This window comes from Fibrella aestuarina BUZ 2, from assembly GCF_000331105.1.
Classification (GTDB): Bacteria; Bacteroidota; Bacteroidia; order Cytophagales; family Spirosomataceae; genus Fibrella; species Fibrella aestuarina.
On record NC_020054.1, the window covers coordinates 5645815 to 5703485 of the forward strand.

Below are 57671 nucleotides of genomic sequence, written 5' to 3' on the forward strand. Positions count from 1 at the left end.
CCCCCCCTACTCTTCCAGGAAATCCATCTCTTTGCCGTGGGTTTCGGGGATGGTGAGCACGCTGTAAATGCCGATGGCGAAGGCAATGACGCCCACAATGGCACCAGCCGTGATGACGCCCTGCGTGGGTTTTACGGTCTGGTAGAGGGTCGTCATCGGGAAAACCAGTCCGCGCACCATGTTGGGCACGGTGGTGGCGGCCGTGGCGCGCAGGTTCGTACCAAATTGCTCGGCCCCGATGGTTACGAACATGGCCCAGTAGCCAATGCCGAAGCCCAAGGCCAGACACGCCATGTACAGGGCTGTATCGGATTGCAGCCCGCCGAACAGATACACCACGCTGGCCGCCAGCGTAAAGAGCATCAGGCCCAGCACGGCTTTCCGACGCGATGCCAGCGCCTGACTGATAAACCCGCTCGCCAGGTCGCCCGTGGATAGGCCCACGTAGCACCACATGATGGCCAGCCCCGGTTTCACCTCCTGCGTAATGCCGAGCGCCGTACCAAACTCGTTAGAAAACGTCGCCAGAATCCCGATCACAAACCAGGTGGGAATGCCCAGCCCGATGCATTTCATGTAGCGGCTGAAGCGGTCGGCGTTGGTGAAAAAGGCGAAGAAATTTCCCTTGTTCACAGCATGGTTCGACGACACATTTTTGTACATCCCCGACTCCACCACGCCAACGCGCAGCAACAACAGACCGATGCCCATGCCGCCGCCGATAAAGTAGGCAATGTTCCAGTCGAAGAGTTTGACAGTAAAATAAGCCACCACCGCCCCAAACAGGCCAATGCCTGCCACCAGCGACGTACCGATGGCCCGTAGCCGCGTGGGTAACACCTCGCTGACGAGCGTGATACCCGCGCCCAGCTCGCCTGCCAGGCCCACGCCCGCCACAAACCGCATCAGGGCGTAGTAGGTAACCTTGTCCATGAAGGTGACGGACGGAATAAAGCCGCAGGCAATGTTGGCCAGTGAGTAGGTGATGATCGAACCAAACAAGACCGACAACCGGCCCCGTTTATCACCCAGAATCCCCCACAGGATACCACCCAGCAGCAGGCCGATCATCTGCCAGTTGAAGATGAGCGTGCCGTCGGTGGAAATCTGCTCGGGGGTCAGCCCCAGCGATTGCAGGCTGGGAACCCGCACGATACCGAAGAGCAACAGATCGTAGATATCGACAAAGTAGCCCAAAGCGGCCACAATAACGGGTAGGCTGAATAAGCCCGTTGTCTGTACAGGTTTAGAGGTAAGGGAGGATTGCATAGGGCAAGTTTACAAAGGAAAGGCCTTTTCTGGTAGACAGACAAGTAAGAACCCCATTAACCCGGAAGGCGTACCGAACTAAGCAGTTGCCCACTCACTGTGTAGGCCACACGCAGCATCACGATTTTCAGCAATAGTCGCCCCAGGATGATGGCTTGTTGCAGCACCACCATCAGCAAAATCAGCGGCCAGTTGCGCATCGGGAGCAGGTCATCGATCAGCAGGTACAGGCCCATCAGCCCGGCCACCAGCGCCACCAGCAGCAGGTACCGGCCAAACGTGTTTCGCAGATGGCTCAACACAAATCGGCCCGCCAGTCCAAACGCCCGGAAAGCCCCCTGCTCGTCGGTGCGGAACATGTGCACTTTGGCGTAATCGGCCACGCACCAGACCAGCAACGTACCCAGCCCGCCCACGGCAAACCCGCCGAAACCCAGCCAGAATAGTCCCCGCTCGGTAAGCGAATCGGCGAAGGCCGTAGCCAGCAAAATCCCGATCAGGAACGGTACCAGAAACACGGCCAGTGTAAACAGCGCTGTCACGCCCAGCAACCGAACGTACCTGGCCAGGTAGTGCGTGCCCGCCTGCCAGAACGATGGCAGAGGAATCGGGGCCGTCAGTTGAAAGCTGTAGAGCAACCCGCCCGACGCCCAGGTCCAGACCAGCACAAACAGCAGCGACGTCAACACGCCCGCCCGCAACGCCGGCCCAATCGCCTTGTCGTTATGTTGCATGAAATCGCTGACGACCGTGTAGTCGAATCCGGCGAGCAGTTGCAGTGGTGCCCGTGAGCCATCGGCCACCTCGTTCAGGCTCACAAACAGGGCATACGTACCCGGCAGGGCCAGCAGCAGGGCAATCCCGTACAACAGCAGCAACACGCGGGGCGACGAAAGACGAAACATAGACGGGCAGTGAATTAAGAAACAGTAGCAGGAATGGTGAAGAGGCTTCGCTTCGTAAGAGTCAGGGTCACGCCAGCATCAGCCATTCGAGCCAGAAAAGAAACTTGGCGGCAAACTTGGCGGCGGGGGCCGATGACGATCTCAACGTCAGGCTGTTGTTCGTAAAATCGGTATCCATATACAGCTTTTGCTTCGGGTCGACTTCGGCCCAGTCGATGCGTCCTTTGCCACCCACCGCGAAGGTGTGCGTGCGCGCCTTTCCATCCCAGCGCAGCGTTTGTTCCCTGCCGTCGCTGAAATGAATCAGTACCTCAACGGGTAGCTGCATATCGCCCAGCCGATCGACGCGCACCGTGGGCGAACTACCGTTGCGGATGGTGGCCAGTTTGTAGTCGCAGACCTGATCACCGAACAGCACCTGCTCGAAAAACCAGTTCATGTCAGATCCGTATTGGGCGCCCAGACGGCGCGGCACCAGCTCATTCACCACGTCAATAAAGCTCTGCGCATTAGGGTGTTTGAATCGCCATCGCAGGAAGTACGTCTGCATGATCTCGTCCATAAGTGGGCGCCCCACCAACCCGTCCAGCGTGCGCAGCCAGGTGGCCGTTTTCTGGTAGGTCAACGAGCCATAATAACCCGCCGGTAGCTGCCACACATTTCCGTAAGCTGGCCCAATCGCCGGATTGTCGAGGTGGACGTACCCATCGCGCGATGCTTCCAGATCGCCCATCCGAAACCCGAACCAGTCGATCTGACTTTGCCGGGGGCCATACCATTCATCCATGATTCGGCCTTCGTAATACTGGTTGAAGCCCTCGTCGAGCCAGGCTTCCTCAAACTCATTACTGGCCAATAGCTGCATAAAATATTGATGCCCAAACTCATGCACCGTCACCAGTTCCGGGAAGCGCATACCGGCGGGCAGGCCCCAGCTCGTCCCCGCCGTGATGAACGTGGGATACTCCATCCCCGCCGCCCCAGAGGCGTGCAGAGGCGGGTCCACGATCGTCAGCGTGTTGTGGGGGTACGTACCCAGGTGCCGGTCGAAGTAGGTAAGGGCTGTTTTGGCGGCGTCGAGGTGGCGTTGGGCCTGCGCGCTGTGTTCGGGTTGCAGCAGCAGCCGGATACGTACCTGATTACCCGCCCGGCCTTTCCAGGTATCGTTGACTACCTCGAACTGGGGCGAGGCGGTCCAGGCAAAATCGACCACATCGGCCGCCTGCCAGCGCTGGGTTTTGGTGCCATCGCGGTTTACGGTTTCGCGTAGCAACTGCCCCGTCGCTCCGATTTGCAGGGTTTTATCCGTCGTAATCGACACGTCGTAAGTACCGTAATCAGCGTAGAACTCCGAGTGCGCGTGAAACTGGTGGCAGTTCCAACCGCCCTGGGTACGTCCCCGCACGCCCGCCGCTTCGTAAACCGCGATCTTGGGAAACCACTGGCCGACCAGAAAAAAATCGCGGCTGAAGCCCGTCCGGGCAAAGATTTTAGGCAGCTTGGCCTCGAACGCCATATCGAGTTCAATGGTCTCGCCGGGGCGTACTGGGCGGCTTAGCGGCACCCGCATCACCGTCCGGTCGTCGGGGTTGAGGTCGTCAGGCTGGGCAAAACGCATCGCGCCCGTCAGGCGCTCGCCGGTGCGGCGGTCGGTGAGGGTTGTGACCTTCGTCCAGCCGTAATTGGCCTGCTCTGATTTGTCCATCTGATCGCCCCGCAACTGCCCGCCCGACTCGCGCATGAACGTCGATTTCTGATCCCGAAACGCGTTGAGATACAAGTGGAACCAAAGCTCACGAATCGGGTCGGTCGAGGTATTGCGCCAGGTGAGCGTCTGCCGCCCATCGAGGCGCCTGGTCGTCGGGTTAAGCCGCACGTCGATCCGGTAATTGGCTATGCGCGGACTCAGGGCAACGTCGGCCCGGGCCAGGCTGGCCCAGAGGCATAAAGGCAGCAGAAGCAGGTACAGGCGAGGCATCGGTTCGGTATTTTTGCGACTAAAAGTAAAACTTTGTCCGTTCTGGCCAATGCCGCTTCCCTTATGACAAATGCCCAACTGACCTGGCTTGGTAAACTCCTCCTCAACCTGTTGGGCTTGGCGGTGGCGATCTGGTTTGTGTACCGGGCCGGGCTTAACATACTGTTGCTATTCAGTTACCGGTCGTTGGCCACCAACCCGCTGTATGGGTTTCTGGTGCATGATCTGGTCATCATCGTCATCGGGCTTATTGCCATCTGGTCTTGCTTCCGGCTGGTCGAAAATCTCTACAAGCTCGCCATCAACCCGCCCCGCAACGCCTAGCGGTCCAACGCTGGCTCGTCGCTCATTCCGTCGTATTTTAGCAGACAAATTTGAGCCTGCCGTCCGTTGAAGTCTGCTTCCCCCATCAATCAGCGCCTTGAACTAGCGCACAGCTACGTCCTGCACACCAACCAGAATGTGTTTCTAACTGGTAAAGCGGGCACGGGCAAGACCACCTTTCTGCACCAGATCAAGCAGTTATCGGCCAAACGGCTGGTGGTCGTCGCACCAACGGGCGTGGCCGCTATCAACGCCGGCGGTGTCACCATTCATTCGCTGTTTCAGCTTCCCTTCGGGCCGATTATTCCGGGCGCCAAACAGGAAAACCGGAAGTTCTCCCGCGAAAAAATCCGTCTGCTCCGTACGCTCGATCTGCTCGTTATCGACGAAATCAGCATGGTTCGGGCCGACGTGCTCGACGGTATTGATGAGGTGTTGCGGCGCTACCGCTACAGCCAGGAACCGTTTGGTGGGGTGCAACTGCTACTTATCGGCGACATGCAACAACTGCCGCCCGTGATCCGCGACGACGATTGGGCGCTGCTTCGCCCCTACTATGAATCGGGTTATTTTTTCAGCAGCCACGCCCTGCGCGAAACGCCCTATGTGTCGATCGAACTGACACACATCTATCGGCAGGCCGACCAACGCTTTATCAATCTGCTTAACGGTATTCGCGAGAAGACGATCACCGCTGAAGGCCTCGCCGACCTCAACCAACGCTACGTACCTGATTTTACCCCCAACGACCGCGACGGCTACATCACGCTGGCGACCCACAACCAGACTGCCCAGCAGATCAACAGCCAGAAACTCACCGACCTCACCACCCGCCTGCATACCTACGAAGCCGTAGTCACCGACGACTTTCCCGAGCCGATGTACCCGGCCGAATTCTCGCTCGAACTGAAAGTGGGCGCGCAGGTGATGTTTGTCAAAAACGACAGCTCGCCCGATAAGCAGTACTACAACGGCAAGATTGGCCAGATCGCCGAACTTGGCTCTGACTACGTGAGCGTGAAATGCGCGGGTGAGTTTGTGCCCATCGTGACCGGGCCCGTCGAGTGGCAGAACATCCGCTACAGCCTCGACGCCAAAACCGGCGAGATCCAGAGCGAAATCATCGGTACGTTCACGCAGTATCCGCTGCGGCTGGCCTGGGCCATCACCATTCACAAAAGCCAGGGGCTCACGTTCGAGCGGGCCATCATCGACGCCGGGCGGGCCTTCGCACACGGGCAGGTGTATGTGGCGCTCAGCCGCTGCAAAACCCTCGACGGCCTCGTGTTGCGCACGCCCATTCCGGCCAGCAGTATCAAAACCGAGTTTGATCTGGAGCGTTTTCACGAAGACGTGCAGACCAAAACACCCACCGAGCAACACCTGCACAACGCCAAACGCGCCAATCAGGAGCAGTTGCTGCACGATCTGTTTGCGTTCGAACAGGCCGCTTACCTGCTGAGCCGCGTCCGCAAGGTCGTCGACGACAACGTCCGCACGCTGCCGGCTCCGTTGGTGGAGCAGTTGAACGAACTCCAGACTACGCTGACCGATAAAGCGCGGGTGGTGGGGCACCGGTTCCGGAAACAGTTACCCAATTATTTTGGTCAGGAGCCCCTCCCCGAAGCCAACACCGACCTGCAACAGCGCATCCAGAAAGCTGGAGCCTATTTCAAAACCGTGCTCGCCGACGAATTGCTCCCGCTGATCTACGACGCCCCCACCGATACCGACAACAAGCAGGTACGAACCGATCTGCTCGAAGCCCTCGACGAACTGGAACGCGAGCTGACCACAAAACTAGCCCTCTTTACTCGCTGCGCCGAGGGCTTCGATGCGCTGGCCTATCTGCAGGTACGTAACCAGGCCGAACTGGCCTTTATGCCCAACCGCAAAAAAGTGGAGCGCGCCGCCGGGCAACCCGATAAAGCCCCGAAAGCGGGTGACCGCAGCAATCGGCCCAGCAGCCTCTATTTCGAATTACTGAAATGGCGGGGCCGCATGGCCGAAGAGCACAACAGCCCGGCCTATTTCATCATGAGCCAGCAAACCGTGACCGAGATTGCGACCAAGCGCCCGGAAACGATCGACGCGCTTGCCAAGATCAAGGGCGTCGGGAAGGCTAAGGCCAAACGCATCGGCGACGAAATCCTGGCCATCATCGAACAGAATCCGGCCGATGGCCGCCCGGATGGACCACCGGCTCCAAAAGCCAATGTGTACGCCAAAGCAGGCGAAGCACCCGCCAGAAAAGCAACGAACAAGGCTGACAAAGAGCCCGTGTACGAAGCTACCCTGAAACTGTTTCTGCTGGGCAAGTCGATTGCCGCGATTGCCGAGCTGCGCGGCGTCACGGAGCAGACAATCGAGAATCACCTCACCCGTTGCATTAACCTCGGCCTACTGCCCGTCGAAGCAGTCCTGTCCGCCGAGAAACTGACGCTCATCTACAATACCCTTGGCTCCAAACGCCCCGCCAGCCTCACCGACGCTGTGCAGCAACTGGACGGCCTGGTCAGCTACACCGACCTGCGCTTTGCTTACGCAGCGGTAGGTCGCTAGGTACGGTCATCTGTAAACAGAGACTAGTTACTTATCAACAGGCTCGCCTTCTACGACTGTTTGTTAAACAGCTGGCAGTCAATCCATACAAAAATATCGTCATATAAGTAAAACTATTTAGTTAGTTTCCTATAGATTTAGTAGTCAACTATTGGTTACGAAACATTTTTCATCTTTTACCGCATAGTGCTTGCGCACAAGCTGTTAGCCGCCTAGTTTTGAGTGCCTAACAGAAATTTTTAACTGCCACAAACCAGCTTCAATGAAAAAATTCTATGCCTCCCTTTTTGCTGTCAGCTTGGCCTTGTTGACGTCGACAGGGGCCTTCAGCCAACAGACAGCTGTTGATTTTTTTAATGAAGGTATCCAGAAAAGTAACGCCAAAGACTTCACGGGTGCGCTTCAGGCGTTCACTACAGCCATCATCATGAACCCGGAAAATGCCCCTAGTTATTACAACCGGGCATTGGCCAAAACGAGCCTGAACGACATCCAGGGAGCCGTGTCGGATCTCGACCAGGCGATTGAGTTAAATCCGCAGGAAGCCAATGCGTATCTTTACCGGGGTATAAATCGGTCGAAACTGGAAGACAACCGGGGCGCCATGCAGGATTTCAACCGGGCCGTTGAACTCAGCCCCAATGATGCATTCCTGTACTACAATCGGGGTCTTTGCAAACTACAGCTGGGCTACTCAGCCGCAGCGTTGAACGACTTCAACCGGGCCTCGTCACTATCACCCAACGATGCCAACATCCTCACGGCACGGGGTAACTGCAAAAATGGCCTGAACGACTTCCGCGGTGCACTGGCCGATTTTGGTCTGGCGCTGGAAAAATCGCCCAACAAAACGACGGCACTCTCGGGCCGGGGCTACTCACGCTTCAAGTTGGAAGATTACAAGGGCTCGCTGGCTGATTTCTCGCGGGCTATTGAACTGGCCCCCACCGATGCCGATCTGTTTTACAAGCGTGGTCTGGTCAAAACCCGCATGGGCGAATTCGACAACGCCGTTGTGGATTACAACAAAACGCTTGAACTGAACCCCAATCATTATAAGGCGTATTTCAGCCGGGGCTTCTGCCGCAGCCGCACGGGCAATGCCAAAGTGGCGCTCGGCGACCTCGACAAGTCGATCGAAATGGACAACCGTTCTATCCAGACCAAAGCGTATTACAGCGAGTTTATCACCCAAAACATGCTGCCTCTGTTCGCCACCGTGGTACAGGAGCGGTATAAAGTGGCTGAACTTGGCGACGACCGCGCCGATGCCTACATCGTTCGGGGTATGCTGAAAAACGCCAACGGCGACAGCAAGCCAGCGCTACTCGATCTGAACCGCGCCGTTGAACTGAACCCCACGAGCGCCGAGTCGTATTTTATCCGCGGCATCATCCGCTCATCGCTTGGCGACCAGAAAGGGGCCATGATCGATTGCAACAGCACGGTTCGGCTGAACCCGCGCCACGCGGAAGCCTATTACCTGCGCGGCCTCATCCGCTACGATACGGGCGATGAGGTGAGCGGTTGCGCCGACCTCAGCCGTTCGGGTGAACTAGGCTATGTGCAGGCCTACAAAATCATCACCGAACGGTGTAATAAGACAGTACGTTAGCCTCAATGCCCAATGCGAAAGGCCCGGCTCATCCAGAGCCGGGCCTCTTTGTTTTACGCTGGTTGCCAGCTGATCAACTAGCTGAATTTACGACTGAATGTCGCCAGCAACCGAGCCAGCAACAGGCCAATCAACAACCCAATCACATCAGCTAGTGCATCTTGCCAATCGCCCGACCGGCCAATGGGCATCACGGCCTGATACACTTCCGACAGCACAGCGTAGGCCACGCCCCAAGCCAGTGTACGACGCTCCGAGAGCCCCGCCCAGCGCCACAGAAAGGCAAACCCTGCGAAGATGATTGTGTGTACGTTTTTGTCACTTCCCCCAACGTCAGGAGCCACATCCGTCGGCAGTGACAGACCAGCAAAAATGGCAATCGACCAGGCGATTGCGGCAGCACGCTGCCAATGAATATGAACGACCAGCCACATGATCAGGAAGGCAACAGAAACGACGGCCGCTGCTATGGCCTGATACCAATTTAGGCCCAGATAAGCCAGTATTGATTCGAGAGACTGGATCACAAGCGTTGAAGTCGCCGTTCGGCCAGGGCCAGGAACAGCACGGCCAGGCAAACCAGGTAGATGATGTTGCGCGTATCGAGCAGGCCCCGGCCCAACGCGCTGTACTGTTGGTCGAGGCTCAGGTATTCCAGCCAATAAGCGAGATCGGTAGTGCCAAACAGGGTGCTCAGCGTGCTCAGACCGGCGTAGAGCAGCAGGCAGGCCAACGCCCCCACCACAAACGCCACGACCTGATTGTCGTTAAGCGACGAAGCCCACAGCCCCACCGCGACAAATACACCAGCCAACAGCAACAGGCCGACATACGACCCTGCCACCACGGCCATGTCGATGGAACCGACCGGGTTGCCGAGCTGATAAAGCGAGTAGGCATACAACAGTGTGGGAGCGATCGTGAGAGCGACCAGCAGCCAGTTGGCGCCAAATTTACCCAGTACAATGCCCCACCGGCCTACGGGTTTGGTCAGTAGCCATTCGAGCGTACCGGCCCGCCGTTCATCGGCGATGGAGCGCATGGTAATGGCCGGTGCCAGAAACACCAGTACGTAGGGCGTCAGCACAAAAAACTGCCCCAGATCGGCGTATCCGTAGTCGAGCAGGTTGGTTTGCGGGAATACCCACAGCAGCAGCCCCACCACCGTCAGGAACGTACCCATGATGATGTAGGCGATCGCCGACCCAAAAAATTGATTGATTTCTTTCCGGAAAATAGCTACCACATCAATCAAACGGATTGTCTTTACGGCGGCGCATAAAGAGCGACACAATTAATGTTACGATGGTGCCGGCAAACGTCCACCAGAGTATGCTGAGCAGGAACGCCCCACCCGATGCCCCTTTCTTACGCTGCTGCGCTTCCAGCTCGCCCATCTGATCGTCGAACTTATCGAGTGCCTCGTCGGGAACACCCTGTGCTTCCATGAAGTCACGGGTTTGCTGCAAGGTCTTCGCGATGAGGTTCGGGTCGATAAACGCCTGATAAAATTGGGCGAAGGTGGTGTCGAGCAGGCCCATAATGGTGAACATCAGCGACCCCAGCCCAACGGCCTCACCAACCGACATATAGCCTTTGTTGAGGCTGCGGAATTCGCGCAGTGCCAGTACCAGCCCCGTCACGATGATAATGCCGTTGAGCACGCCGAAGAGGGTGCCCCCCATGCCGGAGTAGTAGCCCAGCGCGTAGCGGATGGTCGTAACCAGAATTTCAACGAGGCCAACGAGGCCACCCCATTTCAGGGCTAAGCGGGCGGTAGAGGGTTTTTCTTCCATTAGTCCAATGCACTATAATCCTGCTTGCGAAATACCAGCGAAATAATCAGAATGGGCAGAATACCCAGCAGTGTTTTTTTGCCCAACATACTGAGTGGCAGCACGTCGGGCGTGGTGGCGGCCGTCTGCGCCAGTTGGGCTTTGTAGGCCTCTTCACCAAACGTTTTCACGTAGTTGGCTTTGTCATGCAGTTGAAACTGCGTCAGCTCGTTGATGTAGCGCGTAAACTCCGACGGATCAACCCAGGTTACGAAGGCGTAGATGAGCCAGCCCGCCACCAGTGCCGCCACCGTGTTGACCACGTAGCAGATGGTGAGGCCTTCCCACATGTGCAGCAACCCCTTGCCCACGTTTCGGCGGTAATACCAGACGGCCGCGATCATCACGATCAGGTGGATGCCAAAGTCGAACGGGTATTTCTCGTAGACGTACAACGCCGTAATGCCCAGCGTGTGTAGCCCCAGAAACAGCAGGAACGCCGCCAGACCGGCCCCCAGGCCAAACAGCAGCGGGACTCGTAGAAGTGGGTGATTGAAGTAGTTCATGGCAGAAAGCGCTTGGCTGTCGTCTCGAAACCCACCCGCCGGAAGCCGGATAGCCAACGGCAGCCCGGCGCGTTACAGGATTGTGGTGATGACCCTACCTGTGAGGGTCTTGCCCAGGAAGGGTGAATTTTTGGCGGGCGTAATCGGCCTTTCATACGTCCAGGTGGCCGTGGGGTCAAACAGAGTCAGCGTAGCCGGTTGCCCCTCGGCGATGGAAACGGCTGGTAACCCCAATACCCGGCGCGGCCCCACCGTAAAGCGATCAACCAACGTACCCAGTATGGACGTACCCAGTGTGGATACACCCGGTATGGACGTACCCGCCGATTCGGGTCGTATGGACGTACCTGACGCTGACTGTTGCTCGTTGGCTTTTGTCAGCAGCGCTACGAAGGCCGTTTCCAGGCCCGTAATGCCAAACTCCGCCATGTCGAACTCGATGTTCTTGCTTTCCTCGTCGTGGGGGTGGTGGTCCGTCACGATCAGGTCAATGGTACCATCGGCGAGCCCATCCCAGAGCGCCGCCACGTCCTCGGCCGACCGGAAAGGCGGATTCACCTTCAGGTTGGTGTCGAATCCGGCCAGATCGGCATCGGTGAAAAGGAGCTGATGGGCCGCGACATCGCAGCTCACGGGTAAGCCCTGCGCTTTAGCCTGCCGTACCAGCGCTACCGATTCGGCCGACGACAGACAGGCAAAATGCAGCATCGGCGTCGACGGTCGGGTTGGTTGTCCATCGAGTACGTAGGTCAGCAGCCGTAGGTCGCGGGCAATCAGTATGGCTTCGGCCATGGCGGGCATTCCTTTCAGGCCCAGCCGGGTGCTTTGCTCGCCTTCGTGCATCTGCCCGTAGCGCGTCAGCAGGGTATCTTCGGGCCGGTTGATCAGCAACCCGCCAAACGGTTGCAGGTATTGCAGCGTCTTGAGCAGCAGATCGGGGTTTTGCAGCGGGTGGTCGCCATCCGTGAAGGCAATGGCACCGGCCCGGTGCAGGTCGATCATGTCGGTGAAGTCCTCGCCTTTGGTGCCCTTCGTGATCGCCGCCGTCGGGTGTAGGCGGGCCGGTTGCCCTTCGCCCATCCGCCGCACGTACCCCAGCGTATCTTTCGAGTCGATAACGGGGTGCGTGTTGGGCAGTAGTACCACGTCGGTAAACCCACCGGCGGCGGCCGCTTTGGCCAGGTCAGTGAGCGTTTCGCGGTGTTCATGGCCGGGGTCGTTGGCGGCGGCCCGCCCATCGACCCAACCCGCCGACACGTGCAGATTGGCCCCTTCGATGACCCGCGCCCCGTCGGGAACAGGCATCGGCGAACCCGATCCGGATGGACTCAACTGCCGGATAAGGCCGTTTTCGAGGTGCAGGTCAACAACCTGATTATTGAGCGGCGAGGCCGCATCGACCACGCGGGCCGACCGGATGAGCAGGTGCATAGGCGTAAAAAAAACGTCCAATGTTCAACAGACAAGGCACAACGTGCGACACGCTGCGAACCTTCACCTTGAACGTTGAACGCTGAACGTACTACTAAGTCTTATTGACCAACCAGGTCTTTGTATGCCTCGGCCGTCATCAATTCGTCGAGGGCGGTACCTTCGGTTGGCTTCATGCGGATGATCCAGCCCCGGCCATACGGATCGGTATTGACCAGTTCGGGGCTTTTTTCGGTTTCGTCGTTGACCTCGAGCACCTCGCCGCTGATGGGCAGGAACAGGTCCGACACCGTTTTCACGGCTTCAACCGAACCGAAGATCTCGCCTTTTTCGAGCGATTGACCAACCGTCGTAATGTCTACGTACACGATGTCGCCCAGTTCATGCTGCGCGAAATCGGTAATGCCCACCGTGGCGGTGCCGTCGGCTTCCAGGCGAATCCACTCGTGGTCCTGGGTGTATTTGAGTTCGTCGGGGAACGTCATTGGTTTCGGTAATTACTGAGCCGCAAAAATAGGGCTAGAAGTGGTAAGTCCTATCCGAAAAGTCGGATCGATGCAGCCACCCGCCGTATCTTCGCCCCGTGGCCAATAAACCGGCCTGCCGCCTGCGGGTTCCAACCCGGCGGCGCACCGATTCCAACTCTATTTATGCAACCCGACGTTCAGGTAGCGATCATTGGCGCTGGCTTTGCCGGCCTGGGTGCCGCCATCCGGCTTTCGCTGAGTGGGCGCCGTTCCTTTCTTGTCTTCGAACGGGGCAACGACGTAGGGGGCACCTGGCGCGAGAATACGTACCCCGGCTGTGCCTGCGACGTACCCTCCCACCTCTATTCGTTTTCGTTTGCGCCCAATCCGGCTTGGTCGAAAGCCTATTCGCCACAGCCCGAAATTCAGCAATACCTTCGGCACTGCGTCGATCAGTTCAACCTGCGCAGCCAGATTCGCTTCCAGACGGCCATCGTCGATACCCGCTGGGATGAGGCCACGACCCGCTGGCACCTGACCGATCAGCACGGCAACCAGACCACCGCGCGCGTAGTGGTGGCCGCCACCGGCCCCTTCACCCGCCCCAGCGTGCCGAAGCTGCCCGGCCTCGATACGTTTGCAGGCGCTGTTTTTCACTCGGCCCGCTGGAACCACGACTACGACCTTCGGGGCAAACGCGTAGCCGTGATTGGCACGGGCGCCAGCGCCATCCAGATCGTGCCCGCCCTGGCCCCGCTGGTGGCGCAGCTCACGGTTTTTCAGCGCACGCCTCCGTATGTGATGCCCCGCAATAACCGAACGTACCCAGCCTGGCAACAACGGCTCTACCGCGCGCTGCCCCTGGCGCAGCAACTGCATCGCAGCCTGCTTTACTGGATCAACGAAGCCGGTGGGCTGGCTTTTATGGGTAATGCATTATTGAATAAACTGGCGACCGGACAGGCCCGCAGGCACCTCGAAGCCCAGGTTAGCGACCCCGAACTACGCCGCCGCCTGTGGCCCACCTACACGCTCGGCTGCAAACGCGTGCTGGTGTCCGACGACTATTACCCTGCACTCACGCGCCCTAACGTGACGCTGGTGACCGACCCCATCGACACTGTTACGCCCACGGGTATCCGCACCACCGGCGCGGCCGGCCCGGCTGCCGAACAACCATTCGACGCCTTAATTTTTAGTACGGGTTTTCAGGTTGCCGACGTGCCCGTCGTTCAGCTCCCCAACGGCCGCACGGCGTTCTCATTCACCGGCCGAAACGGGCGCGACCTGCTGACCGAATGGGCCCAAACCGGCCCACAGGCACTGTATGGCATGACGGCATCGGGTTTTCCGAATCTGTTGTTTCTGCTGGGGCCCAACACCGGTTTGGGGCATACGTCGGTGATTCACATGATTGAGTCGCAGCTCAATTACCTGCTCAGTTACCTGCATACCCTCGAGCAGGCGGGCGACGATGCCTTTCTCGACGTAAAACCCGATCGCCAACGTACCCACAACGACGCGCTTCAGCAGCAAATGACGGGCACGGTCTGGGCGTCGGGATGCCAGAGCTGGTACATGGATGCCCAGGGCCGGAACACCACCCTTTGGCCCGCCCTGACGGTCACCTACCGCCAACGTACCCGGCGCGTTACGCTGGCCGATTACGTGATCGAACAGGCTGCGCCAGCCGTGAGCCAGGTGGTTTGATCGACCGGGTCTGCCTACTCCAGCAGCACCAGCACGTCTTCTTTAGTCAGCGACTTCACGAAGCTCTCTTCGCTCGTGACGAGTTCGCTGGCGAGACGTTGCTTGTTGCGTTGTAGCGCCAGAATCTTCTCCTCGACGGTGTTCTTCGTAATGAATTTGTAGGTAAACACGGGTTTCTGCTGCCCGATGCGGTGCGCCCGGTCGACGGCCTGCGCCTCGATGGCGGGGTTCCACCAGGGGTCGAGCAGGAAGACGTAGTCGGCAGCGGTGAGGTTATGCCCCAACCCACCGGCTTTGAGCGAAATCAGGAAGAGTTGCACCGAATCGTCGGTCTGGAAGCGCGCGACCTGCTCTTGCCGGTCGGTGCTGCCGCCGTCGAGGTAGGCGTAGCGGATCTGCTTCTCCTTCAGGTACTGTTTCACCACCGCCAGGTGTTTAATAAACTGGCTGAAGATCAGAATCTTGTGCCCTTCACCCAGCGCCGTTTCGAGCCGCATCCATACGTCCTGCAACTTGCCCGACTCGCCTTTGTAGTCCAGATCGACCAGGCGCGGGTGGTTGGCAATCTGCCGCAGTTTGGTCAGGCCCTGCAACACCACCATCTGCGATTTGGCCATGCCGTCGGCTTCGATGCGCTCCAGAATCAGGTTGCGGTAGTATGACTTGGCCTCTTCGTAGGTTTTTTCCTGCTCCGCCGTCATGTCGCAATACAGTACCGACTCCACTTTGGGCGGCAGATCGGTCGCGACCTGCTTTTTGTTACGGCGCAGCATGAACGGCTTAATCAGGCTGTAGAGCTTCTGCATTTTCTGCTCGTCGTTGCGTTTTTCGATTGGAACCTGGTAGGTGTTCCGGAAAAACGACTGACTGCCCAACAGACCGGGGTTGATGAACGTCATCTGCGTCCAGAGATCCATCGTGCTGTTTTCGAGCGGTGTACCCGTCAGAATGAGCCGGTGCGCCGAATTCAGTTGCATCACCGCCCGAGTAATGTACGAATTGGGATTTTTGATCGCCTGCGACTCGTCCATGATCACGTAGTCAAAGCGGTAATTTTTCAGCAGGTCAATGTCGATGCGCACGATGCCATACGACGTCAGGATCAGGTCATACCCGTCAAACTGGGCGGTATTTTTGTCGCGGTACGTACCCGTGTACACCAGCACGCGCAGGTCGGGCGTAAAGCGGCGGGCTTCCAGCTCCCAGTTGTAGAGCAGCGACGTGGGCATCACCAGCAACGACGGGCAGTGGTCGGACGACGACTCGTTTTCCTGATTCGCTTCTTTGCGCCCCTGCAACATCGCCAGCGTCATCACGGTCTTGCCCAGGCCCATATCGTCGGCCAGACAGCCGCCAAAGTGGTATTGCCGCAGGAAATTCATCCAGTCATAACCGGCTTTCTGATAGGGCCGCAACGTACCCAGGAAATGGTTGGGCATCGGAAACTCGTCGATCCCCTCAAACTCGCGCAACCCCTCCAGCCGCCGACTGATGACCGTCTCGGCCAGCGATTCGTTGTCCAGTTCCTGCACCAGCGACAAGTGATGTTTGGGCAGCACCACCCGCTCGCCAAACTGCCCACTGAGGCCCAGTTCGTCGTTTAGCGTCGAGAGTTCGGTAAAACCCACCAGCTCGGCGTACTTCACGAACCACGCTTCGGGAATCACCGCGATCTCACCGTTGGGCAGCGCAAACTCCCGTTTGTTGTTCAGGATCAGGTTACGCAGCTTCAGAAACGGAATCTCAAAGTCGCCGAACCGCACCTTGGCGTGAATATCAAACCAGTCGCGGCTTTCGCGGATGGAGATATCCAGGCTCGAATACCCCAGGAAATAGCGCCGCGTGTCGTCGGCGTTTTGCCGTAGTTGAAAGCCCGAGTCGATAAGCGCCTGCCGGTGGTCGTTGAGCCAGCTGAACGCCTGGGTTTTGGGCATCGCCAGCCGCCCGTTGCGCAGGTCGAGGCCCTGATCGCGCAGCAGCGAAAACCGTTGGCGTTCGGCTTTCAGATCGCGCTTGATTTTGTGGAAGACAAACTCGTCGCCGACCTGTTCGAGGCTCACATTGGCCGCGTTGGCGAAGCTATCGAACCGGAACGTGAAGTCGCCGTACTGAAACGACAGATCGAACACCACCTCCGTGCTACCCGTATCGTCGGCGTCGGCCACGTCGATCTGGTTAAGATCGCCGAACAAGGCCGCCGACGGCACTGCCTGCTGCGCACCAACCCGCTCCGACAAGGTCAGCACGGGCGAGGGGCTGAGGGCCGCATAGCGGATTTCAAAGCCTTTGGCAAACACATCGTACTGCGCAATGAGCGGCACCATAAACCGCTGATAATACTGCGCTTCCATGTTTTTGGGCACCACAATGTGGTTCTTGTTCAGGAAGGGGCGCAGTTTTTTACCGTCGACCTCCACGCCCGCGTCGCCCTTGCCCAGCCGGGCAAAATGATACAGCTTGTTATTGACCAGCAGCCAGGCGGGTTCGTCGCAAAGAATCAGGGCGTTGCGGTGCTGAAACTCAACCCGCTCGGTGGTGGGTTTGCCGGTAGCATCTACCCCAGTCGGGTAGCGGATGATCGGGTAATAATGAGTGGCGTTGGGGTTACGGTCGAAATGAAAAAAGACACGCGCCGGTTCGGGCATAAACGTCACGGCCTCGCCCACCGGATCGCCATCGTTAGTCATCAGGAAGATCGTCTTCCCCGCCAGCAGCGGGAAAATCTGGGCTTTGGTGCGCTCTACGTAATCGCAGATCGCGTCCTGCATCACCTTGTCGCCCTTTTGCGGGTCATATACTTTCAGAAAGAAATCGACCGCCGACAGTTTTTTGGTATTGAAACGCCGCAGCAGGGTGTCCTGACAGATGTAATCGGTGAGGCGTACCAGTTCAAAATCACGTTCGTCGAGACCCGCCGAAAATTCGCGCACGTTTTGGGGCGACAGGCTTTGCGTTTGCAGGGTCAACTCGCCCTTTGCATTCAGATGCACCACAAACGCCTCGACCAAAAAGCCAAGGTATTCATGTTCGAGCAGCGAGTAAACGACCTGGAACGGTTCTGACGGTGAGACTTTCATACAAATACATAGAAAGCGATACCGAGCCATGGAATTGGCACGGGTAAGGCTATTCGTCTAAAAACGCTGAGTTAGTTAAAGCAACGCTGCGGAGACAGTTCAGTTGGGCACGTACCAGCATGAACTCGTATGTGCACATCTTGTAAATTAACTAGTTAATTCCCCAATTCCGCAACGTATACTGAGGTAACGGTGCCAAATATACGACAAGGCCACAGATGACCAAGCCCTACTATGTACAGGTGTAGGTAAATCAACTAAGCGCGCTACCTGGTCGATTCGGCAATCTGGTTGAGCAGGGTTCACGTACGTTGCCTACAGCCTGTCCCAGTGGCTCATAAAAACAGCCGGTTAGCTGTTATTCAGGTAAGGTTCCGTTTTTTTGCAGCAGTTACCCCCATTATGCACTCGTCAATGTCGTCTGTCGCCATACTGCTATTCGCCCGTCCGGCGGTGCAGGAAGCTGTCTGCAAACCGCTTACGGGCGCCAGACAGCGCGACGAACGTACCTGGCAGGCGCTGGAAGCCCTGACATGGGCTAAGATCAAGGCCACCAACCTGCCCGCGTTTGTGTCGCATCAGCTGGTGACTCAGCCGCAGGGCGATTCGTTCGGGCGGCAATTGCGCCGGGCCGCGCAGGCCGTGCTCGACCAGGGCTATGAAACGGTGCTGTGTATCGGTAATGACTCCCCCAGCCTGCGCGTCAGCGACCTGAAAGCCGCTGCCCAACTGGCCCAATCGGATGGCCCGGATCAGCTGGGTACGTTGCCCATCGGCGCCGATGGCCGGGGTGGGGTTTATCTCGTTGGGCTTAACCGGGCTTCTCTGGCCCATGCCGACGCGTTTGAGACGCTCCCCTGGCAAACCAACCAGCTGGCCTCCGCGCTGACCAGCTACCTCCGGCAGCAAGGCCAATCGTGCCCATCGCTCACGGCCACCCACCACGACTGGAACCATCGGTACGATATTCGGTTGGGTGAACTGGTTGGCGAATGGCGCTGGCTTCACGCGCTGACCGATGCCCTGCAAGCCACTCGTCGGGGTGTATACACGGGCAAGCTGGCTTTTGAGCCGTTTCGCTCCCTAGCCCCCTCCGGGCTCCGCGCGCCACCCCTGGCGTAGCTTTCCCCACTTTTCAGTACCTATTTTCTACTTTATCCTCGTCGGCTATCGGCGGGGCTTATCAACACGTATGACCAAACGTTTCCTGTACAGCATCCTGCTGGGGTGCTTTCTACCCCTTATTGCGCTCGCCCAAACCACCGACATCGACGTGTCGGTGCGCGAACTGACCCGTCAGCAGCCCATTTCGGGCATGACGGTTTACCTCGAAAATACCGCGATCGGCGATAGCCGGCAGGCCATTACCGACCAGAACGGGCAGGTCCGCTTCGCCGCCGTTTCGCTGAACGGGGCATACCGCGTTTTCACCAAAGCCACCGATACGTACCTGGAAGGCGAAGCCAGCAACGTGGTGTTGCGGGCCAACTTCCGGCAAAGCATTACGTTGCAACTGCCCACCAAACGCGAGGTAAACCTGAACGAGGTGCAGGTACGTGGCCGCAGCACCACGCAGATCAATACAATCAACGCCGAAGTGGCTTCGCAGCTGACCATCAAGCAGGTGGAAGAGCTTCCCGTAGAAGGGCGCGACATCACGCGGGTGCTCTACCGGCTGCCCAACGTGAGCCAGGCAACGGGCTTCTTCCCCGAGGCGCCCAACGTGAGCATCAACGGCGCCAACGGCCTGTTCAACAATTACCTGATCGACGGCATGGACAACAACGAGCGCTTTCTGGGCGGGCAGAAGTTTGCCATTCCGGTGGGGTTCACGCGCAACGTTTCGGTGCTGACCAACAACTACTCGGTCGAGTTTGGCAACACGGGCAACGGCATCATCAACATCACCAGCAAGTCGGGCAGCAACAACACGACGGGTGAAGTGTTTGTGCTGACCCGCCCCGGCGCGGCCATCGACGCCCAGACCAGCTACCCGCTGCGCGATCTGTCGGGCAACCAGGTACGCGACGGCTTCCAGCGCTACCAGGCGGGTTTTGGCATCGGTGGGGCCATCGTGAAAAACAAAACGTTCTATTACCTGAACGTGGAGCACACCACCGACATCAAAGACAACCTGCTCAACTCGCCCCAACTGGGTGTAAACGAGACCATCCGGGGTACCAACCGCTTCACCTATATCTCAGGTAAAATTGACCAGTTCTGGAACACCCGCTTCAAATCATCACTGCGGCTCAACGTGGGGCAGGTGGCCATTGGGCGGCAGGCCGGCGGCCTGGTGGGCGGCAATACCTTTCCCTCGGCAGCCAACGCGCAGGACCGTAACTCGCTGCTGATTGCGTCGCGGAATACCTACGCCACCGAGCGCTTTGCGTCGGAAACCAACGTGCAGTACAGCCGCTTCCGCTGGAACTACGCCCGCCCCGAAAACCCCACTAGCCCCGACGTTACGGTGCTCGACCCGACCGGGCAAGGCATCGCTTATCTGGGCCACCCCGGTTACCTGTTCGATTCGCACGAGAGTACCGTTCAGGTGCAGCAGAAGCTGTCGTTCTACAGGGGCGACCACACCATCCGGGGCGGCGTCGAACTGATTTCGTCGGCCCACCTGCTCTATGGCGGCGGCAACCCCAACGGCAGCTACACGGTGCAACTCACGGCGGGCCAACTGGCGGCACTGCGCGAACGTCGGCTGGGCAGCAACCTAAGCGTAACCGATATTCCGGCGGATGCGCAGGTGCTGGGTTATTCGGTCGAGCTGCGGCCGGCCGCTTATGGCACCACGCAGAACATCATCACTGGGTACGTTGAAGATCAGTGGGCCGCGTCGCCCCGCCTGAACCTGACGCTGGGTGTTCGGTACGATTACGACAACCTGAGTAAGGGTGGCGCGGCGACCGGCGATCTTAACAACATAGCGCCGCGCTTCAGCGTCAACTACAAAACCGGCAACCGCTCGACGGTGCGCGGGGGTATCGGGGCGTTCTACGACAAAATCCTGTATACGATCTACAGCGACGCGCTGCAACAGAACAACACCAGCCCCGATTTCCGCAGCGAGTTGCAGTACTTCATCGATCGGGGTATTCTGCCCGCCAACACCAGCCTCGACCGCGTTACCTTCGACGGTAACCTGACCGTGGGCGGGTCCAACAACGCGGGGGTGCCCATCCGGTATTTGCAGGGCCCGGCCGCCTCGACGTTTGCCAACCAGCGGAACCTGCCCAGCGGCGAACGGCGCATCCTGAACCCCAACGGTTATCAGAACCCGTACACGATTCAGAGCACGCTGGGTTACCAGTATCAGGTAAGCGACAACCTGCTGATTTACGCCGACGCCGTTTATAACGAATCGTATAACCTCTTCCGGACCCGCAACCTCAACGCCCCGGCGGCCTACGATTACGGCATCAGCGCCCGCAACGGCACCGCCCGCTCCAGCACGGCGGCCAACGCCACGCGCCCACTGCCCATCAACGCCGACGGATCGGGCGTGCTGAACGGCCAACGGCTGGCGGGGGCAGCCCAGAGCGTGGTGGTGACCGAAACAGCCGGACGCTCACGCTACACCGCCCTGAGCCTCAACCTGCAACGGGACCGGGGCGCCTCGAACTACGCCTATCGCCTCATTTACACGCTTTCGCGGTTATATAACAATACGGAAGACATCAACTTCCGGGCGATGGATGCCAACAACTTCGACGCCGAGTGGGCACCGAGTATCAACGATCGCACGCATATCATCAACGGCATTGTCAATTACTACGTGGGCCAACGCTTCACCGTGACGGCCGCGGCGTTGCTGCAGAGCGGGCAACCCATCAACCGCATCCCCGACGCGTCGAAGTTCGTGATTGTTGATGCGCAAAACCGGCCTATCCTTGGGAGCAACGGCCAGCCACTGACCACCAACGACCTCAACGGCGATGGCGGTGCGTTTGGCGATGCTTACGTGGGCAATTCGGACCGGCAACCGGGCGAAGGCCGCAACTCAGACCGGCTTCCGTGGTCGAAGGTGGTGGACCTGAGCCTGCAATACAACGTACCCATCAACGCCCAGCGCGGGCAGCGGATCGAGGTGCGGGCCGACGTGTTCAACGTGCTGAATACGAATAACCTGAGCGGGTATTCAAACAATGCCACGCAAAGCAACCAGATCCAGACGGGGCCAGCCGGTAGTGGCATCGTACAACGGAATGCCGGCCCGCCACGTCAGTTTCAGTTCGGAGTACGTTACTTGTTCTAGCGATTCGGTATGAACGGAAAGCGGCAAGGCCTACGCCGCCGAAACAAGTAACGCGATAGCTTGGGCCGCTATACAGTAAGTAGTCACTCGGTAGTGCAGAAACCCTTCCTGGGCTCAGGGAGGGTTTTTATCCCTCCAACTGGCTACACTAACGATGCAATATTATCCATTTCGACAACTATTCGGTATGCGAATACTGGTTTCAGGCCTATTTTTTTTTACTGTACTGGTTAGCTGTTCTTCCAGGCAGTCCCGTGACTCGGCCGAGATCCTGAACCAATCGTGGGCGCAGGTGGAACAACGGGGTCGCAATCAGCCCGTAACGTTGCTGATGTGGCAGGGCGATCCGTACATAAACAAGTATATGGCAGGCTACGTGAAGCCCATGCTCAAACAACGCTACGGCATCGACCTGACTGTGGCGGGTGGGCAGGGGGCGCAGCTTGTGCAGACGCTGGCGGCCGAACGCGATGCCGACCAGCCCAGCCAGCTGGACATGGCCTGGATCAACGGCGAAACCTTTTATCAACTCCGGCAGATCGATGCGCTGCTTGGCCCCGTGACCGACAAAATGCCCAACGCCCGCTACGTCGATTTCAGCAATCCGTTTATTGGCACCGATTTCCAGCAACCGGTGGCGGGCATGGAAGTGCCGTGGGGCAACGTACAGCTGGCATTCATCTACGATTCGCAACGGGTGCCTACGCCGCCCCGCTCCTTTGCCGATCTGCCCGCCTACGTGCGCAGCCACCCCGGTCAGTTCACGATTCCGAATGAGTTTACGGGCATGACGATCCTGAAATCGTGGATGATCGCGCTGTCGGGCAACCCGGCGCTGTTTCGGGGCGAGTTTAAGCCCGAGGTCTACGCGCGCTGGTCGGGTGAATTATGGAAGCAGATCAACGCGCTCAGGCCGTATTTCTGGAAGCAGGGCCGCACCTTTCCCGAACAGCTGACGACCCTGCACCAACTGTTTGCCAACGGCGAAGTGGCCTTTACGTTCTCGAACAACGACGCCGAAGTCGACAACAAAATCAATCTGGGCTTTTTTCCGACCACGGCCCGCGCTTACGTACCCACGCCCGGCACCATCCAGAATTCGCACTACATGGGCATCATCAGGCAGGCGCAGCACCCCGAAGCGGCGATGCTTGTCGCCAATTTTCTGCTCTCGCCCGAAGCCCAGCTCAAAAAGATGGATCCCAACGTGTGGGGCGACCATACCGTGCTGGACCTGCGCAAGCTATCGCCCGCCCAACGTACCCAGTTCGAGAACCTGCCCACACGTCGCTACGCCCCCAGGCGTGAAGCCATTCAGGGCATGGCTTTCGAGGAGCCTGCTCCCGAGTACATGACCCGCCTCTACGCCGACTTCCGCAAACAGGTAATCGAAGCGCAGCCATGACCCGACCCTTGACGCTAACCCTCTACGGCCTGCTGGTGCTGGGCGTCCCCCTGCTAGGACTGGCCTATGCGCTGGCCTACAGCCTGGGGGTAGCCGGGCCACTGGCGACCGGGCCAACGCTCACCTATTGGCAGCGCCTCCCCACCGAAACAAGCCTCCTGACTTCGCTGGGATTCAGCCTGTATATCGCGCTGGCCACGCTTTCAGTAGCGACGGGGGTGGCGCTGTGGCTGGTATTGAGTCGGCAAGACATGCTGCGGCAGCGGCCTTTCCCGACCCTGCTCTACGTACCCCTGCTGTTTCCGTCGCTGGTGGTAGGCTTCTATTTATTTCAGTTGCTCAGCGGGGCGGGCTGGGCTTCCCGACTGACGACCACGCTGGGCCTCACCCACCGTCCCGATCAGTTTCCCGAGCTGGTGCAGGACGGGGCCGGGCTGGGGATCATTCTGGCGCAGATGGTGCTGGCCTTTCCGTTTTTCACGCTGCTTTTTCAGGCGCTGTATGCCGATGCCCGCCTCGACGACCTGCGCAACCTGACCCGGACACTCGGAGCCAGCCCCGGTCAGTTCAACCGGCGGGTGGCTGCTCCTATTCTGCTGCGGCGGGCCGCCCCTACCCTGGTGCTGTATGGCGTGGCGGTGCTGGGTGCCTACGATGTGCCGCTGCTGCTGGGCCGTAATTACCCGCAAATGCTGTCGGTCTACATTACCACGCGCCTACAGCGATTCGATCTGGCCGACCTGCCCATGGGCTACCTCATCGGTTTTCTGCTGACGCTGCTGCTGATGGCCCTCATCTACCAAACCACCCGCTGGACCCAACGCCATGCGCTCTAACCCCCTTCTGACCAGCCTGCTGGCCCTGCTCTTCGGCCTGCCCTTCGTGTTGCTGGGGTTGCTGGCCGTGGGGCAATACTGGCGCTACCCGGATCTGCTGCCGCCAACCTACGCCCTCGATCTGCTGAGCACGCTCGTCAGCACCGACGGCGATCTGCTCACGGGTCTGCTGCTGAGCCTGATCTTGGCCACAACGGTATCGGTGCTGGCTACGGGGCTGGGGTTCTGGGTGGCCCGCGCCCTGAGCCGCAGCCGTCACCCCAACTGCTGGACCACGATCAGCTACCTGCCCTATGCCCTGCCACCCGTGCTGCTGGCGGTGTTGATTCAGCCACTCATTATCCGGCTACATCTGTCAGGTACGTTGGTCGGGGTTGGCCTGGGGTTACTACTGATTACGGTGCCATTTTGCACGCTCTTCTTCCGGTCGTTCTGGAACCAACAGGCCACGCAATACGAGCAGCTCAGCCGGACGCTGGGTTGCTCGACCGCCCAAACCATCTGGCGGGTGCTCGTGCCGCTGGCTCGTCCGTTGCTAATCACCTGCCTGTTCCAGACCTTTCTCATCGCCTGGTTCGATTTCGGCCTGACCAATTACCTGAGCGTTGGCAAAGCCCGCACGTTGACCGTACAGGTGTACCAGTTTGTGGGTGAAGCCAATAGCCGGCTGGCGGCGTTGGCCTCACTGCTCTTGCTATTGCCGCCCGCCCTGTTGCTGTGGCTGAACCAACGCGCCATCGTCCGGCGTGTCTAACCAAACCTCTTGCCCCTACCTCAAAAACAAAGCTCAAAACCATGCTCAACGCCCTTCTGATTTCCAACAACATCGCACGCCTGACCGACTATTTTGTCTCGAACGACCTGGTCACCTACACCGTCGCGGCGGTCTCGAAACCCTTTGATCCCGACCTGACGCCCTACGACCTGCTGGTGGTACCCAACGGTTCCGACCACGTTGCCATGCTCGCCATCAAAGACAAGGTCAGGGCCTTTCTCGATGCGGGTAAAACGGTCATCTGCGCCGACGGCTGGTTTACCGACTGGGTACCGGGCAACCAATGGGTGATGAACAACACCAAACGCACCATCGAGGTCCGTTACACGCTCAAAACGGATCGATACGGCCTGTTCGATGGCGTAAACGTTGACGACCTGACGTTCTCGCACGGCATGAGCGGCTGGTGGTCGTGTGGCTACGTCGAACCCAGCCCCGAGGCCGACGTGCTGTTGGACGACACCTGGGGCCGGGCCATCGTGGTGCTCGATGAAACCAGCACCAACGGCACCCTTTTCCTGACCGCCAGCGGCCCCCTTGCCGACGTCACCTACGCCGGCAAGCAGGATAGCGCGCTGGTCATCCTATACCGCAACCTGATCCGCCACATCGCCCGGCAGCAGCAACCAACCCCAACGGTTTAAAGAAGTGGTCATTGGTAGTCATTTGCCTTCGGCGTCATTGGTTGTCATTCATAGTCATTGATGTCATTCATGGTTTCCCAACTTTAATAAGTGATACAATGAATGACAACTAATGACCATGAATGACCACCAATGACTATGAACGACAACCAATGACCATGAATCACAACTCACTCAATCGTAAACCTATACACTAACAACGACAATGATTGGTCTCATTTTCAACGGCGTCTGGTCGCACTACGCCATGGCAACTGCCCCCAAGTACCGCGACATCTACAAACTCATCTACGTCTACGACCTCACCGACGAGGCGGTGGCTGACCTCGACGCCTTGGTGATTCCGTTCCAGTCGAATCAGGGCGAGCTGGCGGCGCGGCAGGCCGTGATTTACGATTTCCTGAACCAGGGCAAAAAAGTATTTGTGGAAGGCGACAGCACCGCCGACTGGCTCGATGCCCAATGGGAAGACCGCCCCGTCAATAACTACTGGTGGGTCGAAAACCCCAACAATCCGCCCGTTTCCGACACCAATTACGACCACCCAATTTATCAGGGCCTCACGCCCCGGCAGGCCTGCTGGCATACGCACGGTGTGTATACGCGCATTCCCCAGCACGCCGACGTAGTGCAGACCAGCGCTGACGGTGACGTGATCTCGTGGGAAACGAACCACTACGGCGGCACCCTGTTTGCCACTACGCTCGACCCCATCGTGGAGCATGGCGTACAGCAGATCAGCCACCTGGATAACTACGTCGATCGCCTTACCACCTGGCTGTCGGGCGTAACACCAACTCCCGGCCGCATGACCATCGACCCGTCGGTGTATGGGGCCGGTGCCATTGCGGAATTGGGCCATGCGTAGTATGTTAGCCATCGGAGAAGCATGCTGAGCGTTTCTGCCTTATCCAAATCATTTGGTAATACCCCCGTGTTGCAGTCGTGTTCGTTTACGCTACCCGTGGGCGACGTGCTGGCCGTGCTGGGGCGGTCTGGTTGTGGCAAAACAACGCTGTTGAAAGTCCTGGCGGGCCTCGAAGCGCCCGATTCGGGCGATGTGCAGTTTGATGGCCGGTCGGTGCTGGGTATCCCCGCGGAGCGGCGGCAGGTGGTGTATCTGTATCAGGAACCGCTGCTGTTTCCGCACCTCAACGTGTTCGAAAACGTTGCCTTTGGCCTGCGTATTCGGAACGTACCTGGCCCGGACGTAACGGCGCAGGTGGAGGCTATGCTGGCCAGTCTGGAGCTGAGCGATCAGGCCCGAAAGCAGCCGAATCAGCTTTCGGGTGGGCAGCGGCAGCGAGTATCGTTTGGGCGGGCGCTCATCATCAGGCCCCGGCTGCTGCTGCTCGACGAACCCTTTGGCAACCTCGACGCCCAGACACGCGCAACCATGCAGGATCTGTTTCGGACGGTGGCGGCGGCGTACGCCATGACGGCCCTGTTCGTTACGCACGACACCCGCGAAGCCCTGACCATCGGCACCCGGTTTGGCTACCTCGAAGCCGGGCAATTAACCACCTACGATAGCCGCTCGGCTTTCATCGACGACCCACGCACCGGCATACAGGCCGACGTCAACTTCTGGACGTCGATGTACGCGGGGCAGTAACCGTCTTCTTGTTTCTTATGCGCGACTTCAATCACATCGAATCAGTATACTGGGTGTTCACGCAGCTGTGCAACGACCAGTGTGCCCACTGCTATAACCTCTCGGGACCCAAAGGGCAGCGCATCAGTGAGGCCGATTGCATGGCCATCATTGCCAATCTGCCCGACCGCATCGACCGGCTTATTCTGTCGGGCGGAGAACCTCTGGCCGACAAAAAACTGCTCTACGCCATCCTGGATCGCCTCAACGATCGGTACGGTGATCTACCCCTGCCCGAGCGGCCGCAACTGATGCTGCAAACCAACGGCGACCTCCTGACGGGTGAGATACTGGATACGCTCATCGACAAAGGCATCACCCGCTTCGACATCGCCAGCATCGACCGCTTCCACAAACACGCGGGCGGGCGACTGCTGGAACTGGCCGATCTGTTTGCCTCGCGCGGGGTCAGCGGCGACGAGAAAGACCCGCTGATCGAGCGTGATACGTACCTGAAACCCCAACTAAGCTGGGGCTGCTGGGGCGCTACCGACGATATGTGGCTGGGTGGCAACTGGGCGCGGGGCCGGGCCTACGAAACGGGCCTCTGGAAACGCGACCCCAACCATAATTTCTGCGCTATTCTGTCGGGGGCCATCGGGTTCCTTAATGGTGGCGATCAGATCCCGCAGGAGATTTCCATTCAACTCTGGCGCATTAACCCTTGTTGCCCCGGCACCAAACTGCCGCTGGGCGATGCCCGCACCGAACGCGTGGCCGACGTGCTACAACGCGTAGCCGAATTGCCCGTTTACCAGTCGCTCGACCGGGGCGACCCTTACCGGATGGGTGAAAGCGTGGGCGTCTCCGAAGACTATGCCCGCAAGCGATGCGGCGAGTTGGGCAACGTTTGCCTGTGGTGCGATGAATTTTTCACCAAACACCACTTACCTAATCAACCTACTTCCGATAAAACCCCGGAGCCAATACGACAAAACTCGTTAACGCTTTGATATAGTCACTTGGTAGTGTATAAACCCCGCCCCTCTTTCGGCTGGGGTTTTTTGTTTTTGGTCACGTGCCACAGTCGGCGGGAATCATTCTGTACCCGATGCGCCCAGCGGAATATCGAATAACGGCTGCCCGGTTTTATCCCGGTATCGAAACACGATCTCGACGCCATTGCGGCGCAGGTCGGCCACTACCGGCTGCTTGTCGGCCGTAATCGACGCCATCAGTGATTTGCGGGTTTCATCTTTTTTGGGCTCGATCTCCGACGACCCAGCCACGTAATTCCGGATGCGCATGTTGAACTGCACCTTGCGGGTGTCGAGCACGCGCGTACTGTCCAGGTAAATGACGGGCGTAAACGACACGGGGCAGGCGCGGTTGATCGTCGCCGACAGGTTGCGCAGCTTGGTGGCGTAGGCGGTTTGGGAAGCCAGCGCCGCCGCCAGTGAATCGGCCTGTCGCTGCCGGTCCAGTACCTGCGTGCTGGTGTCGGAAACCATACCCGAGGTATCGGCTCCCGAGGCGTCTGTCTTTTCTTTGGCGGAGGGTTCGCAGGCGGTCAGCATGGCCACAAGGGTCGAAAGGGCCAGCAGATGCCGATACGTAGTGGAGGTTTGGCGGTTCAAAACAACCCGACTCTTCATTCGTGCGTATTTTTAATGGGAAACATACAACGTCAACCGCCGAGTTTACTCGACAAGTTAGTTAAGGGTAGTTTGCTGGGCGTTTCCGGCTTATATTGGTCCTGTGAAACCGTTCATCTTCACCCGGCTCCAATATACATCCGGCGATTGGGATACCGACCAGCGCATGCCTGCCAACCTGCTGCATTCGCTGATCGAGTATACGACCATTCCCGTCGACGAGAAGGAGCGGGTTGTGCAGCTCAACAGCACCGACATCTTCAGGAGTCCCTTTTGTTACCTCAGCGGCCATAAGCTCGTCGAGTTTTCGACCGTCGAGCGCGATCACTTTCGCCGGTACGTGCAAAACGGCGGCTTTGTGTTCGTCGATGATTGTAACCACGATATCGACGGGCTGTTTGCCAAATCGTTTGAGCAGGAAATGGCCCGGACCTTTGGCCCCAAGGCGTTGCAGAAGATTCCGAACAACCACGCCCTCTACAAATCGTTTTTCCCGTTTCCCGATGGCCCGCCCACCACGTCGTTTGAACTCAACGGCTGGGGCGACGACCTCGTGCACGATTATCTCAAAGCCATTGTCGTCAACGGCCGCATCGGCGTACTCTACAGCAACAAAGATTATGGCTGCGAGTGGGACTACGATTTTCGCAACAAACGCTTTCTGGCCGAAGACAACACCAAATTCGGCGTTAACATTGTGGTTTACGCTCTGACGGCAGTCTAAGTCGGCAGAAGTCAACCGTGCTCAGTCTGGAAAGTCGCGATAGCGTTACTGAAACGACTTTCCAGACTGAGTACGGTCGACTTCTGCCGACTACAACTTATGGATACAACACAGATGAAAGCCCTTGTGGCGAAGCTTCCGCAGCTGAAAGCGGAGATTGGAAAGGTGATCATCGGGCAGGAAGAAGCCGTCGATCAGGTGCTGATAACGCTGCTGGCGGGCGGACACTGCCTGCTGGAAGGCGTGCCGGGGCTCGCCAAAACCCTGTTGGTCAGCACCCTGTCGAAGACCCTGAGCATGTCGTTCAAGCGGATTCAGTTTACGCCCGACCTCATGCCCGGCGACATCATGGGTACCGAGGTGCTGGAAGAAGACCACAACACGGGCAAGAAATTTTTCCAGTTCAACAAAGGCCCGATTTTCGCCAACGTCGTACTGGCCGATGAGATCAACCGGACGCCACCCAAAACGCAGGCGGCCCTGCTCGAAGCCATGCAGGAATACAAGATCACGTATGGCGGCACCGACTACCCCCTACCCCGTCCATTCCTGCTGATTGCCACGCAGAACCCCATCGAGCAGGCGGGCACGTACCCACTGCCCGAAGCCCAGCTCGACCGGTTCCTGCTGTACATCCGGCTCGGCTACCCCTCAGAGCAGGAAGAATTGGCCGTGTTGCGTGCCACCACCGGCACCGACCGCCCCAAGCTGTCGACTATCCTGACCGACGCCGAAGTGATTGAGCTACAAACCCTCACCCGGCAGGTGTTTATCTCCGACGAACTGCTGGGGTACGTCAATAAACTAGTACGCAGCAGCCGCCCCGCCGATACGCCGGTAGCCTACGTAAAGCAATGGTGCGACTGGGGCGCTGGCCCCCGCGCCGGTCAGGCCTTGATTCTGTGCGCCAAAGCCCGCGCCGTGCTGAATGGTCGGTTTTCGGTCATTCCCGAGGATTTGCAGACGCTGGCCTACCCCGTGCTACGCCACCGCGTCGCGCTCAACTTCCGCGCTGAGTCGGAAGGCATCACCACCGACAAGGTGATCGAAGCGATTATAAAAGACCAATAGCCATTTATCATCTTCTGTCAGGTACGTTGTCACGGGTTTTATGAAACCTGCTGCTTAACACATGAACGCGCTCGAACTTATACGCCTTAATAACCTGCCGCTGGTGGGGCAGTTGCTCAGCGACGAAACGACGCTGGGGCTACACCACAGCCGACGCAATGGGGCGGGCGTTGAATTTGCGCAGTTCCGAACGTATCAGCCTGGCGACGACCCGCGTCTCATCGACTGGAAACGCTACGCCCAGACGGGTAAACACCTGGTGCGCGAGTCGGAAGCCGAAAGCAGCCGACAGGTTCGGTTGCTGGTCGATCTGTCGGGGTCGATGAACTACGAGGAGGGCGGTATCCGGCGGCTCGATTACGCCAAAGTGCTGCTCGCATCGCTGGCCTACATCGCCAACCGGCAGGGCGACCCCATCAGCCTCTACGGCGTTCGCGACGGGCGAATCGAGGCGCTGGTTCCGGCAGGCAAGCAGGCTTTTCAGAAAGTATTGGGTACGTTGGCGGGCCTGACGGCGTCGGGCGGCTGGCCCGAGCACACGGCGGGTTTTCCTGAACTGCAACGCCGCCAATCGGAACTGCTGGTGCTGGTATCCGACCTGCTTCAGCTCAACGACGAATGGCTGGCGCTGCTCCGGCAGGCAGCCTCGCCCCGCCGCGAAATCCTGCTGGTGCAGGTGCTGGGGCAGCAGGAAGTCGACTTCACGCTGTCAGGCTTCTACCAGTTCCAGGACCTGGAAACGAACCAGACCGTCGAGGTGCAGGCCGAAGCGGTGCGGGCGCAGGTACGTGACGCCGCCACTACCTACTTTGCGCAACTGGATACACACTTAACCCTCCCCCACCTCCGCCGCGTTCGGGCCATGCTCATCGACCCGCCCGCGCTGGTGTTGCGGGAGTTGCTGGGATGAAAAATCGTTAACCGGTTGAGGTCTACTGTTAGCCGCGTCCGCAAACGGTAGCCGTTACACCTTAAACGCCAAACCATTAACCGTCATGCTTTTTCAGAATCCGGGTTTGCTTTGGGGAATGCTGGCCGTGGCCGTACCGATTGCGCTGCACTTTTGGCATCAGCAGCAGGCAAAGCCTATGCCCTGGGCCATGTTGCGCTGGCTCGAAACGCCCAACCAGCCTCCCAAACGCGGCTTTCGGTTCGATAACCTGTGGCTACTGCTGCTGCGGTGTCTGCTGCTGATGGTGCTAGCGTTGCTGCTGGCCCGGCCCGAGCTACCACAGGCCGATACGGCCAAAAAAGGAGCGCTTCATCTGGTCGAGCCAAATCGGCAGGTTGTCGACGCCTTCAAGTTTGAGTTGGAACAGGCCCGGCAACGCGGCGAACAGCTAGTCTGGGCGACCGATACGCCCACGCCCGTCGACGAGCTGGGTACGTTGCCAACCACCGGCCAACCCGCCGACGCGCTGAACCCGTTAACCGTACAGGCCGCTGTGGCACAGGTTGGGTCGCCGCAAAACCGGCTGCATCTGTACCTGCGAAACACCACCTCCTGGACGGATGCGCCGCCCATCAACGTACCGCCCGGCTTTGTGCTTCACGCCCTTCCAGTGCGGGCAGCGGCCGCTACGTCGGATCGGGTCGTGGCGCTGGCGGGGGGCCGTTTTTTAGGGACGGATCGCAACGGGCGACTCACGACACTGACTCAGAAAACACCCGGTCAGCGGGTTGTTGCGACGGCACCGTTGCCCGTGCTGGTACAGTTTCGCCAGCCCGACGAACGCCGTACGGTGCGGGCAGCACTGGCTGCGCTCACCTCGGCCTATGGCCTCACTTTCCTGATCGACGAGCAGACCGTGGCCAACAAGACCTACCGCTGGGTACTGACCGAACAGCCCGTCCGTCAGCCCAACCCGGCTACGGCTTACCTGACAACGGCACCGCTCACCCAAGCCAACGACCCCGCCGTGACGTACCTGACCCGCCCACTCACCACCGCCAACCCGCTCGTTGCCAATGGGCAACTGCCCGAACAGTTGGGCAACGCGCTGGCCCGTTCGCTGGGCCTAGCGGCAGCCCCCGCCCCCCTGTCACAACGGGCCTTTTCGAGTTTGTTCGTGCCCACACCGACGCTGTCGACCAAAGCGACTATGGCGGCATCACTTGCCGCCCATCCCAGAAATCCTCTACAGACCGGCTTGCTGGTGTTATTTTTAAGCTTACTCCTTGTGGAACGCTGGTGGGCGCTACGCCGGGGGATCTGATACAACCGATGATTTTACGGCCAAAGGCAGTCTTTGGCTGGACTTAGAAAGCAGGGCAGCCCCTGCGTCATACAGGATGCAACAACTTCATCAACTGATTCAGTCAACCAGTGCGCAACTGCGGCTCAACGGGCTGCTGAAAGGCTTGCTGATCGGGCTGGCGGCCGGTTTGCTGCTGGCCCTGCTCCCCGTTACCGTTGGGCTGGCTATCGTGGGCGGACTACTCGTCGCGGGGGTGGCCGCCTGGCAGTTGGGCGCTTTCCGGCCACAGCGCGACGTGGCGATTGGCCTGCTCCACCGGTCGCTGGGCGATACCGAGTACAGTTTGCCACTGCTGACCAAACCCGAGCTTAATCTGGCCGAGCAGCTTCAGTTGGAGCGGCTGGCCCAGCAGGCAGCGCAGTTGCCCCGGCCGTTTGTCGGCCTGCAGAACCTGCGCCCCTACGCCCTCCTTTTCGCAGCGGCGCTGGCCGTTTTTCTGGTGGCCCGCTACTGGCCGTCGAGCCCCGACCATCGGCTCGCAGGCGCGGGCAGTCGGCAACAGGCGGTCGGAGGTAAAGCCCAAACGGCGAGCGCAGTGCCGCCCTCCTTCGAATCGGCCAGGCTGGCCATTCAGCCACCGGCTTACACCGAGTTGCCTCAACGCACCTCCAGCGACCTGAACGTAACGGCTTACGTCGGGTCGGTGTTGCGCTGGACGGTGCAGCTTAGCCAGACCGCTGGGGTGCGGGTAACGCTCGTTAACAGCCGGGGCGATGAATTGGCCTTCTCGCGCCAGAATGAGACCTTCACCTACCAGGACCGGGTACTCAACTCGGGTCTGTACGCGCTGCGGGCCTACTGGACCACCCCGGCGCGGCGCGACTCGCTCGTGTACCAATCGGATTTTTACCGGCTCGAAGCCCGCCCCGATGCCCCGCCCGTGATCCGGCCGTCGGCGAAAGACCTGTACCGGTTTCATCGCCTCGGCGACCCCACGTTGTTGAGCGTCGATGCACAGATTTCCGACGACTTCCGCGTGCTGGGTGCCTACATTGTGGCTACGCTGGCGCGGGGCTCAGGCGAAAACGTGAAATTTCGGGAAACTCGCTTTCCGGTGGCAACGCGGCCTTTCAAGGGGGCAAAAGTGGGCCACACCCTCGACCTGGCGAAGCTCGGTTTTGCGCCCGGCGATGAACTCTATTACTACTGGGCCGCCCTCGACAATCGGCGCCCCGAACCGCAACTGACCAAATCGGATACGTATTTCGTTGTCTTCAAAGACACTGCCCGCACCGACGACGCCCAGCTCGCCACGATGGCCGTCAACGTGATGCCCGAATACTTCCGGAGTCAGCGGCAGATTATTATCGATACCGACAAGCTGATTGCTAAACGCAAGCGGCTGCCCAAGGCGGCGTTCAACAGTGAATCGAACGAAATTGGGTTCGACCAGAAAGTGCTGCGCCTGCGCTACGGGCAGTATCTGGGCGAAGAATTTGAAAACCAGATTGGTGGCCACGAACCGCTACCCGACAACGACGCCGATTTGCTCGAAGCCTATTCGCACAAACACGATAGCGGTGAAAAAGACCCGAATGGCGACGTGAAATCGCCCAAAGAGGCCCACGAACACGAAAACGAACATGGGCACGGCGGACATGACCACGACGACCACGGCCCGCAGAAACTCGGCGAAGAGCAGGACCCCCTGGCCGCGCTGATGGAGCAGTATGTGCACAACCACGACAACGGCGAGGTAAACACCTTCTACGAACAGTCGACGCGGAGTTTGTTAAAAATGGCCTTGGAGCAGATGTGGCAGTCGGAGTTGCATTTACGGCTCTATGAACCCGAAAAAGCCCGCCCCTACGAGCAGAAGGCGCTCGAATACCTGAAAATCGCCCAGCAAAAAGCGCGGGCTTACGCCAAGAAAAGCGGCTACGATCCGCCGCCGTTGAAAGAAAAAGAAACCCGCCTGACAGGCGAACTGGGCAAGGTCGACAGCCAGCATCGGCAGACCCGCCAATACAGCAACGTACCAACGGCCACGCTGATCGCCGAGGTGCTTGGGTACGTTGACTTGCCCAACCTCTCGGTCTCGCAACGCCAGACAGTCAGCGCGTTGAGCGCGGCGCTTAGTGGTCCGCTGCTCCAGAGTGGCCTCAACAACTGGGCGGTGGTGGGTCAATTGCAGCAACTGGCCAGCGGGCGGCGGCTGTCGGCCGAAGCCATCGGGCAACTGAAGACCAAACTGGCTGGTTTCAGCACCCGCCCCACCACCCCGACGCGCCCCACAGCCACCGCTGATAAAGCATTGGAAGCGGCCTTCTGGCGCAATTTATAAGCACTCAACGCCTTCGCTGATCCCGTTTTGCCTGCCCCAATGATCATCCCCCCCATCGACTACACTGCTCCGTTGTTCTGGATTATTGGCCTGCTATTGCTGGCGTTGCTGGTGCTGCCTGTCTGGCTAATTAGCCGTCAAGAAGGGGTGTCAACGGCCCGGCGGGCCATTCGGCTGGCGTTGCATGGGTTGCTCTGGCTGGTGCTGCTGGGTATCGCCTTACAACCTCGCTGGCGCTCCCAGCTCCCCGCAGGCCGTGTGCTGGTAGTGGCCGACAACGTACCTGGCGCCACCGCCGATCAAGTGCGCGATAGCTTGCGCCTTCGCCAGGTGATTCGGGCAAGAGCGTTTCGGGGCGCTACCGATACGGTGGTGTTGCTGGGGCAGACCTTCCCCGATGCCCTGTTGGCTCAGCTTGCCCAACAGGTGGTCACCTGGATTCCCTACGACGCGCCCAATCAACTGCAGGCACTAAGCTGGCAGGGGGTGGTGCGCCGGGGCGACCTACAAACCGTGGCGGGGCAGGTGCAGACGGCCGACGGCGGGATGCTGCGGTTGCGGTATGGGCAGCAGTTGCTCGACAGCACCCGGCTTGTTGGCGCCAACGGCACGTTTTTACTGCATTACCCGGTCTTCACGCAGGGCCAGACCAGCCTTACCCTCTGGCTCGATAATACGCTGCTCGACACGCTCCGTTTCGTAGCGCGTCCGCTCGACCGGCTGCGGGTGCGGTTTGTGCTCGATGCGCCCGATTTTGAAACCCGCGCACTCGCCAACTGGCTGGGGCAACAGGGGCACCGCGTCGAACTCACCAACACCCTGTCGAAAGGGATTGGCAATGCTCTTACGATCAACACGCCGACAACAAGTGCCAGCACCTTGCCCGATCTGGTTATTACCGATCCGGCCAACGTCGGCAACGCACTGGTGAGCCGGGCACTCGCCGCTAGCAAGAGCGTGTTCGTGCTGAACCTCAGCCGCCCCGAAACCGACGTTGCCGCCATTAACCGGGCCTTGTCGACACGCTGGCAGGTGCGGCGAATCCCCGGCAAAGATAGCGTGTTGGTGGGGCCGTCGCTCGTGGCTCTCCCCTACCGGTTTGTGCCCACGCCAGGTACGTTGCCCATTGCCACATACCCGGTTATGGTACAGCCCACGACAGGTCGGGCGGGGAGCAGCCGGGTCGCCGTGAGCCTGCTGACCGAAACCTTCCCCATGCGCCTAAGTGGCGACAGTGCCACCTACGACCGGCTCTGGCTCAGCCTGCTGGCCCCCTTGCAACCCACGTCGGCCAACAACGTGGGCGTGGGCGCTCCGCTCATGCAGCAGCAACCAACGTACCTGACGCTCAACAACCCGACCAACGTACCCAGCACGTTACGCGTCGGTTCAGATACGCTCGCCCTGCGGCCTACACCCATCAACGCCCGCTCCTGGGCAGGGCTGGTTCGCCCCATGCAGGCGGGCTGGCAGCCCATCCAGGATACGCTGTCGGGGTACGTATACGCCCCCTCGAAGGCCGGGGCGCTGGCCGAACTGGCCCAGCGCAAAAAAATAGCGGCGATGGCTGCCAGCCACCACCGCTACGATATGCATCGGCCCAGTACGGCCCGTTTTGTTGAAACGCCCATCCCCGATTGGGTCTGGTTTATGGCCGTCTTGCTGCTGCTAGCCAGCCTCTGGGTCGAGCCCAAACTGGGCTAGAGTGTGATTGGCCTGCGGCGTCATTGATGGTGATCGTTGTCATTGGTTGTCATTGGTTGTCATTGGTAGTCATTCGTTGTAAAAAACAATTAATGACAACCAATGACAACCAATGACAACGATCACCATCAATGACGCCGTAGGCCAATGACATTCCCTTAATTCACCACCCGAATAGCGTGCACACCGCGCGTTACGCTGATACGGCCGGGTTGTTTGGTGAGGCTGGGCTGGGCGCCTTTCGTCACTTTGTAGAACTCGATACCGCCGTTTCGCATGCCGTAGTCCATGTATTCCGACACGCCAACGGCCAGGTTATCGCCCGATTTGTCGAACTCAACGGCCTGCGGCATGATCCCGTCGACAGTGGTCTTGCTGCCAGCGGCCAACTGCCCGCCCTGCAAACCAAACAAGGCGATTTCGCTCTTACCCGCCGCCGCATTGGTAAACGGCTGACCAGACTGCAACGAGCTCACTACGGCAACCGTAGCGCCGTCGGGGCTGATCGCCAGGGCTTCCGGCGTTTCGCCCACCGCTACCTGCGAGGCAATTTTAGCGTCGGCTGGCGTGTCTTCGGTGCTAAATTCAACGGCAAACACCTTGTTGTCTTTGCTATCGGCGATGATGAAGTACTTGCCGTCGGGCGTGAACTTGCCCGAGCCGGGTTGCGACCCCACTTTCACCGCTTTGCCGTGCGCAATCACATACGGCTTCTTCGTTTTGTCGTCGATGGCGTACTTCATCAGGCCCACCTCGCCAGCGGCGGTCGTGTAGGCGACAAACTGCCCGCCGGGATGGAAGGCCACGTCGGTGATGGCAACACCCTGTGCCGGTGACCCCGCTGTAAGTACCCGCGTGGGTTTACCGGTGGCGTCAACGTCGATCATCTTGATTTCTTTACCAGCCTCGCCCGACGCCACAATCAGGCTGGTGCCGTTGGGGGCCAGCGCTACCGCCGACAGCCCGCCCGTACCCGTCGGGAAGCGGTATTTCACCACGGGTTTCTGCGGCGCGCTCATGTCGACGATAAACATGTAGTTGCTCGGCGCAAAATCATTGATGCCTTTGATGGTGGCGAGGCTATCGCTCAGTTGCCCGCGGCCTTCAACCACGAAACCAACGCGACCGTTGTTGCTAACGGCCAGTACCTTGTCGGTGAGGGCCATTGAACTCGACACGTTGGCCGTACCGATGCCCTGCCCGTTTCGGTTGAGCGGCAATTGAATGTAGGTAAGCTGATCACGGACGCCGGGCGTGGTGTACCGGTTTCCGTCGACTAACGCCGAGGCCGACAGATCGGCATCGGAAATGGCTACGATGGCTTTTGCATTGAACTGAACTGGCGACTGCGCGTAGCCTGTACCCGCGGCAAGCATCAGCCACGCAGCCAGAAAATGGGGTTTTTTCATGTTTAGAAAGGGAATTTAAAAATTCAGGTGACCCACAAAGATAATCGGCATGGTCGGATTACCTAACGCAGCCAAAGCCGCTAATCGTATGTGAATCAGTCGGTAAAAAACCGCCTCAATTGGGCACTTTTCAGGTTCTCAAAGCGCGGTTTACGAGGCGGTAATCAGGTCGACAATCTGCTCATGTTACCAAAATTGGCTCTGTGAATCTGTGGGTTACGCATTTCTAGACTTTCCGAAGAAGAAGTAGGGGAATACGAAGGAGCCAAAACCAATTACTACGCGAAGCGGTTGACAGTGACAATTGGTTTGGTTCGGGAGCGGTCTGGCTGGCATGAATATGCCCTGCGCTTTTCCGACCAAAGCCGTTCTACCTCAACGTCTTTTCCTTTCATGCTTCAACTTCGCTCGAGCGGTTTGCTGCTCCATATTACATCGCTGCCTTCACCCCACGGGGTAGGCGATCTGGGCCCCGAGGCCTACCGTTTCGCCGATTTTCTGGCTCAGTCGGGTCAGACCTATTGGCAAATTCTTCCCCTAACGCCCCTCGACCCCGGTGCCGGGTTCTCGCCCTACAGCAGCCCGTCGGCCTTTGCGGGCAATACGTTGCTCATCAGTTTCGACCGGCTGGTTGAACAGGGGCTGCTGCCCGCCGAAGACGTAGCCGTGCTAGGTGCCGAATGGCAAAGCTCGCCGGCTTCGATGGCCACGGCCTGGAGCAAAAAGCAGCCGCTGCTGCGCAAAGCCGCCGAAACCTTCATCGAACAGGGCCTGACCACCGCCGGTCTGGGCTTCGATTCGTTTTGCTACCGGCAGGCCGAGTGGCTCGACGACTACGCCCTGTTTGTGGCCCTTCAGCAAGACCTGAACGTACCGGTCTGGACCAATTGGCCGGATGCGCTGGTGCGGCGCGACCCCGACGAACTGGCCTGCCAAACCGATCGGCTGGCGCACGAGATTACGGTGGTGAAGGTATTGCAGTACCTGTTTTATCAGCAATGGAACGACCTGATCCGATACTGCTACAATCGTAAGGTCCACCTCATCGGCGATATTCCCATCTACGTGCAGCAAAACAGCGCCGACGTGTGGGGCAACAAAACGTTGTTCAAACTCGACGAGCACGGGCTGCCCAGGTACGTTGCCGGCTCACCGCCCGATTATTTTTCGGCCGACGGACAACGCTGGGGGAACCCCATTTACGATTGGGCCGAGCACGAACGTACGGGGTTTGCCTGGTGGATCCGGCGGTTGCGGCATCAGATGTCGCTCTACAGCCTCACCCGCCTCGATCACTTCTTGGGCTTCGATATGTACTGGGAAATTCCGTCGACGGAACCGACCGCCAAGGTAGGTACGTGGGTGAAAGCGCCGACCGAGGCCTTCATTCAGGCCATGTACCGGCAATTTGTGCAATTACCCATGATCGCGGAAGATTTGGGTGCCCGGTCGGCGGAGATTCAGCCCCTGCTGGCGCATTACAACATTCCGGGCATGCGCGTGGCCCAGTTTGGCTATGGCGAAGACCTGCCCACTTCGTCACACATTGTGCACAATCACACGTTCAACAACGTAGTCTACACCGGCACGCACGACAACAACACGACGCTGGGCTGGTTCCGGCAGGGGGAGCCGGAGTTGCACCAACGCCTGAACGACTACCTGGGGACTACCGTCACGGAAGAAAACGTGGTTGCGCTGCTTACCCGTCAGGCGATGCAGTCAGTGGCCCGGCTGGCTATTCTGCCGGTGCAGGATCTGCTGAATCTGGACGAAAATCACCGCATGAACACGCCGGGTCTGGGTGGCTACAGCTGGCAATGGCGGCTTCAGCCCGGTCAGCTCACTACCGACGTAAGCGAACAATTACTGGCACTGACCAAAATGACGGGGAGATTGTAATGAATAATGCACGATGACTAATGAATACTGGGCTTACGCAACACTACACTGGCGTCAGCCCATTATTCATTAGTCATCGCGCATTAGTCAGTCATCACACGCCAAACTGCCGCAGGTGGTGATCCAGGTGAATGGCTGACAGCTTGATGGCTTCGGCTTTGGTGAGCGGGCCAAACACAGGGTGCGCGAACCGATGGCTTTCAGGTACGTTGCCGAGGCGATTCAGGGTGGCCAACAGCGTCGCCCGATCGTCGGCAAAGGTGGTGGGTTGCGTCATCAGCGGGCGGTTTGGGTCAAGCTCCGCGATGGTTTTCATGTTTTTGGGCAACTGCATGGGCAGGTACAGCCCCACCCATTTCGTAAGTAGCCGGGTAAGGGCCGACCCACGCAGCTTCATGTCTTTTTCACCCAGCACGATCCGTAGCTGATCGGTGCAGTGGGTCATCATCTGGCCTACGCTCATGCTACCCCACAGCCGTTGGCTATCAGGCGTTAGCAGCGCAATGCGGTTGGTTAAATCGGTGAGGGTCATGCCGCAAATTACGGCAACAAAACCTGATCGATCACATGGATAACGGCGTTCCCACTGATAATGTCGGCCTCTTTGATCGTAGCAGCAACGGCGTTGCTATTCCCCTTGACGGTCAGCATGTTATTGGTTAGCGCCAACGTAATTTTGTTGTTGGCGGCACTGTTGAGCGTGGTGAGTTGCCCTACCTTAAGCTGATTGGAAAACACAAAGCCCTGAACGGTGTGGTAGGTCAGGATATTCGCCAACGTAGCGGCCGGTGCCGCGTTGATATCGGCCACCGTGCGGTACCCTGCCGCCGCGAAAGCAGCATCGTTCGGCGCGAAGACCGTGATCTGACGCAGGTTGGCGTTGGTAGTCGTGCCGTTCAGGATCGTCAGCAAATCGGGGCGAACGGTGGCGGCGCGGGCAACGGCCGCTGAGAGCAGCGACACATCGGTACGCAGTTTGAGCGCACTCACCACATCGGCGGCGGGTGGCATCAGCACTTTGCCAATCGTATGCACGAATCCGTTGGCGACGATCTGATCGGGCTGTGTCACGCGGTTGCCGTTTACGAACAGCCCATCTGCCGAATTCGTCACGAACAGAATTTTCTTGTCGCCCGCCTCCACGGCTACGTTTGTCGCGCCGGCTACTTCCGGCGTTTTGCTCGAGACGGCCCCCGTAATCAGATGATACCGCAAAATCGCCTTCATTTGATCGGCAGAGATGTTCTGAAACGACTCCGGCGTACTGAACCCGATGGCCTTGAATGCGTCATCGGTCGGGGCAAACAACGTCAGTTGTGCGCCCTTCAGGGCATCGGCCATGCCCGCCTGCTGCACCGCCGCCCGCAGCAACGAGAACGTCGGCGTTTCGGTCAGTAAGTCGCTGATTGTCTTGGGTTGCGCATTGGTGGGGTCGTCGGTTTTCTTGCAACCCGCCAGCAACGCCAGCAGCACGGTAAAGGAGAGTAAGAGACGATTCATAAGGGACACATTACGGGAATGGCTTGTCTGTCTAACGCGCAAAGGTATAATCAACTTGTGTGCCAGAGTGGATATTGGGGGTGTTTATAGTCATTGATGGTCATGTATTGCCAAAACAAGAAATGACGCCGGAGGCAACTGACGACCAATGACGGCGAAGCCGAATGACAACAAATGATTATTAATGACTATCACTGACCCTTTTCCTACTCAACCGGTATATTTTGAAACGGGTGCCGGGTTGTGTAACTTCGCAGTCCGGTAGGCGGCGTTGGGAAACGTTGCTAACCTTACTTAAAAGTTGTTAAAAATCAATCGGTTGAATGAAAGACCACATTGACCCGAGCAATCTCCCCCAACACATCGCCGTTATCATGGACGGAAACGGACGGTGGGCCAAACAACAGGGAGCCGCTCGGGTATTCGGGCATCGGAATGCGATTAAAGCCGTTCGCGAAACCACAGAAGGCTGCGCCGAACTGGGCATTAAGTACCTGACGCTCTATGCCTTTTCGACCGAGAACTGGAACCGGCCCAAGCTGGAAGTAGACGCCTTGATGACCCTGCTGGTCCACACCATTCGGGGGGAAATCAAAACCTTGATGGATAACAATGTGCGCCTGGCCACGATCGGCAACACGGAGAGCTTACCTTCTGATTGTCAGCGTGAATTGCAGGAAGCCATCCGGGCCACCGAGCAAAATACCGGCCTGACGCTCACGCTCGCCCTCAGCTACAGCGGGCGGTGGGAAATTATTGAGGCCGTCCGGCGAATTTCTACCGAAGTACAGCAAGGGCGATTCCAACCCGGCGACATTGATGAGGGTCTATTCAGCAGCTACTTAGCAACCGGTGGGATGCCCGACCCGGAATTGATGATTCGGACCAGCGGTGAAATGCGCATCAGCAATTTTCTACTCTGGCAATTAGCCTATTCCGAGTTCTACATGCCCGACGTGCTATGGCCCGATTTCCGACGCGAACACCTCTGGGAAGCCATCCTGACTTACCAGAAACGGGAACGCCGCTTCGGAAAAACGTCTGAGCAAGTCATAAAATGAGTTTCCAGTTTGCCGTTTGCCGTGAACTCCGCCCACACGGAGCTTCTCGCTAAGCAGCGCAACTGAAGCCTGAAAACTGAAAACTAATTTCCGTGAAACACTTTCTCTGTGCCGGTCTTTTACTGACAGCAGCGCTCACTGCCACCACAGGGGCCTGGGCACAAGTACGCGTAGGCTACGGTGCACCGGCGGCTGCCCAACCCGCACCGACCAATACCCTAACCGACTACGCCAACCCCAAGGAGTACACCATCGCCGGGCTTACCCTCACGGGAACGCGCTTTCTGGACCCCAACTCGCTGCTCTCGCTGACGGGCTTGCGGAAGGGCGACAAGATCCGGTTGCCGGGCGAAGCACAGGGGTCGGCTATTCGGAAGCTGATGGACTCGGGGCTGCTTTACGACGCCGAAATGGTGGCCACCAAAGTAGAAGGTAACAGCCTGTGGCTGCGCTTCAAAGTCAACGAGCGGCCGCGCCTGTTCCAGATTACCTACGCGGGCATTCGGAAAGGCGAATCGGAGTCGCTTAAAGACAAGGTGAAGCTGACGCGCGGTAAGATCATTACCAACACTGACATTAAGAATGCGCAGCTGGCGGTGAAAAAATACTACATCGAGAAAGGCTACCTGAACGCGAAAGTGAAGGTGACGACCATTCCCGACAGCACACGTAACAACGCCACCATGCGGATTCAGATCGCGAAGGGCGAGAAGGTAAAAATCAGCGACATCGAATTTGCCGGGCGTGAGGAAGTAGCCGAAAGTGCCCTGCGCAGCAAGATGAAAGGCACCAAGCAAATGCGCTTTGGCCGGGTGTTCTCGCCGTCGAAGTTCGTGCCGAAGAAATTTGAAGAAGATAAAGGCAAGGTTGTCGATTACTACAACAAGCTAGGTTACCGCGACGCTGTCATCGAAAAAGATTCGATCGCTAACAGTGGCGGGCGCACCGTGGGTATCAAGCTGACGCTCTCGGAAGGCAACAAGTATTATTACCGAAACGTAAATTTCGAAGGTAACTACCTGCATACCAGCGATCGGCTGCGCGAGGTACTCGGTATCAAGAAAGGCGACGTCTATAGCCCGGAAGAGCTGGACAAGAGGCTGAACGGCAACCCCGGTCAGGACCTAAGCTCGCTCTACATGGACGATGGCTACCTCTACTACCGGGCCGAGCCCGTGGAGCGGGCCGTGGTGGGTGACTCCATCGACCTGGATATCCGGATTTACGAAGGCAAGCAGGCGACCATTAACCGCATCATCCTGAACGGCAATACCAAGACGTCGGACCACGTGGTGATGCGTCAGATCAGGACGCTGCCCGGTCAGAAGTTCTCGAAGACGGCCATCATACGTACCCAGCGCGAACTCTCGACGCTCGGCTATTTCGACCCGGAAAAGATTGGTATCAACCCGATTCCGCAGGCCGACGGTACCGTTGACATTGAATACAACGTCGAGGAAAAACCGAATGACCAGATCGAACTCTCGGGTGGCTGGGGTGGCTACATCGGCTTCGTGGGTACGTTAGGCCTTACGTTCAACAACTTCTCGGCCCGCAACATTACCAACCTGAGTGCCTGGCGCCCGCTGCCAGCCGGTGACGGCCAACGTCTGTCGATCCGTTTTCAGGCCAATGGCAAGCAGTTCCAGACCTATTCGCTGTCGTTTGTAGAACCTTGGCTGGGTGGCCGCAAGCCCAATGCTCTGTCGGTGAGCCTGAGCCATACGGTCTACCGGTCGTATAACTACTACGATCTCTACAGCCGGAACAGCGGTAACGCCGTTCCCATTGGCTCATACACCAACACGGCCATTACGGTGGGGCTGGGTCGTCAGTTGAAAGTGCCCGATGATTACTTCTCGCTGAGCAACTCGGTCACCTATCAGCAGTATGACCTCAACAACCTGAATATTTTCGGGAATGGCTACAGCAACGGGGTATCGAACAACTTCACGTTCAACACGACGCTGTCACGCAACAGCATCGATCAACCGCAGTTTCCGCGCCTGGGCTCATCGTTTACGCTGAGCGGCTCGTTTACGCCGCCTTACTCGGTGTTTCGGTCGAAAGATTACCAGCCCGACGCCGCTAACCCCTACCGTTGGGTCGAGTATCACAAATGGATGTTCGACGCCAGCTGGTTCCAGACGGCGGTGGGCAAGTTTGTGCTGAACGCCCGCGCTCACATGGGCTTCCTGGGCAGCTACAACTCGCGCACGCCCATCGGTCCGTTCGAGCGGTTCGTGCTGGGAGGCTCAGGTTTGGCTGGGCAAGGGCAGTTTGCGCTGGCGCAGGACATCATCGGTCTGCGGGGTTACCCCGACCGCCGCGTGCTGACGCTCGACAACAACCGCGTGGCTACCGGCAACGAGGCCAACCAAGGTGGGGTTGTTTACAGCAAGTACGTAGCCGAACTGCGCTACCCGGTATCACTGAACCCATCGGCTACGATCTTCGTGCTGGGCTTCCTGGAAGCAGGCAACAACTGGGCGACCTACAAGCAATATAACCCCTTCGACCTACGCCGTTCGGCGGGTGCGGGTGCCCGTATCTTCATGCCGGCCTTTGGTCTGATCGGGATCGACTACGGCTGGGGCTTCGACGAAATTCCGGGTGTTCAGAAAGCCGGCACCGGTCAGTTCCACTTCACCATCGGGCAGCAGTTCCGGTAGGAAAATGTACGATGTATACTAAACGATGAACAATGAGCTAGCGCCGGAACAGTTAGTTGCGCGCTAGCTCATTGTTCATCGTTTAGTATACATCGTACATTTTTTAACGCCATTAAACGTTCTCTACCTAAACACATCTAACCAACAGACAGCCGCCCGCGCAACTATGAAAAGGGGTTTGTTCTTAGTAACTTTGTGGCTAATTGGTGGAGCTGTTCCGGCCGTTGCTCAGAAGTTTGGGTACGTTGATATGGAGTTCATATTCAGCAAATTACCTGAATACAAGAAAGCGCAGGATGGGATCGACCAATTTGCAGACCGGTGGTCGAAAGACATTCTGGACAAGCAGGCCGAGATTGAAAAAATGCAACGCGCCTACCAGGCCGAAGAGATTTTGCTGACCGACGACATGAAACGGGAACGGCAGCGGGTCATCAACGACAAGGAGCGCGAAGCACGGGAATACAACAACAAAGTGTTTGGCTATGAGGGCCTTCTCTTTCAAAAAAAGAAGGAACTCATGAAAGCGCCGATGGAGTTAGTACAACGAGCCCTCGATAAAGTAGCCACGCAGCGTAAGCTCGATTTTCTGTTTGACAAATCGAGCGAGGGCATGATGATGCTTTACACCAACCCCCGTCACGACTATACCGATTACGTGATGGAGGAGCTGGGTCTCGACCCTGACAGCCAGAAAGCGAAAGCGGCACCTGCCAGGCCGGCAGCCGCCCAACAGCAAAAGCAGTAAAACCTAACTAAACAATCCAATACACAGTCGAATGAAAAAGAATCTGGTCATGGCGCTTGGCGCAGCCCTGTTAATGGGGGGCCTGAGCGCACGGGCACAAGCCCAGGCGTCAACGCCGGTAACGGCTGCTCCGTCAGCCTCAACGTCCTCTGCCCCCCGGGCAACGGCCGCAACTCCGCTTAAAATCGGATATACCAGCATGGACTATCTGCTCCAGCAGGCTCCTGAAGCGAAAGACATCCAAAACCAACTGACGATTACGCGCACTCAACTCGAAAACGAGTCAAAGCGCCTTCAGAAAGAGTTTGAAGATAAATATAAGGCCTACGAAGCAGGACAGGCTCAGATGTCAGAAGTGATCAAGGCTGACCGCGAAAAAGAGCTACAAGGCCTGCAAACGCGCTTGCAGGAGTTTCAGCGCAATGCTGAAGGCACGCTGCAGAAGAAATATCAGGACCTAGTTAGCCCCGTGTTGCAGAAAATTCAGAAGAACGTAGATGCCGTAGCTAAAGAAAATGGCTACTCGCACATCTTCAACCTCGACGCGGGCGCCGGTACGGCCGTTATCCTGTTATATGCACCCGAAGATGGCAATATCTCGGATCTGGTAGCGAAGAAAATGGGCGTAACGCCGAAGCCGGCTGGTGCTGCCACTGGCGCAGCAACGACCCCGGCTCCGAAGAAGTAGTCAGTAGGGTTTGAAAGGGTTTGCGGTCTACCGTTTAACGTCTGATGTTGGTTTACTACCTGAGTAAGCAACAACAGGCCTTAAACGGTAAACAGCAAACCCTTCTTCATGCCACTGCGGCTTCCAGCAGCCGGATGGTGCCTTTCGTGGCGTCAATTTCGGCGTTGATGCCGAGCGGAATCGTGAATTTGTCGACGATGTGGCCAATCATAGCGCCCGAAAACGCGGGGACCTTCAGCGGTTCCAGGTACGTTGCCAATACGTCTTCCAGCGTGAGCGAGCCGTAGCTACCCTCGGTTTCGCACTTGGTGCATTTGCCAAATACAACACCGGCCACCTGATCGAGCACGCCCGCCAATTTGAGTTGAGTCAGCATTCGATCAACGCTGTAGGGTTCTTCGTGAACATCTTCCAGAAACAAAATAGCCCCTTTCCAATCAGGTACGTAGGGCGTGCCGATGAGGTGGCTCAGCACCGTGAGGTTGCCGCCCAGTAGTCGCCCGCGGGCTATACCGGGGTTCAGCGTGGTGATGCGGTCGCGGGTTTGCGTGAGCGTATCGCCCTTGTCGGTTGGATTCTGGAAGAGCGTCGCTTCCCCATCCATTAGCACCCGCCGCAGCCAATCGACCGTAAACCGATTCCAGGTAGCGGCCCCTTCCGGTCCGTGCATGGTGGCTAACCCGGCTTTGGCGTTGATGGCCAGCAGCAGGGCGGTAATGTCGCTGTAGCCGATCAGAATTTTGGGGGTGCGGCGCATCTGTTCGTAATTGAGCAGGGGCAGCAGGCGGGCACAGCCCCACCCGCCGTGCATCGCCATCAGGGCGTGGATCGACGGGTCGGCGAAGAACGCATTCAAATCGGCGGCCCGGTCGGCATCCCGACCCGCCAGATAGCCGTAACGGTCATAGAAATGGGGTGCTAGCCGGGCTTTCAGGCCAAGTGCCTGTAGCGACTCAATCGTAATCTGCACCTGCTCACGGCTGTAGGCGGGCGCCGCCGGGCAGAACAGCCCGACCGTATCGCCGGGTTTCAGCCGCGGCGGTTTTTGCAGGGGTAGCGGGAGGGGTCGGGCCTCAGCGGGCCACTGCCTGACCAAGGGAGCCAGTAAGGCCGATTTAAGCAGCGTTCGGCGGGATAACATAGATCAATTTAGATGAAGAATAGCCGCTAAAAGAAGGGTATTTTACGTTTATACCCACCTAATAGGCGGAGAAAGATACCTTTTAAACGAGTAAAGTAGAAAGCATTTTTGCCGCCCTTTCGCAACATATATCCACCCGGTAAAGCCGGTCTGTTTTCGATTGAATGAAGCCTTACGCGCTGTATACTGCCGAAGAGTTGGCGGCTGATGATCTATTCGTTCGTTGGGTGCAACACCCCTACGACGAAGAGGTGTCGGCTTTCTGGCAACAGCTGCTCAATCAGCAGCCGCGGTTGTCGGCCCGCTTCGACGAGGCTCGTTCGTTGATTCTGCACGCGGGTAGCTCGCTATCGTTGCCGGCCCTGCTGCCCGACGAGTCCGATACGCTATGGCGGCGCATCCGGGGGTCCTTGCAGGACATGGAAGATGTGCGGAGCCTGCGGCCCGAGGTACGTCGGTTTATTGGCTGGTGGTACTTCGTCAGGGCGATCGCGGCCACGGCCTGCATTGCCTCGCTGCTAGGGCTGGCGGTCTACAAACAGTATACACAGGAAGCCTCCCGGCTTATCACCACGACCACACAGGCCCGGCTCATCACCTTGCCCGACGGCTCACAGGTACGTCTGTTTCCGCACAGTAGCCTGCGGTTTACGCCGCGCGGATTCGCGCGCGAGAGCACAGCCGAGGGCAGCGTGCACACCGAGCTAACCCGCGCGGTATGGCTCGATGGCACCGCCGAATTCGATGTAGTGAACTCACCGGCGGGGGGCGTTACCAACGCGTTTCGGGTGCATACCGAACACCTGACCGCCGAAGCGACGGGCACGCATTTCAAGGTTACCCACACCGACGCCCAAACAAATGTGGCCTTGCGCGAGGGCCATTTGAACCTCTTGCTGGGTCATCAGCAGGTGCGGCAACTCAACCCCGGCGAGGTCGTTTCGGTAGCGGGTGGCGAAATACGTTAGTTAACTAGCAAAAACCTTTCTCTACTAAGCCGGTTGTTTTTGGTGAGAAACCAAACAAACCTCAACCGATGGAAAAGCAGACCGGCACCCATGTAGACAAGACAGTTCTCGTAACAGGAGCCACCAGCGGTATTGGCCGCGAGCTCGCCACCCTTTTCGCCAAAGACGGCTATAACCTCGTCCTGGTTGCCCGTAGCGACGAAAATCTGTCGCAGGTAGCTGATGGACTCGAGCAACAATATGGTATAAAGGTGACGCAGATCGCCAAGAATCTGGCCGACGAACAGGCTCCGCAGCAGATCTACGACGAGATCAACGGCAAGGGCGTGCAGATCGATGTGCTGGTCAACAACGCCGGTATGGGTGAATACGGCAAGTTTGCGACCGAAACCGATTTGCAGAAGGAAATGGACATCATCCGGATCAACGTATCGGCGCTGGTGGGCCTGACCAAGCTGTTTCTGCGCGACATGGTGCAACGCAACGAAGGCAAGATTCTGATGCTGGGATCGGTGGCCTCGGTAGTCCCCAACCCATTGATGGCCGTTTACGGAGCTACGAAGTCGTTCATTTATTCGTTTTCGGAAGCACTCCGCAACGAGATCAAGGATACCAATGTGACGCTGACCGTGCTGATGCCCGGCGCTACCGACACCGACTTTTTCAACAAAGCCGGCGCGATGAACACCAAAGCGCAGGATAAAGCCCGCGACACATCGCCCGCCGACGTGGCAAAGACCGGCTATGAGGCCTTGATGAGTGGCAAAGACAAAGTTGTACACGGAGTGGCCAACAAAGCCACGGTGGCGATGGCGCACCTGCTGCCCGACTCAGCCGTAACGAATCAATCGCGGCAGGATATGAAGGATATCAACGAAGCCGAAGAAGAATCGCATACTGCCCAGAACGTGGCGCTGAGCCTTGGCATCGCGGCGCTGGCTATTGCGGGTTTGTTTGTGCTGAAAGTCTGGAACGACCGCAGCCCCGTTGAAAACGCTTACGACGAAACACGCCTTCGGTACAAGGCCAACCGGCTGAAAAACCGGGCCCAAACTGGTCTGGAAGACCTGAAAGAAACCGTATTGAACGCGGTAAATTAAGCGCGCAGTTAGTCATCAAGGTCCAATGTTCAACGATCCTCGCTATCTTGGACATTGGACCTTGACTCTTTTTTCCGCTTGACACCTGCTTCCTCCGCGCCGACTACTGCCACATCGCTCGACAACCGGCCCAAGATTGGCCTTTCGTCGGCCATCATTTTTGTCATCAGCTCGGTCGTTGGCACCGGGGTCTTCAAAAAAGTAGTCCCCATGGCTGCCGAGCTGGGCTCGCCCACGCTGGTGTTGCTGGCTTGGTTGCTGGCCGGGCTGGTGAGTCTGGCCGGTACGTTGAGCAACGCCGAAGTAGCCAGTATGCTCGCCAGCGAAGGCGGCGAATACGTTTACTTCCGCATCATTTATAACCGCTTCTTCGCTTTTCTCTTCGGCTGGACCAACTTCGCCGTTATCCGTACGGCTTCCATCGCCTCCATTGCCTACGTCTTTGCGCAATCGGTCAATTCACTGATTCCGCTACCGGCTACCCCCGCCGCCTGGGCCGATTTTTCGCTGCTGGGCCTGCACCCGCTCGAAAATAGCAGCGTTAAGCTGTTGGCTATCGCGCTGGTTTGGGGGCAAACCGCGTTCAATATCCGGGGCCTACGCACCGGCGAAGCCATCAGTCGCGCGCTCACCGCTATCATGGTTATTGTGATGGTGGGTTTTGTCATCATGGGTCTGGTGTCCGGGGTTGGCAGCGTGGCCAACCTGCAACCCATCGATACGGGCTTGTCGGGGAGCTCGTTGCTGAGCGCCATGGCACTGGCCTGCCTCAGCGCCTTTTGGCCCTATGAAGGCTGGAATACGGTCGGGTATATTGGTGGGGAGATCAAAAATCCATCCCGCAATTTGCCGTGGGCGCTTACCATCGGTACGCTGGCCATTATGGTGTTGTACCTGCTGATGAATCTGGTGTATCTGTATGTGGTGCCGGTGGGTGATTTGGCTGCGCTCAAAGGCCAACCCAACAGCATTGCCGCCGTGACGGTAGCGGGGACCATGGCGGGTTCAATAGGGTCGCTGGTGCTGTCGTGTCTGCTGCTGGTGACGACCTTCAACTGTTGCAGCATCACTATCCTGATGGCGTCGCGACTCTTCTACGCCATGTCGAAAGACGGTCAGTTCTTCAGCCGTATCGATTACCTCCACCCTACGTTCCAGACGCCATCGCGCTCGTTGCTGCTTCAGGCCGCCTGGACAACGCTCATGGTGTTGTCGGGATCATTCGACACGCTGACCGACATGCTCATTTTTGCGGCGTTCATTTTCTACGGGGCCACCACCGTTGGCGTGTTCATCCTCCGCAAACGCATGCCCGATACCGAACGGCCTTACCGGGTGATCGGCTACCCTATCGTGCCGGGTTTGTTTATCGCGTTCTGCGCTTATCTGGTGATCAACACGCTCATCAACCGTCCCTACGAAGCGGGCGTAGGCCTCTTGCTTATGGCGACAGGCGTGCCTTTCTACTTTTACTGGAAACGAAAGCAACCGGCCTGATGCCGCGCTAACGAAGCTTTTCGTTGTCCAGATGCCGGGTGGCGTCCCGGATGTTTTTCTTATCGAGGTTCTTGGCCAGCGCCTCCGTCAGGTCGATGCCCGTTTGGTTGGCCAGGCAGATCAGCACCCAGAGCACGTCGGCTATTTCGTCGCCGAGATCACGGTTCTTATCCGATTCTTTCTCCGACTGCTCACCATACCGACGAGCCATAATGCGCGCCAGCTCGCCAACTTCCTCGGTGAGGATCGCCATATTGGTCAGTTCGTTGAAATAGCGTACACCAACGGTTTTGATCCATTGATCGACGGTATCCTGTGCTTCGCGAAGAGTCATTTTTGATCGTGTATGTGGTCAGCTACTTCTGAAAGCATTCCAAATAATGGCTGAATTTAGCCAGATCAAATTGGAGTCTGGCTAAACTAGCCAAACGCTTCGCCTAGTAGTGACGAATTTCGTAAGGATTGTACAGTAAAGGATCTTTAGGGAGAGGGACAAACAACTTTTTTAAGCTAGTTAGCGGAATATGATCCACGTTTATTTCTCCTGCTAAAGCTTCAGTGCTCTTATCGTACCAGCTTATTAGCCTCTGAATTTTCACACGATGCAACACGAGTCTATTTAGTCTTTTACAGCACTACTAGCCAAAAGCTTGAGGTCCAGAGTTCAAAGTTAGCTACCGCATAAAACCTTGAACCCTGGACCTCAACTATTGCACAACAAAGAAATTACTGTTTCAGCAGGCGGATCGTTTTCGTCTGGTTGCCTGTCTGAATCTGATACAGGTAGATACCCGTCGACAAGTTCGTGCCTTCCACACCGATGCGGTGTTTGCCAGCGGGCTGCACACCGTCTGACTGGTTCTGGCGAATGATGCCACCACGGGCGTCGGTCAGGGTGTGTTTTACCGTGCTGGCTTCGGGGAGTGTGTATTCAATAACCGTCTGCTCCTGGAAGGGGTTGGGCGTAGCCGACACGAGCAACTCTGGGCGCACTTCCGACGATGGAGCGGTCACATTGGCGATAGTCGCCTGAAAGACCGAACCGGCGCGGGCCTCGAACCCCGGCGTGAGGGTGATGGCTTTGCCCGCCGTGTAACTAGCCGTCCCGGAGCGCTCGACTACGTTGCGGGCCGAGATCGCTTCAAACGCCTGTACATCGACCGCCTGACCGGCTGAGATTGTCCGTTCAACTGTTGTCCGTTGAGAAATGTCCTGAGCCTGAGTGGCGGCGGCAATCAGACAGAAAGAACAAAGAAGTAGCGATTGTTTCATAGCAGTTGTGCCGGGGTGACGATCATTTATGACAAGTTTACTGATTTTACGCAAGATTGTTGCCAATATTCACGAAAATGGCGCGTTTCGCGCGAAACGTTTTTTTACGGACGTGGTTATGGTCAAAGTCGCCCGCGCTTTCCGCCTTTGACCATGAAAATCGAGCATATCCGCGAACAACTTCATCTGCTCATCGACGAGGTCGATGACATTTACGTGCTGAACGGCCTCTACCGCAATCTTCTTGCCGATAAGCGCCAACGCCTCGACTATGAGCGCGAACAGGCCCGAAAAGCCGAGAAAGAAAAGAAAAAGTAGCCTTCAGGTACGTTTCGTTCTTTATCCAGTTTACCCTAAAAAGGAAAGGCAGCGACTGATCGCTGCCTTTCCTTTTTGTCTTTCCGTGACCTTGCTCAACGGGCTTCGCCCTCTATTTCGGCTACAAGCTTGTCGTACCAGACCTGCCCATAGGCTCTGACGAGTGCCTCGCGGACAAATTTGTAGACAGGTACGTTCAGCTCTTTACCAAAGCCGCAGGCCGGTTTGCAGATGGGCCAACGATCGTAGTTGAGCGCGTGGTAGCCATCGTATTTGGTAACCCGGATTGGGTACAAATGGCACGAAATGGGCTTCTTCCAGTTGATTTTCCCGTCGTTGTAGGCCGCTTCGATGCCACATTTCAAGATACCCCGATCGTCGTAGATGGCGTACACACATTCGCGCCCGCCAACGGTGGTGGTCACGTAGTCGCCGTCTTCGTCGGCCTCATACAGGCCCTGCGCTTCGATCGCCTGCACACCGGCGGGCGAGAGGTAGGGCTTCACTTCAGGGTAGACTTCGCGCAGTTTGGCTAGTTCGTCGCGTTCGAGGGGAGCCCCCATGTCGCCTTCGACGCAGCAGGCTCCTTTGCATTTATCCAGGTTGCAGACAAAAAACTGGTCGGCAACGTCGTCACTGATGACAGTATGGTCAATGAGAATCATACCCGAAGTTACTCGCTAACTTTTAGTTTCTGGCCTAGGCGGGCATTCATATCGGGAAGTTTATTCCACTCCACCAATTGCTCCACCGTTACGCTGTACTGCCGGCTGATGCTATAGAGGGTTTCGCCCTTGGCCACAACGTGGTAAACGGGGCCGGTGGGTGGCGTCACGGGTGCCTCCGGCTCTTCGGTCGTGGTGGTTGTGGTAGTCGACCGGGGCGGCGTCACCGTTACGGGTTGGCCCACCGGATAGCCCGGCTGCACATTACGAACGCTCAGCTTCTGCCCTACCGCCAGTTTGTTATCCAGCGACAGCGAATTGGCGGCGAGGAGGTCGTCGACCGTTACGCCGTAGTATTTCGAGATGCTGTAATACGTCTGGCCGGCCTCGACGGTGTGGGTCATGGTGCGGCCACCGCTGTTGGGGGCGGCTTCGGTGCGCGGCCGGGTCATGGGCGGCAACGGCGGCACACTGCCTTCCCGGCCTTGGGTCGGCGTAGCGTCGCGCTCGCTGATTGGTGTCTGCGGTAAAACCTGGGGCGACGACTGGCGTGGCTTAGTCTGCGCGGTCCGGCTTAGCTCAGGGTCGGGCGTATCGGGGTAGCTCGTGGGCTTCGGGCGGCTGATGGGCTCGTCAGGTACGTTGCCACTCTGGCTGGCTGGCGTCGAACTGCTGCGGTCTGTCTCGGCCGGGCGGCGTTTTGGCACCGTAGTGGCTACCGGTTCTGGCGAGGCGGTACTGCCTGCCCCGGCTACATCGGTACGGGCTGGCGTGGTGCGCTCCCGCAGCGGCTCCCCTTCCGACCGTACGATGATGGTCCGCTGGGGCGAACCGGCATCCGAGCGCGGCAAGGTTACTTCGGCGGGTTGGCTGCTGGGTACGTCGGCGACCATGGGTGGCACCGTCAGGGTGGGCGTGGGCGTAGCCGTGCGCGGTGTACTGGCGGTCGGTTTCGGAGCCGCAGCGACGTCCGTAGTCGGCTGGTCGGCAGGCGTTGCCGACGGCGTGGCGCTGCCAATCAGTTTGGGCTGGTAGCGACGCCGTTCCGAGGCGTTGCGCGGAATCTGGCCGTTGCTGGCTACGGGTTGCGTGGGGGTGGTTGAAGGCGTAGCCGGCGTAGGGTCATACACGGGCGGCGTGGGGCCGTTGATAATCTCGACGGGCGTTTTGGCCGGGCGTTTCTCCCGCAACCACAGCACGCGCCCGACCTGTAGTTTTTGCACCCGGTCCATCCGGTTGTATTTCAGCAGCTTCTTCAGCCGAATTCCGTAGCGTTGCGAGATGCTGCGCATCGACTCGTCGGCGCGGGCCGTGTGGAAAGGTACCAGTGCTTTCTTGTATTTTTTGGCCAGGTAATACACCTCGCCCGTCGTGACCAGATCGCGGTCGGTGAGTTCGTTATACCGCAGGAAACTCGACAGGCTGATCTTGGCTTTGCGGGCGAGCGAACCGGGGTTGTCGCCCGCCTGCGCCTGGATCCCCGGCAACCCGTTGATCTCGTACAGAATCGGGTCATCGGCCGAGCGCGCCGTGGTGGTTACCTTCCGCAAGACCGGGAAGCCCACATCATCCGCCGCTACGTTCTTGAGGGGCTGGTTGGAGGTTTGGGCAATGCGCTGGCGCAGGTCGTTGATCTGGCTATTGGGCGTCGGGATGGTCAGCACGTGATTGCCCGACGTGGGTACGTGGTCGATCAGCAGCCAGCGGTTGTAGGTACGTATGTCGGCGGGATTGAGGTTCAGTTCAGCGGCCAGCCCATCGATGGTTTTGCCACCCGCATTGGGGTACTCGATGAGCGAGAAGGTCGAGGTCGACTGGTGCGTTTTGAAGGCATATTCGACGGCAATCTTATGGGCAAAAAAGCGCAGAATGTACCGATCGGTGCGGCCGTCGAGCGTGATGTCTTTGGCGTTGGCCCAGTCGGGCGAGACCAGCTGGCTGATGCCGCCCGTGCCCAGGTAGAACGAGAACAGCGCCGATACCCAGTTGTTATACATGCCGTTGCTGCGGCGCAGGTAGCGGGCGGCAGCGCGGGTCGAGGCGGTGATGTTTTTGCGTTCGTCGACTTCTTCGTTCACCTGCAGGCCATAATCCCCGGCGGTTTCGCGCTTAAACTGCCAGAAGCCCACCGCCTGCGACGACGACACGGCATCGGGCGTGAGGGAGCTTTCCTGTAGGGCCAGGTATTTAAAATCCGTGGGAATGGACTCACCCAGCAGCACACTTTCGATAATCGGGAAGTAAAGCTGCGCCCGGTCGAGTTTGGCATCCCAATACTGGCGGTTCACCATCAGGGCGTTGATGTCCTGCTGCACCAGGCGGCGGGCGTTGGGTTCAAACCGAACGGTCAGGTCAGCAAACTGCACCTGGTCAGGTGCGTTGGGCGGCGTCATCGGCGCCGACTGGCCAAATGTAACCCCCGGTAGACCCGGCCACAGTAAGCCAACAAAGACAATCAGGTAGACAAAGCGATTTTTCATAGGGTATAGGCTACCGCTTACGAACGAGTAACAGACCGTCGCGCACGGGCAACAGGACGTTCTCGACACGGTCATCATGGTGAATTTTCTGATTAAAGGCCAGCACCGCCTGCGTATCCCGATCGGATGTTTTCACAGGCTGCACCACTTTACCGCTCCACAGCACGTTGTCGGCCAGGATAAACCCGCCGGGGCGCACCTTATCGAAAACGAGGTCGTAGTAAAGCGCGTAGTTTTCTTTATCGGCGTCTATAAAGACCAGATCGAACACCTCATCGAGTGCCGGAATCAGCGCCGCAGCCTGCCCAAGGCGCAGTTCGATCTGCGCGGCCCAGGGTGTTGTCTGCCAGTAGCTACGCGCAAAATCGGCCAGTTCTTCGTTGTTGTCGAGTGTGATCAGCCGACCGTCGGGCGCGAGGCCTTCGGCGAGGCAGAGGGCCGAATAGCCCGTGTAGGTCCCGATCTCTAGCACCCGGCGCGGGCGGATCATCTGGGCAATCATGGCTAAAAAACGCCCCTGTATATGCCCGGAGAGCATGCGGGGCCGGAGCACATGGGCGTGGGTATCGCGGTTGAGCCGACGAAGCGTCTCGCTTTCGGGCGAGGTATGGGCATCGGCATAGGCCGCAAGATCAGCAGCAATAAACTCCATTCGGTTAATCCGGGAAATCGGCGAGACAGCGAGGATTGTACCGGTAAAGGTACGCTTTTCCAGCTAAACGAAGACGGACCCAAACGTTGGTATACAAAGTCGCTGGTTAGGGGCGACTTCTGAGTAAGCGCAAATTTCCCGCCAAATTCGCCGTACTTTTGCGGCCAAATAAACGTTGCTCACGCATCAATGACGACAAACCGCACATTCACCATGATTAAGCCCGACGCCGTTGCCGAGGGCCACACGGGTGCCATTACGAAACTGATCGAGGAAGCGGGCTTCCGCATCGTAGCGATCAAAAAAACCCGGCTCACGCCTGAGCGTGCCGGCGAATTCTACGCCGTCCACAGCGAGCGGCCGTTCTACAACGACCTGAAAAACTACATGTCGTCGGGGGCTATCGTGCCGATGATTTTGGAGAAAGAAAACGCCGTGACCGATTTCCGGAAGCTCATCGGGGCCACCAACCCCGCGCAGGCCGAAGAAGGCACCATCCGTAAGCTGTTTGCCAAGTCGATCGAAGCCAACGCCATCCACGGCTCTGACTCCGACGAAAACGCGCAGATCGAAGGCAACTTCTTCTTCTCCGGGCTGGAGCAGTTTTAATGGCCAATGAACGATGTATAATGTACAATGGAGTAAGATCAACCCCATTGTACATTATACATCGTTCATAATACATTCTTTTTCGTAGTACTTACA

51 protein-coding genes (1 of these 51 running past the window's edge) are annotated in these 57671 nt (G+C 58.1%); 29 read left to right on the plus strand and 22 right to left on the minus strand.

What is annotated here, in order from left to right; all coding sequences use genetic code 11:
• Positions 1 to 6: 6 nt before the first annotated feature.
• From FAES_RS23360 to FAES_RS23370, 3 genes are all read right to left on the minus strand, one after another.
• Complete coding sequence (locus FAES_RS23360) at positions 7 to 1269, minus strand: MFS transporter (RefSeq protein ID WP_015333660.1); 1263 nt, start codon at positions 1267 to 1269, stop codon at positions 7 to 9.
• Between the two features lie 56 nt (positions 1270 to 1325).
• Complete coding sequence (locus FAES_RS23365) at positions 1326 to 2174, minus strand: hypothetical protein (protein ID WP_015333661.1); 849 nt, start codon at positions 2172 to 2174, stop codon at positions 1326 to 1328.
• A 67-nt stretch (positions 2175 to 2241) separates the two neighbouring features.
• On the minus strand, positions 2242 to 4152 hold the full coding sequence (locus tag FAES_RS23370; RefSeq protein WP_015333662.1) for a M1 family metallopeptidase: 1911 nt from the start codon (positions 4150 to 4152) through the stop codon (positions 2242 to 2244).
• A gap of 63 nt (positions 4153 to 4215) precedes the next feature.
• On the opposite strand from FAES_RS23370, the gene FAES_RS23375 reads away from it, so the two are divergent.
• The 3 genes from FAES_RS23375 to FAES_RS23385 all read left to right on the plus strand — a co-directional run bounded on the left by FAES_RS23375 (position 4216) and on the right by FAES_RS23385 (position 8653).
• Complete coding sequence (locus tag FAES_RS23375) at positions 4216 to 4476, plus strand: hypothetical protein (RefSeq protein ID WP_015333663.1); 261 nt, start codon at positions 4216 to 4218, stop codon at positions 4474 to 4476.
• A gap of 66 nt (positions 4477 to 4542) precedes the next feature.
• Positions 4543 to 7038 (plus strand): HRDC domain-containing protein, encoded by a 2496-nt coding sequence (locus FAES_RS23380; RefSeq protein ID WP_015333664.1) that lies wholly within the window; start codon positions 4543 to 4545, stop codon positions 7036 to 7038.
• Positions 7039 to 7300: 262 nt separating this feature from the next.
• Complete coding sequence (locus FAES_RS23385) at positions 7301 to 8653, plus strand: tetratricopeptide repeat protein (protein WP_015333665.1); 1353 nt, start codon at positions 7301 to 7303, stop codon at positions 8651 to 8653.
• Positions 8654 to 8730: 77 nt separating this feature from the next.
• Here FAES_RS23385 and FAES_RS23390 read toward each other — a convergent pair whose 3' ends face one another.
• From FAES_RS23390 to gcvH, 6 genes are all read right to left on the minus strand, one after another.
• Entirely contained in the window at positions 8731 to 9180 is a 450-nt protein-coding gene (locus FAES_RS23390; RefSeq protein ID WP_148289436.1) for a VanZ family protein, read from the minus strand.
• Positions 9177 to 9899, minus strand: a complete 723-nt coding sequence (gldF, locus tag FAES_RS23395; RefSeq protein ID WP_041259399.1) for a gliding motility-associated ABC transporter permease subunit GldF — start codon at positions 9897 to 9899, stop codon at positions 9177 to 9179. Before gldF ends, FAES_RS23390 begins: the two co-directional genes overlap by 4 nt.
• A 1-nt stretch (position 9900) precedes the next feature.
• Positions 9901 to 10449: a DUF4199 domain-containing protein gene (locus FAES_RS23400; RefSeq protein WP_015333668.1), complete on the minus strand. Its 549-nt coding sequence runs from the start codon at positions 10447 to 10449 to the stop codon at positions 9901 to 9903.
• The gene (locus FAES_RS23405; protein ID WP_015333669.1) at positions 10449 to 10994 is read right to left on the minus strand and encodes a DUF4199 domain-containing protein; all 546 of its coding nucleotides are present in this window, start codon (positions 10992 to 10994) and stop codon (positions 10449 to 10451) included. The genes FAES_RS23400 and FAES_RS23405 overlap by 1 nt, the downstream gene beginning before the upstream one ends.
• 72 nt (positions 10995 to 11066) lie before the next feature.
• A complete protein-coding gene (locus FAES_RS23410; protein WP_015333670.1) occupies positions 11067 to 12425 on the minus strand; it encodes a dihydroorotase in 1359 nt (452 codons plus the stop codon).
• 101 nt (positions 12426 to 12526) lie between these two features.
• Entirely contained in the window at positions 12527 to 12910 is a 384-nt protein-coding gene (gcvH, locus tag FAES_RS23415) for a glycine cleavage system protein GcvH (protein WP_015333671.1), read from the minus strand.
• 165 nt (positions 12911 to 13075) lie between these two features.
• On the opposite strand from gcvH, the gene FAES_RS23420 reads away from it, so the two are divergent.
• A complete protein-coding gene (locus FAES_RS23420; protein ID WP_015333672.1) occupies positions 13076 to 14602 on the plus strand; it encodes a flavin-containing monooxygenase in 1527 nt (508 codons plus the stop codon).
• A 14-nt stretch (positions 14603 to 14616) separates the two neighbouring features.
• On the opposite strand, the gene FAES_RS23425 is transcribed toward FAES_RS23420, so the two are convergent.
• Positions 14617 to 17679 carry a DEAD/DEAH box helicase gene (locus tag FAES_RS23425; protein ID WP_041258329.1) on the minus strand — a complete coding sequence of 1021 codons (3063 nt, stop codon included), beginning with the start codon at positions 17677 to 17679 and terminating at the stop codon, positions 14617 to 14619.
• A 402-nt stretch (positions 17680 to 18081) separates the two neighbouring features.
• Here FAES_RS23425 and FAES_RS29295 point away from each other — a divergent pair, with 402 nt between their 5' ends.
• From FAES_RS29295 to FAES_RS23470, 9 genes are all read left to right on the plus strand, one after another.
• Positions 18082 to 18801, plus strand: coding sequence for a DUF2064 domain-containing protein (locus FAES_RS29295; protein WP_015333674.1), 720 nt, complete (start codon positions 18082 to 18084; stop codon positions 18799 to 18801).
• A 70-nt stretch (positions 18802 to 18871) separates the two neighbouring features.
• Positions 18872 to 21943: a TonB-dependent receptor gene (locus FAES_RS23435; protein WP_015333675.1), complete on the plus strand. Its 3072-nt coding sequence runs from the start codon at positions 18872 to 18874 to the stop codon at positions 21941 to 21943.
• A gap of 187 nt (positions 21944 to 22130) precedes the next feature.
• Complete coding sequence (locus tag FAES_RS23440) at positions 22131 to 23348, plus strand: ABC transporter substrate-binding protein (protein WP_148289437.1); 1218 nt, start codon at positions 22131 to 22133, stop codon at positions 23346 to 23348.
• Positions 23345 to 24184 carry an ABC transporter permease subunit gene (locus tag FAES_RS23445; protein ID WP_015333677.1) on the plus strand — a complete coding sequence of 280 codons (840 nt, stop codon included), beginning with the start codon at positions 23345 to 23347 and terminating at the stop codon, positions 24182 to 24184. The genes FAES_RS23440 and FAES_RS23445 overlap by 4 nt, the downstream gene beginning before the upstream one ends.
• Positions 24174 to 24938 carry an ABC transporter permease gene (locus tag FAES_RS23450; protein WP_015333678.1) on the plus strand — a complete coding sequence of 255 codons (765 nt, stop codon included), beginning with the start codon at positions 24174 to 24176 and terminating at the stop codon, positions 24936 to 24938. The genes FAES_RS23445 and FAES_RS23450 overlap by 11 nt, the downstream gene beginning before the upstream one ends.
• A 41-nt stretch (positions 24939 to 24979) precedes the next feature.
• The gene (locus FAES_RS23455) at positions 24980 to 25603 is read left to right on the plus strand and encodes a type 1 glutamine amidotransferase family protein (protein WP_015333679.1); all 624 of its coding nucleotides are present in this window, start codon (positions 24980 to 24982) and stop codon (positions 25601 to 25603) included.
• A 205-nt stretch (positions 25604 to 25808) separates the two neighbouring features.
• Positions 25809 to 26471 (plus strand): hypothetical protein, encoded by a 663-nt coding sequence (locus FAES_RS23460; RefSeq protein WP_015333680.1) that lies wholly within the window; start codon positions 25809 to 25811, stop codon positions 26469 to 26471.
• A gap of 21 nt (positions 26472 to 26492) precedes the next feature.
• Positions 26493 to 27218 carry an ABC transporter ATP-binding protein gene (locus FAES_RS23465; RefSeq protein ID WP_015333681.1) on the plus strand — a complete coding sequence of 242 codons (726 nt, stop codon included), beginning with the start codon at positions 26493 to 26495 and terminating at the stop codon, positions 27216 to 27218.
• Positions 27219 to 27235: 17 nt separating this feature from the next.
• On the plus strand, positions 27236 to 28210 hold the full coding sequence (locus tag FAES_RS23470; RefSeq protein ID WP_015333682.1) for a radical SAM protein: 975 nt from the start codon (positions 27236 to 27238) through the stop codon (positions 28208 to 28210).
• 84 nt (positions 28211 to 28294) lie between these two features.
• On the opposite strand, the gene FAES_RS23475 is transcribed toward FAES_RS23470, so the two are convergent.
• Entirely contained in the window at positions 28295 to 28852 is a 558-nt protein-coding gene (locus tag FAES_RS23475) for a hypothetical protein (RefSeq protein ID WP_015333683.1), read from the minus strand.
• Positions 28853 to 28955: 103 nt separating this feature from the next.
• Between FAES_RS23475 and FAES_RS23480 the strand changes: the two genes are divergently transcribed.
• The 6 genes from FAES_RS23480 (at position 28956) to FAES_RS23505 (ending at position 36893) form a co-directional block, all read left to right on the plus strand.
• Positions 28956 to 29576: a DUF4159 domain-containing protein gene (locus FAES_RS23480; RefSeq protein ID WP_041258330.1), complete on the plus strand. Its 621-nt coding sequence runs from the start codon at positions 28956 to 28958 to the stop codon at positions 29574 to 29576.
• Positions 29577 to 29675: 99 nt separating this feature from the next.
• A complete protein-coding gene (locus FAES_RS23485) occupies positions 29676 to 30647 on the plus strand; it encodes an AAA family ATPase (RefSeq protein WP_015333685.1) in 972 nt (323 codons plus the stop codon).
• Between the two features lie 61 nt (positions 30648 to 30708).
• Positions 30709 to 31557 (plus strand): DUF58 domain-containing protein, encoded by an 849-nt coding sequence (locus FAES_RS23490; RefSeq protein WP_015333686.1) that lies wholly within the window; start codon positions 30709 to 30711, stop codon positions 31555 to 31557.
• Positions 31558 to 31642: 85 nt separating this feature from the next.
• Positions 31643 to 32863: a BatA domain-containing protein gene (locus FAES_RS23495; RefSeq protein ID WP_041258331.1), complete on the plus strand. Its 1221-nt coding sequence runs from the start codon at positions 31643 to 31645 to the stop codon at positions 32861 to 32863.
• Between the two features lie 76 nt (positions 32864 to 32939).
• Positions 32940 to 35189: a hypothetical protein gene (locus FAES_RS23500; RefSeq protein ID WP_015333688.1), complete on the plus strand. Its 2250-nt coding sequence runs from the start codon at positions 32940 to 32942 to the stop codon at positions 35187 to 35189.
• Positions 35190 to 35228: 39 nt separating this feature from the next.
• Positions 35229 to 36893: a hypothetical protein gene (locus tag FAES_RS23505; protein ID WP_015333689.1), complete on the plus strand. Its 1665-nt coding sequence runs from the start codon at positions 35229 to 35231 to the stop codon at positions 36891 to 36893.
• A gap of 158 nt (positions 36894 to 37051) precedes the next feature.
• On the opposite strand, the gene FAES_RS23510 is transcribed toward FAES_RS23505, so the two are convergent.
• Entirely contained in the window at positions 37052 to 38302 is a 1251-nt protein-coding gene (locus FAES_RS23510; RefSeq protein ID WP_015333690.1) for a WD40 repeat domain-containing protein, read from the minus strand.
• A 393-nt stretch (positions 38303 to 38695) separates the two neighbouring features.
• Here FAES_RS23510 and malQ point away from each other — a divergent pair, with 393 nt between their 5' ends.
• Entirely contained in the window at positions 38696 to 40204 is a 1509-nt protein-coding gene (gene malQ / locus FAES_RS23515) for a 4-alpha-glucanotransferase (protein WP_015333691.1), read from the plus strand.
• Positions 40205 to 40298: 94 nt separating this feature from the next.
• Here the strand turns inward: malQ and FAES_RS23520 are convergent, their stop codons facing one another.
• Both FAES_RS23520 and FAES_RS23525 read right to left on the minus strand, forming a co-directional pair.
• Positions 40299 to 40736, minus strand: a complete 438-nt coding sequence (locus FAES_RS23520) for a DUF1569 domain-containing protein (RefSeq protein WP_015333692.1) — start codon at positions 40734 to 40736, stop codon at positions 40299 to 40301.
• Between the two features lie 8 nt (positions 40737 to 40744).
• Positions 40745 to 41704, minus strand: a complete 960-nt coding sequence (locus FAES_RS23525) for a fasciclin domain-containing protein (protein ID WP_015333693.1) — start codon at positions 41702 to 41704, stop codon at positions 40745 to 40747.
• Positions 41705 to 42027: 323 nt separating this feature from the next.
• Here FAES_RS23525 and uppS point away from each other — a divergent pair, with 323 nt between their 5' ends.
• From uppS to FAES_RS23545, 4 genes are all read left to right on the plus strand, one after another.
• The gene (gene uppS / locus FAES_RS23530; RefSeq protein ID WP_015333694.1) at positions 42028 to 42765 is read left to right on the plus strand and encodes an undecaprenyl pyrophosphate synthase; all 738 of its coding nucleotides are present in this window, start codon (positions 42028 to 42030) and stop codon (positions 42763 to 42765) included.
• A 92-nt stretch (positions 42766 to 42857) separates the two neighbouring features.
• Positions 42858 to 45437, plus strand: a complete 2580-nt coding sequence (gene bamA, locus FAES_RS23535) for an outer membrane protein assembly factor BamA (RefSeq protein WP_015333695.1) — start codon at positions 42858 to 42860, stop codon at positions 45435 to 45437.
• Between the two features lie 166 nt (positions 45438 to 45603).
• Positions 45604 to 46185, plus strand: a complete 582-nt coding sequence (locus FAES_RS23540) for an OmpH/Skp family outer membrane protein (RefSeq protein WP_015333696.1) — start codon at positions 45604 to 45606, stop codon at positions 46183 to 46185.
• 31 nt (positions 46186 to 46216) lie between these two features.
• Positions 46217 to 46873 carry an OmpH/Skp family outer membrane protein gene (locus tag FAES_RS23545; protein ID WP_015333697.1) on the plus strand — a complete coding sequence of 219 codons (657 nt, stop codon included), beginning with the start codon at positions 46217 to 46219 and terminating at the stop codon, positions 46871 to 46873.
• Between the two features lie 106 nt (positions 46874 to 46979).
• Here the strand turns inward: FAES_RS23545 and FAES_RS23550 are convergent, their stop codons facing one another.
• Positions 46980 to 48014 carry a S66 peptidase family protein gene (locus FAES_RS23550; RefSeq protein ID WP_015333698.1) on the minus strand — a complete coding sequence of 345 codons (1035 nt, stop codon included), beginning with the start codon at positions 48012 to 48014 and terminating at the stop codon, positions 46980 to 46982.
• A 164-nt stretch (positions 48015 to 48178) separates the two neighbouring features.
• On the opposite strand from FAES_RS23550, the gene FAES_RS23555 reads away from it, so the two are divergent.
• The 3 genes from FAES_RS23555 (at position 48179) to FAES_RS23565 (ending at position 51579) form a co-directional block, all read left to right on the plus strand.
• On the plus strand, positions 48179 to 48982 hold the full coding sequence (locus tag FAES_RS23555) for a FecR family protein (protein ID WP_015333699.1): 804 nt from the start codon (positions 48179 to 48181) through the stop codon (positions 48980 to 48982).
• Between the two features lie 68 nt (positions 48983 to 49050).
• Positions 49051 to 50082, plus strand: a complete 1032-nt coding sequence (locus tag FAES_RS23560) for an SDR family NAD(P)-dependent oxidoreductase (RefSeq protein ID WP_015333700.1) — start codon at positions 49051 to 49053, stop codon at positions 50080 to 50082.
• Between the two features lie 78 nt (positions 50083 to 50160).
• Entirely contained in the window at positions 50161 to 51579 is a 1419-nt protein-coding gene (locus FAES_RS23565; protein WP_015333701.1) for an APC family permease, read from the plus strand.
• A 7-nt stretch (positions 51580 to 51586) separates the two neighbouring features.
• Here the strand turns inward: FAES_RS23565 and FAES_RS23570 are convergent, their stop codons facing one another.
• The 3 genes from FAES_RS23570 to FAES_RS23575 form a co-directional block, all read right to left on the minus strand.
• Positions 51587 to 51913: a nucleotide pyrophosphohydrolase gene (locus FAES_RS23570; protein WP_015333702.1), complete on the minus strand. Its 327-nt coding sequence runs from the start codon at positions 51911 to 51913 to the stop codon at positions 51587 to 51589.
• A 103-nt stretch (positions 51914 to 52016) separates the two neighbouring features.
• Positions 52017 to 52190: a DUF7683 domain-containing protein gene (locus FAES_RS30875; RefSeq protein ID WP_445451870.1), complete on the minus strand. Its 174-nt coding sequence runs from the start codon at positions 52188 to 52190 to the stop codon at positions 52017 to 52019.
• A 115-nt stretch (positions 52191 to 52305) separates the two neighbouring features.
• Positions 52306 to 52851 (minus strand): T9SS type A sorting domain-containing protein, encoded by a 546-nt coding sequence (locus FAES_RS23575; RefSeq protein ID WP_015333703.1) that lies wholly within the window; start codon positions 52849 to 52851, stop codon positions 52306 to 52308.
• A 153-nt stretch (positions 52852 to 53004) separates the two neighbouring features.
• Here FAES_RS23575 and FAES_RS30535 point away from each other — a divergent pair, with 153 nt between their 5' ends.
• Entirely contained in the window at positions 53005 to 53169 is a 165-nt protein-coding gene (locus FAES_RS30535) for a hypothetical protein (RefSeq protein WP_015333704.1), read from the plus strand.
• 95 nt (positions 53170 to 53264) lie between these two features.
• On the opposite strand, the gene FAES_RS23580 is transcribed toward FAES_RS30535, so the two are convergent.
• The 3 genes from FAES_RS23580 to FAES_RS23590 are packed head-to-tail and all read right to left on the minus strand — an operon-like array spanning position 53265 to position 56966.
• Positions 53265 to 53834: a DUF3109 family protein gene (locus tag FAES_RS23580; RefSeq protein ID WP_015333705.1), complete on the minus strand. Its 570-nt coding sequence runs from the start codon at positions 53832 to 53834 to the stop codon at positions 53265 to 53267.
• An 8-nt stretch (positions 53835 to 53842) separates the two neighbouring features.
• The gene (locus FAES_RS23585; protein ID WP_148289438.1) at positions 53843 to 56314 is read right to left on the minus strand and encodes a LysM peptidoglycan-binding domain-containing protein; all 2472 of its coding nucleotides are present in this window, start codon (positions 56312 to 56314) and stop codon (positions 53843 to 53845) included.
• Positions 56315 to 56324: 10 nt separating this feature from the next.
• Positions 56325 to 56966 (minus strand): O-methyltransferase, encoded by a 642-nt coding sequence (locus FAES_RS23590; RefSeq protein WP_015333707.1) that lies wholly within the window; start codon positions 56964 to 56966, stop codon positions 56325 to 56327.
• Positions 56967 to 57155: 189 nt separating this feature from the next.
• Here FAES_RS23590 and FAES_RS23595 point away from each other — a divergent pair, with 189 nt between their 5' ends.
• Complete coding sequence (locus FAES_RS23595; protein ID WP_015333708.1) at positions 57156 to 57575, plus strand: nucleoside-diphosphate kinase; 420 nt, start codon at positions 57156 to 57158, stop codon at positions 57573 to 57575.
• Positions 57576 to 57629: 54 nt separating this feature from the next.
• On the opposite strand, the gene nth is transcribed toward FAES_RS23595, so the two are convergent.
• Positions 57630 to 57671: the 3' portion of an endonuclease III gene (gene nth, locus FAES_RS23600; protein WP_015333709.1), read on the minus strand. Its footprint extends 615 nt past the window's final position; 42 of the gene's 657 nt are visible here — the last part of the coding sequence; its start codon lies off the right edge, out of view; it ends in the stop codon at positions 57630 to 57632.

Excerpts from the sequence above, each read along its gene's own strand:
- FAES_RS23360 (WP_015333660.1), bottom strand. The coding sequence starts at position 1,269 with ATGCAATCCTCCCTTACCTCTAAACCTGTACAGACAACGGGCTTATTC.
- FAES_RS23365 (WP_015333661.1), bottom strand. The coding sequence starts at position 2,174 with ATGTTTCGTCTTTCGTCGCCCCGCGTGTTGCTGCTGTTGTACGGGATT.
- FAES_RS23370 (WP_015333662.1), bottom strand. The coding sequence starts at position 4,152 with ATGCCTCGCCTGTACCTGCTTCTGCTGCCTTTATGCCTCTGGGCCAGC.
- FAES_RS23375 (WP_015333663.1), top strand. The coding sequence starts at position 4,216 with ATGACAAATGCCCAACTGACCTGGCTTGGTAAACTCCTCCTCAACCTG.
- FAES_RS23385 (WP_015333665.1), top strand. The coding sequence starts at position 7,301 with ATGAAAAAATTCTATGCCTCCCTTTTTGCTGTCAGCTTGGCCTTGTTG.
- FAES_RS23400 (WP_015333668.1), bottom strand. The coding sequence starts at position 10,449 with ATGGAAGAAAAACCCTCTACCGCCCGCTTAGCCCTGAAATGGGGTGGC.
- FAES_RS23405 (WP_015333669.1), bottom strand. The coding sequence starts at position 10,994 with ATGAACTACTTCAATCACCCACTTCTACGAGTCCCGCTGCTGTTTGGC.
- FAES_RS23410 (WP_015333670.1), bottom strand. The coding sequence starts at position 12,425 with ATGCACCTGCTCATCCGGTCGGCCCGCGTGGTCGATGCGGCCTCGCCG.
- gcvH (WP_015333671.1), bottom strand. The coding sequence starts at position 12,910 with ATGACGTTCCCCGACGAACTCAAATACACCCAGGACCACGAGTGGATT.
- FAES_RS23420 (WP_015333672.1), top strand. The coding sequence starts at position 13,076 with ATGCAACCCGACGTTCAGGTAGCGATCATTGGCGCTGGCTTTGCCGGC.
- FAES_RS23425 (WP_041258329.1), bottom strand. The coding sequence starts at position 17,679 with ATGAAAGTCTCACCGTCAGAACCGTTCCAGGTCGTTTACTCGCTGCTC.
- FAES_RS29295 (WP_015333674.1), top strand. The coding sequence starts at position 18,082 with ATGCACTCGTCAATGTCGTCTGTCGCCATACTGCTATTCGCCCGTCCG.
- FAES_RS23435 (WP_015333675.1), top strand. The coding sequence starts at position 18,872 with ATGACCAAACGTTTCCTGTACAGCATCCTGCTGGGGTGCTTTCTACCC.
- FAES_RS23440 (WP_148289437.1), top strand. The coding sequence starts at position 22,131 with ATGCGAATACTGGTTTCAGGCCTATTTTTTTTTACTGTACTGGTTAGC.
- FAES_RS23445 (WP_015333677.1), top strand. The coding sequence starts at position 23,345 with ATGACCCGACCCTTGACGCTAACCCTCTACGGCCTGCTGGTGCTGGGC.
- FAES_RS23450 (WP_015333678.1), top strand. The coding sequence starts at position 24,174 with ATGCGCTCTAACCCCCTTCTGACCAGCCTGCTGGCCCTGCTCTTCGGC.
- FAES_RS23455 (WP_015333679.1), top strand. The coding sequence starts at position 24,980 with ATGCTCAACGCCCTTCTGATTTCCAACAACATCGCACGCCTGACCGAC.
- FAES_RS23460 (WP_015333680.1), top strand. The coding sequence starts at position 25,809 with ATGATTGGTCTCATTTTCAACGGCGTCTGGTCGCACTACGCCATGGCA.
- FAES_RS23465 (WP_015333681.1), top strand. The coding sequence starts at position 26,493 with ATGCTGAGCGTTTCTGCCTTATCCAAATCATTTGGTAATACCCCCGTG.
- FAES_RS23470 (WP_015333682.1), top strand. The coding sequence starts at position 27,236 with ATGCGCGACTTCAATCACATCGAATCAGTATACTGGGTGTTCACGCAG.
- FAES_RS23475 (WP_015333683.1), bottom strand. The coding sequence starts at position 28,852 with ATGAAGAGTCGGGTTGTTTTGAACCGCCAAACCTCCACTACGTATCGG.
- FAES_RS23485 (WP_015333685.1), top strand. The coding sequence starts at position 29,676 with ATGGATACAACACAGATGAAAGCCCTTGTGGCGAAGCTTCCGCAGCTG.
- FAES_RS23490 (WP_015333686.1), top strand. The coding sequence starts at position 30,709 with ATGAACGCGCTCGAACTTATACGCCTTAATAACCTGCCGCTGGTGGGG.
- FAES_RS23495 (WP_041258331.1), top strand. The coding sequence starts at position 31,643 with ATGCTTTTTCAGAATCCGGGTTTGCTTTGGGGAATGCTGGCCGTGGCC.
- FAES_RS23500 (WP_015333688.1), top strand. The coding sequence starts at position 32,940 with ATGCAACAACTTCATCAACTGATTCAGTCAACCAGTGCGCAACTGCGG.
- FAES_RS23505 (WP_015333689.1), top strand. The coding sequence starts at position 35,229 with ATGATCATCCCCCCCATCGACTACACTGCTCCGTTGTTCTGGATTATT.
- FAES_RS23510 (WP_015333690.1), bottom strand. The coding sequence starts at position 38,302 with ATGAAAAAACCCCATTTTCTGGCTGCGTGGCTGATGCTTGCCGCGGGT.
- malQ (WP_015333691.1), top strand. The coding sequence starts at position 38,696 with ATGCTTCAACTTCGCTCGAGCGGTTTGCTGCTCCATATTACATCGCTG.
- FAES_RS23520 (WP_015333692.1), bottom strand. The coding sequence starts at position 40,736 with ATGACCCTCACCGATTTAACCAACCGCATTGCGCTGCTAACGCCTGAT.
- FAES_RS23525 (WP_015333693.1), bottom strand. The coding sequence starts at position 41,704 with ATGAATCGTCTCTTACTCTCCTTTACCGTGCTGCTGGCGTTGCTGGCG.
- uppS (WP_015333694.1), top strand. The coding sequence starts at position 42,028 with ATGAAAGACCACATTGACCCGAGCAATCTCCCCCAACACATCGCCGTT.
- FAES_RS23540 (WP_015333696.1), top strand. The coding sequence starts at position 45,604 with ATGAAAAGGGGTTTGTTCTTAGTAACTTTGTGGCTAATTGGTGGAGCT.
- FAES_RS23545 (WP_015333697.1), top strand. The coding sequence starts at position 46,217 with ATGAAAAAGAATCTGGTCATGGCGCTTGGCGCAGCCCTGTTAATGGGG.
- FAES_RS23550 (WP_015333698.1), bottom strand. The coding sequence starts at position 48,014 with ATGTTATCCCGCCGAACGCTGCTTAAATCGGCCTTACTGGCTCCCTTG.
- FAES_RS23555 (WP_015333699.1), top strand. The coding sequence starts at position 48,179 with ATGAAGCCTTACGCGCTGTATACTGCCGAAGAGTTGGCGGCTGATGAT.
- FAES_RS23560 (WP_015333700.1), top strand. The coding sequence starts at position 49,051 with ATGGAAAAGCAGACCGGCACCCATGTAGACAAGACAGTTCTCGTAACA.
- FAES_RS23570 (WP_015333702.1), bottom strand. The coding sequence starts at position 51,913 with ATGACTCTTCGCGAAGCACAGGATACCGTCGATCAATGGATCAAAACC.
- FAES_RS23575 (WP_015333703.1), bottom strand. The coding sequence starts at position 52,851 with ATGAAACAATCGCTACTTCTTTGTTCTTTCTGTCTGATTGCCGCCGCC.
- FAES_RS30535 (WP_015333704.1), top strand. The coding sequence starts at position 53,005 with ATGAAAATCGAGCATATCCGCGAACAACTTCATCTGCTCATCGACGAG.
- FAES_RS23580 (WP_015333705.1), bottom strand. The coding sequence starts at position 53,834 with ATGATTCTCATTGACCATACTGTCATCAGTGACGACGTTGCCGACCAG.
- FAES_RS23585 (WP_148289438.1), bottom strand. The coding sequence starts at position 56,314 with ATGAAAAATCGCTTTGTCTACCTGATTGTCTTTGTTGGCTTACTGTGG.
- FAES_RS23590 (WP_015333707.1), bottom strand. The coding sequence starts at position 56,966 with ATGGAGTTTATTGCTGCTGATCTTGCGGCCTATGCCGATGCCCATACC.
- FAES_RS23595 (WP_015333708.1), top strand. The coding sequence starts at position 57,156 with ATGACGACAAACCGCACATTCACCATGATTAAGCCCGACGCCGTTGCC.